General features: G+C 63.6%; 58 protein-coding genes (2 of these 58 cut by a window edge). 31 read left to right on the top strand and 27 right to left on the bottom strand.

Annotated features, from left to right (window positions below):
- The 6 genes from FJV83_RS24575 to ugpC all read left to right on the top strand — a co-directional run.
- A protein-coding gene (locus tag FJV83_RS24575) for an extracellular solute-binding protein (protein WP_095793273.1) crosses the window boundary here: on the top strand, positions 1-699 show its 3' portion. Its footprint begins 540 nt before the window's first position; the window shows 699 of its 1,239 coding nt (coding positions 541-1,239); its start codon lies off the left edge, out of view; it ends in the stop codon at positions 697-699.
- A 185-nt stretch (positions 700-884) separates the two neighbouring features.
- Positions 885-1,769, top strand: coding sequence for a sugar ABC transporter permease (locus tag FJV83_RS24570; RefSeq protein WP_095772190.1), 885 nt, complete (start codon positions 885-887; stop codon positions 1,767-1,769).
- Positions 1,769-2,614, top strand: coding sequence for a carbohydrate ABC transporter permease (locus FJV83_RS24565; protein ID WP_095772189.1), 846 nt, complete (start codon positions 1,769-1,771; stop codon positions 2,612-2,614). The genes FJV83_RS24570 and FJV83_RS24565 overlap by 1 nt, the downstream gene beginning before the upstream one ends.
- Entirely contained in the window at positions 2,611-3,633 is a 1,023-nt protein-coding gene (locus FJV83_RS24560) for an SIS domain-containing protein (RefSeq protein WP_095772188.1), read from the top strand. The genes FJV83_RS24565 and FJV83_RS24560 overlap by 4 nt, the downstream gene beginning before the upstream one ends.
- Positions 3,633-4,571 (top strand): PfkB family carbohydrate kinase, encoded by a 939-nt coding sequence (locus FJV83_RS24555; protein ID WP_095772187.1) that lies wholly within the window; start codon positions 3,633-3,635, stop codon positions 4,569-4,571. The genes FJV83_RS24560 and FJV83_RS24555 overlap by 1 nt, the downstream gene beginning before the upstream one ends.
- Positions 4,558-5,631, top strand: coding sequence for a sn-glycerol-3-phosphate ABC transporter ATP-binding protein UgpC (ugpC, locus tag FJV83_RS24550; protein ID WP_142885675.1), 1,074 nt, complete (start codon positions 4,558-4,560; stop codon positions 5,629-5,631). Before FJV83_RS24555 ends, ugpC begins: the two co-directional genes overlap by 14 nt.
- A 39-nt stretch (positions 5,632-5,670) precedes the next feature.
- Here the strand turns inward: ugpC and FJV83_RS24545 are convergent, their stop codons facing one another.
- Complete coding sequence (locus tag FJV83_RS24545) at positions 5,671-6,240, bottom strand: TetR/AcrR family transcriptional regulator (protein WP_142885676.1); 570 nt, start codon at positions 6,238-6,240, stop codon at positions 5,671-5,673.
- A 145-nt stretch (positions 6,241-6,385) separates the two neighbouring features.
- On the opposite strand from FJV83_RS24545, the gene FJV83_RS24540 reads away from it, so the two are divergent.
- On the top strand, positions 6,386-7,711 hold the full coding sequence (locus FJV83_RS24540; protein ID WP_142885677.1) for an efflux RND transporter periplasmic adaptor subunit: 1,326 nt from the start codon (positions 6,386-6,388) through the stop codon (positions 7,709-7,711).
- On the top strand, positions 7,708-10,791 hold the full coding sequence (locus FJV83_RS24535; RefSeq protein ID WP_142885678.1) for an efflux RND transporter permease subunit: 3,084 nt from the start codon (positions 7,708-7,710) through the stop codon (positions 10,789-10,791). Before FJV83_RS24540 ends, FJV83_RS24535 begins: the two co-directional genes overlap by 4 nt.
- Positions 10,792-10,920: 129 nt before the next feature.
- Here FJV83_RS24535 and FJV83_RS24530 read toward each other — a convergent pair whose 3' ends face one another.
- Positions 10,921-11,376, bottom strand: coding sequence for a L,D-transpeptidase (locus tag FJV83_RS24530; RefSeq protein WP_142885679.1), 456 nt, complete (start codon positions 11,374-11,376; stop codon positions 10,921-10,923).
- A gap of 221 nt (positions 11,377-11,597) precedes the next feature.
- Positions 11,598-11,909 (bottom strand): hypothetical protein, encoded by a 312-nt coding sequence (locus FJV83_RS36530; RefSeq protein WP_185973360.1) that lies wholly within the window; start codon positions 11,907-11,909, stop codon positions 11,598-11,600.
- A gap of 197 nt (positions 11,910-12,106) precedes the next feature.
- On the opposite strand from FJV83_RS36530, the gene FJV83_RS24520 reads away from it, so the two are divergent.
- Positions 12,107-12,274: a hypothetical protein gene (locus tag FJV83_RS24520; protein WP_019861555.1), complete on the top strand. Its 168-nt coding sequence runs from the start codon at positions 12,107-12,109 to the stop codon at positions 12,272-12,274.
- Positions 12,275-12,341: 67 nt separating this feature from the next.
- On the opposite strand, the gene FJV83_RS24515 is transcribed toward FJV83_RS24520, so the two are convergent.
- Positions 12,342-13,043 carry a response regulator transcription factor gene (locus tag FJV83_RS24515; protein WP_142885681.1) on the bottom strand — a complete coding sequence of 234 codons (702 nt, stop codon included), beginning with the start codon at positions 13,041-13,043 and terminating at the stop codon, positions 12,342-12,344.
- Between the two features lie 45 nt (positions 13,044-13,088).
- On the opposite strand from FJV83_RS24515, the gene FJV83_RS24510 reads away from it, so the two are divergent.
- Positions 13,089-13,862, top strand: a complete 774-nt coding sequence (locus FJV83_RS24510; RefSeq protein ID WP_171880411.1) for a response regulator transcription factor — start codon at positions 13,089-13,091, stop codon at positions 13,860-13,862.
- A gap of 90 nt (positions 13,863-13,952) precedes the next feature.
- Positions 13,953-16,040, top strand: a complete 2,088-nt coding sequence (locus tag FJV83_RS24505; RefSeq protein ID WP_179295882.1) for a PAS domain S-box protein — start codon at positions 13,953-13,955, stop codon at positions 16,038-16,040.
- A 242-nt stretch (positions 16,041-16,282) separates the two neighbouring features.
- Here FJV83_RS24505 and FJV83_RS24500 read toward each other — a convergent pair whose 3' ends face one another.
- The gene (locus FJV83_RS24500) at positions 16,283-16,693 is read right to left on the bottom strand and encodes a hypothetical protein (protein ID WP_142876555.1); all 411 of its coding nucleotides are present in this window, start codon (positions 16,691-16,693) and stop codon (positions 16,283-16,285) included.
- On the opposite strand from FJV83_RS24500, the gene FJV83_RS24495 reads away from it, so the two are divergent.
- Together FJV83_RS24495 and FJV83_RS24490 are read left to right on the top strand one after the other, a co-directional pair.
- The gene (locus tag FJV83_RS24495) at positions 16,668-17,126 is read left to right on the top strand and encodes a hypothetical protein (protein ID WP_142885682.1); all 459 of its coding nucleotides are present in this window, start codon (positions 16,668-16,670) and stop codon (positions 17,124-17,126) included. The genes FJV83_RS24500 and FJV83_RS24495 overlap by 26 nt on opposite strands.
- Before the next feature lie 27 nt (positions 17,127-17,153).
- Positions 17,154-18,356: an aromatic ring-hydroxylating dioxygenase subunit alpha gene (locus FJV83_RS24490; protein ID WP_095772181.1), complete on the top strand. Its 1,203-nt coding sequence runs from the start codon at positions 17,154-17,156 to the stop codon at positions 18,354-18,356.
- A gap of 37 nt (positions 18,357-18,393) precedes the next feature.
- Here the strand turns inward: FJV83_RS24490 and FJV83_RS24485 are convergent, their stop codons facing one another.
- Entirely contained in the window at positions 18,394-19,812 is a 1,419-nt protein-coding gene (locus FJV83_RS24485; RefSeq protein ID WP_142885683.1) for an aminotransferase, read from the bottom strand.
- 334 nt (positions 19,813-20,146) lie between these two features.
- On the opposite strand from FJV83_RS24485, the gene FJV83_RS24480 reads away from it, so the two are divergent.
- From FJV83_RS24480 to FJV83_RS24470, 3 genes are read left to right on the top strand one after another with little or no spacing between them, the layout of a single operon-like run.
- Positions 20,147-21,064, top strand: coding sequence for an ABC transporter permease (locus FJV83_RS24480; protein WP_095772179.1), 918 nt, complete (start codon positions 20,147-20,149; stop codon positions 21,062-21,064).
- Positions 21,061-21,882, top strand: a complete 822-nt coding sequence (locus tag FJV83_RS24475) for an ABC transporter permease (protein WP_142876558.1) — start codon at positions 21,061-21,063, stop codon at positions 21,880-21,882. Before FJV83_RS24480 ends, FJV83_RS24475 begins: the two co-directional genes overlap by 4 nt.
- 52 nt (positions 21,883-21,934) lie before the next feature.
- Positions 21,935-23,008, top strand: a complete 1,074-nt coding sequence (locus FJV83_RS24470; protein WP_095793165.1) for an ABC transporter ATP-binding protein — start codon at positions 21,935-21,937, stop codon at positions 23,006-23,008.
- 46 nt (positions 23,009-23,054) lie between these two features.
- Here FJV83_RS24470 and FJV83_RS24465 read toward each other — a convergent pair whose 3' ends face one another.
- From FJV83_RS24465 to FJV83_RS24445, 5 genes are all read right to left on the bottom strand, one after another.
- Positions 23,055-24,338 (bottom strand): flavin monoamine oxidase family protein, encoded by a 1,284-nt coding sequence (locus tag FJV83_RS24465; protein ID WP_246691913.1) that lies wholly within the window; start codon positions 24,336-24,338, stop codon positions 23,055-23,057.
- Positions 24,335-25,411, bottom strand: a complete 1,077-nt coding sequence (locus FJV83_RS24460) for an extracellular solute-binding protein (RefSeq protein WP_142885685.1) — start codon at positions 25,409-25,411, stop codon at positions 24,335-24,337. The genes FJV83_RS24465 and FJV83_RS24460 overlap by 4 nt, the downstream gene beginning before the upstream one ends.
- 197 nt (positions 25,412-25,608) lie before the next feature.
- A complete protein-coding gene (locus FJV83_RS24455; protein ID WP_142885686.1) occupies positions 25,609-26,691 on the bottom strand; it encodes an ABC transporter substrate-binding protein in 1,083 nt (360 codons plus the stop codon).
- Positions 26,692-26,739: 48 nt separating this feature from the next.
- Positions 26,740-27,405, bottom strand: a complete 666-nt coding sequence (gene betI / locus FJV83_RS24450; RefSeq protein ID WP_245318091.1) for a transcriptional regulator BetI — start codon at positions 27,403-27,405, stop codon at positions 26,740-26,742.
- A 27-nt stretch (positions 27,406-27,432) separates the two neighbouring features.
- On the bottom strand, positions 27,433-28,224 hold the full coding sequence (locus tag FJV83_RS24445; protein WP_142885687.1) for a methyltransferase domain-containing protein: 792 nt from the start codon (positions 28,222-28,224) through the stop codon (positions 27,433-27,435).
- A gap of 279 nt (positions 28,225-28,503) precedes the next feature.
- Between FJV83_RS24445 and FJV83_RS24440 the strand changes: the two genes are divergently transcribed.
- Genes FJV83_RS24440 through FJV83_RS24425 form a run of 4 tightly spaced genes read left to right on the top strand, consistent with a single transcriptional unit; the run spans position 28,504 to position 33,186 of the window.
- Positions 28,504-30,123, top strand: coding sequence for an NAD(P)/FAD-dependent oxidoreductase (locus tag FJV83_RS24440; protein ID WP_142885688.1), 1,620 nt, complete (start codon positions 28,504-28,506; stop codon positions 30,121-30,123).
- A complete protein-coding gene (locus FJV83_RS24435) occupies positions 30,110-31,675 on the top strand; it encodes an NAD(P)/FAD-dependent oxidoreductase (protein WP_142885689.1) in 1,566 nt (521 codons plus the stop codon). The genes FJV83_RS24440 and FJV83_RS24435 overlap by 14 nt, the downstream gene beginning before the upstream one ends.
- A 3-nt stretch (positions 31,676-31,678) precedes the next feature.
- The gene (locus tag FJV83_RS24430; protein WP_142885690.1) at positions 31,679-32,938 is read left to right on the top strand and encodes an aminomethyltransferase family protein; all 1,260 of its coding nucleotides are present in this window, start codon (positions 31,679-31,681) and stop codon (positions 32,936-32,938) included.
- 2 nt (positions 32,939-32,940) lie between these two features.
- Complete coding sequence (locus FJV83_RS24425) at positions 32,941-33,186, top strand: hypothetical protein (protein WP_095772169.1); 246 nt, start codon at positions 32,941-32,943, stop codon at positions 33,184-33,186.
- 10 nt (positions 33,187-33,196) lie between these two features.
- Here FJV83_RS24425 and FJV83_RS24420 read toward each other — a convergent pair whose 3' ends face one another.
- The 4 genes from FJV83_RS24420 to FJV83_RS24405 all read right to left on the bottom strand — a co-directional run bounded on the left by FJV83_RS24420 (position 33,197) and on the right by FJV83_RS24405 (position 36,261).
- Positions 33,197-34,255: a dipeptidase gene (locus FJV83_RS24420; RefSeq protein WP_142885691.1), complete on the bottom strand. Its 1,059-nt coding sequence runs from the start codon at positions 34,253-34,255 to the stop codon at positions 33,197-33,199.
- Positions 34,256-34,402: 147 nt separating this feature from the next.
- Positions 34,403-34,702 (bottom strand): GNAT family N-acetyltransferase, encoded by a 300-nt coding sequence (locus FJV83_RS24415; RefSeq protein WP_095772167.1) that lies wholly within the window; start codon positions 34,700-34,702, stop codon positions 34,403-34,405.
- 2 nt (positions 34,703-34,704) lie between these two features.
- Positions 34,705-35,325, bottom strand: a complete 621-nt coding sequence (locus tag FJV83_RS24410; RefSeq protein WP_142885692.1) for an alpha/beta hydrolase — start codon at positions 35,323-35,325, stop codon at positions 34,705-34,707.
- Positions 35,326-35,328: 3 nt separating this feature from the next.
- A complete protein-coding gene (locus tag FJV83_RS24405) occupies positions 35,329-36,261 on the bottom strand; it encodes a VOC family protein (RefSeq protein ID WP_095772352.1) in 933 nt (310 codons plus the stop codon).
- Positions 36,262-36,487: 226 nt separating this feature from the next.
- On the opposite strand from FJV83_RS24405, the gene FJV83_RS24400 reads away from it, so the two are divergent.
- A complete protein-coding gene (locus FJV83_RS24400) occupies positions 36,488-38,056 on the top strand; it encodes an alkaline phosphatase family protein (protein WP_095772165.1) in 1,569 nt (522 codons plus the stop codon).
- Between the two features lie 29 nt (positions 38,057-38,085).
- On the opposite strand, the gene FJV83_RS24395 is transcribed toward FJV83_RS24400, so the two are convergent.
- Positions 38,086-39,405 carry a PRC-barrel domain-containing protein gene (locus FJV83_RS24395; RefSeq protein WP_142885693.1) on the bottom strand — a complete coding sequence of 440 codons (1,320 nt, stop codon included), beginning with the start codon at positions 39,403-39,405 and terminating at the stop codon, positions 38,086-38,088.
- Positions 39,406-39,686: 281 nt separating this feature from the next.
- Here FJV83_RS24395 and FJV83_RS24390 point away from each other — a divergent pair, with 281 nt between their 5' ends.
- Complete coding sequence (locus FJV83_RS24390; protein ID WP_142885694.1) at positions 39,687-40,607, top strand: diacylglycerol kinase family protein; 921 nt, start codon at positions 39,687-39,689, stop codon at positions 40,605-40,607.
- Between the two features lie 29 nt (positions 40,608-40,636).
- Here FJV83_RS24390 and FJV83_RS36525 read toward each other — a convergent pair whose 3' ends face one another.
- A complete protein-coding gene (locus FJV83_RS36525) occupies positions 40,637-40,810 on the bottom strand; it encodes a hypothetical protein (RefSeq protein WP_095772162.1) in 174 nt (57 codons plus the stop codon).
- A 154-nt stretch (positions 40,811-40,964) separates the two neighbouring features.
- On the opposite strand from FJV83_RS36525, the gene FJV83_RS24385 reads away from it, so the two are divergent.
- Complete coding sequence (locus FJV83_RS24385; protein ID WP_142885695.1) at positions 40,965-42,497, top strand: HWE histidine kinase domain-containing protein; 1,533 nt, start codon at positions 40,965-40,967, stop codon at positions 42,495-42,497.
- A 32-nt stretch (positions 42,498-42,529) separates the two neighbouring features.
- Here FJV83_RS24385 and FJV83_RS24380 read toward each other — a convergent pair whose 3' ends face one another.
- The 3 genes from FJV83_RS24380 to FJV83_RS24370 form a co-directional block, all read right to left on the bottom strand.
- Positions 42,530-42,988 carry a hypothetical protein gene (locus tag FJV83_RS24380; RefSeq protein WP_142885696.1) on the bottom strand — a complete coding sequence of 153 codons (459 nt, stop codon included), beginning with the start codon at positions 42,986-42,988 and terminating at the stop codon, positions 42,530-42,532.
- An 8-nt stretch (positions 42,989-42,996) separates the two neighbouring features.
- A complete protein-coding gene (locus FJV83_RS24375) occupies positions 42,997-43,323 on the bottom strand; it encodes a DUF883 family protein (RefSeq protein WP_142885697.1) in 327 nt (108 codons plus the stop codon).
- Positions 43,324-43,446: 123 nt separating this feature from the next.
- Positions 43,447-44,208 carry a Crp/Fnr family transcriptional regulator gene (locus FJV83_RS24370; protein WP_095772159.1) on the bottom strand — a complete coding sequence of 254 codons (762 nt, stop codon included), beginning with the start codon at positions 44,206-44,208 and terminating at the stop codon, positions 43,447-43,449.
- Between the two features lie 148 nt (positions 44,209-44,356).
- Here FJV83_RS24370 and FJV83_RS24365 point away from each other — a divergent pair, with 148 nt between their 5' ends.
- Positions 44,357-44,737, top strand: a complete 381-nt coding sequence (locus FJV83_RS24365; RefSeq protein ID WP_245438011.1) for a response regulator — start codon at positions 44,357-44,359, stop codon at positions 44,735-44,737.
- 32 nt (positions 44,738-44,769) lie between these two features.
- Here FJV83_RS24365 and FJV83_RS24360 read toward each other — a convergent pair whose 3' ends face one another.
- Positions 44,770-45,321 carry an RNA polymerase sigma factor gene (locus FJV83_RS24360; RefSeq protein ID WP_095772158.1) on the bottom strand — a complete coding sequence of 184 codons (552 nt, stop codon included), beginning with the start codon at positions 45,319-45,321 and terminating at the stop codon, positions 44,770-44,772.
- Between the two features lie 3 nt (positions 45,322-45,324).
- The gene (locus tag FJV83_RS24355; protein WP_010911884.1) at positions 45,325-45,528 is read right to left on the bottom strand and encodes a NepR family anti-sigma factor; all 204 of its coding nucleotides are present in this window, start codon (positions 45,526-45,528) and stop codon (positions 45,325-45,327) included.
- A 218-nt stretch (positions 45,529-45,746) separates the two neighbouring features.
- On the opposite strand from FJV83_RS24355, the gene FJV83_RS24350 reads away from it, so the two are divergent.
- Positions 45,747-46,541 carry a response regulator gene (locus tag FJV83_RS24350; RefSeq protein WP_064990804.1) on the top strand — a complete coding sequence of 265 codons (795 nt, stop codon included), beginning with the start codon at positions 45,747-45,749 and terminating at the stop codon, positions 46,539-46,541.
- Here FJV83_RS24350 and FJV83_RS24345 read toward each other — a convergent pair.
- Positions 46,520-46,801: a hypothetical protein gene (locus tag FJV83_RS24345; protein ID WP_142885698.1), complete on the bottom strand. Its 282-nt coding sequence runs from the start codon at positions 46,799-46,801 to the stop codon at positions 46,520-46,522. The genes FJV83_RS24350 and FJV83_RS24345 overlap by 22 nt on opposite strands.
- Before the next feature lie 41 nt (positions 46,802-46,842).
- Between FJV83_RS24345 and FJV83_RS24340 the strand changes: the two genes are divergently transcribed.
- The 5 genes from FJV83_RS24340 (at position 46,843) to FJV83_RS24325 (ending at position 49,303) form a co-directional block, all read left to right on the top strand.
- Complete coding sequence (locus FJV83_RS24340) at positions 46,843-47,007, top strand: DUF1328 domain-containing protein (RefSeq protein ID WP_010911886.1); 165 nt, start codon at positions 46,843-46,845, stop codon at positions 47,005-47,007.
- Between the two features lie 189 nt (positions 47,008-47,196).
- Positions 47,197-48,231, top strand: coding sequence for a sensor histidine kinase (locus FJV83_RS24335; protein ID WP_142885699.1), 1,035 nt, complete (start codon positions 47,197-47,199; stop codon positions 48,229-48,231).
- Between the two features lie 112 nt (positions 48,232-48,343).
- Positions 48,344-48,517, top strand: coding sequence for a hypothetical protein (locus tag FJV83_RS36520; RefSeq protein WP_185973364.1), 174 nt, complete (start codon positions 48,344-48,346; stop codon positions 48,515-48,517).
- Positions 48,518-48,648: 131 nt separating this feature from the next.
- Positions 48,649-48,975, top strand: a complete 327-nt coding sequence (locus FJV83_RS24330; protein ID WP_142885700.1) for a hypothetical protein — start codon at positions 48,649-48,651, stop codon at positions 48,973-48,975.
- An 82-nt stretch (positions 48,976-49,057) separates the two neighbouring features.
- A complete protein-coding gene (locus tag FJV83_RS24325; protein WP_095772156.1) occupies positions 49,058-49,303 on the top strand; it encodes a YMGG-like glycine zipper-containing protein in 246 nt (81 codons plus the stop codon).
- Between the two features lie 98 nt (positions 49,304-49,401).
- On the opposite strand, the gene FJV83_RS24320 is transcribed toward FJV83_RS24325, so the two are convergent.
- The 4 genes from FJV83_RS24320 to xylF all read right to left on the bottom strand — a co-directional run bounded on the left by FJV83_RS24320 (position 49,402) and on the right by xylF (position 54,535).
- Positions 49,402-51,042, bottom strand: coding sequence for a CHASE domain-containing protein (locus FJV83_RS24320; protein WP_142885701.1), 1,641 nt, complete (start codon positions 51,040-51,042; stop codon positions 49,402-49,404).
- 150 nt (positions 51,043-51,192) lie between these two features.
- A complete protein-coding gene (locus FJV83_RS24315) occupies positions 51,193-52,005 on the bottom strand; it encodes an ATP-binding cassette domain-containing protein (protein ID WP_095787971.1) in 813 nt (270 codons plus the stop codon).
- Positions 52,006-52,018: 13 nt separating this feature from the next.
- Positions 52,019-53,350, bottom strand: a complete 1,332-nt coding sequence (locus FJV83_RS24310; RefSeq protein WP_095787972.1) for a sugar ABC transporter permease — start codon at positions 53,348-53,350, stop codon at positions 52,019-52,021.
- A gap of 144 nt (positions 53,351-53,494) precedes the next feature.
- Entirely contained in the window at positions 53,495-54,535 is a 1,041-nt protein-coding gene (xylF, locus tag FJV83_RS24305; RefSeq protein ID WP_019861602.1) for a D-xylose ABC transporter substrate-binding protein, read from the bottom strand.
- Between the two features lie 273 nt (positions 54,536-54,808).
- On the opposite strand from xylF, the gene FJV83_RS24300 reads away from it, so the two are divergent.
- Positions 54,809-55,125, top strand: the beginning of a protein-coding gene (locus tag FJV83_RS24300; RefSeq protein WP_095772152.1) for an ROK family protein. It continues 928 nt past the right edge of the window; only the first 317 of its 1,245 coding nucleotides appear in the window; it begins with the start codon at positions 54,809-54,811; its stop codon lies off the right edge, out of view.

Below are 55,125 nucleotides of genomic sequence, written 5' to 3'. Positions count from 1 at the left end.
ACGCCGATCGCCTGGAGCTGGTCGCAGGCCGAGGCCGCGATCTGCGACTACACCACGCTGGTCAGCGCCTATGGCGGCGACTTCCTCAAGGACGGCAAGCCGGACTTCCAGAATGGCGGCGGCCTCTCGGCGCTGAAATACATGGTCGACAGCTACAAGTCCGGCCTCACCAACCCGAATTCCAAGGAATTCCTGGAAGAGGACGTGCGCAAGGTCTTCGAAAACGGCGACGCCGCCTTCGCGCTCAACTGGACCTACATGTACAACATGGCCAACGATCCGAAGGACTCGAAGGTCGCGGGCAAGGTCGGCGTGGTGCCGGCGCCGGGTGTCACCGGCATCAGCGAGGTGTCGGCCGTCAACGGGTCGATGGGCCTCGGCGTCACCGCGGTCTCGAAGCATCCGGACGAAGCCTGGAAATACATCGAATACATGACCTCGCAGGCGACGCAGAACCAGTACGCCAAGCTGTCGCTGCCGATCTGGGCCTCGTCCTATGACGACCCGGCCGTCACCAAGGGCCAGGAAGAGCTGATCGCCGCCGCCAAGCTCGGCCTCGCCGCCATGTATCCGCGTCCGACCACGCCGAAATACCAGGAACTGTCGACCGCGCTGCAGCAGGCCATCCAGGAATCGCTGCTTGGCCAATCGTCGCCGGAAGACGCCCTGAAGACCGCCGCGCAAAACAGTGGCCTCTGAGGCATTGTTCTCCAGTTGCGGGCGGCACTACAGGGCCGCCCGTCCCTTGGACGCGCAAAGGACGCTGTAGCGCTTCTGATCTTGCGCATGATCCTTTCCGGAAGTCGGTTCCGACTTCCGGGGTCATGCGCGAGTGCCGCCCGTGCTATGTCTGAAATCACCATGAATGAAGAGAGGCTGCTCTGATGTCGAGCACCTGGATGACGACCCGTGCCTGGTTGCTGATGCTGCCGCTGCTCGTGGTCATGGTCGCCGTCATCGGCTGGCCGCTGGTCGATACGGTCGGTCTTTCCTTCACCGACGCCAAGCTGGTCGGCACCGGCGGCAATTACGTCGGCTTCGACAATTACGCCAACATGCTGTCGAGCTCGAATTTCTCGCGCACGCTGGTCACCACGACGCTGTTCGCCGTCATTTCGGTGGCCGCCGAAATGGTGATCGGCGTTCTCGCCGCCTTGCTGCTCAATCAGCAGTTCCACGGCCGCGCCGTCCTGCGCGCCTTGATGATCCTGCCCTGGGCATTGCCGACCGTGGTCAACGCCACGCTGTGGCGGCTGATTTACAATCCCGAATATGGCGCGCTGAACGCCGCGCTGACGCAACTCAATCTCATCGACGCCTACCGCTCCTGGCTGGGTGAGCCGGGAACGGCGCTGACGGCGCTGATCGTCGCCGACTGCTGGAAGAACTTTCCGCTGGTGGCGCTGATCGCGCTCGCCGCTTTGCAGGCGGTGCCGCGCGACATCACCGCCGCCTCGCTTGTCGATGGCGCGGGACCGTTCAACCGCTTCCGCTTCGTCATCCTGCCCTATCTCGCCGGCCCGCTGATGGTGGCGCTGGTGCTGCGCACCATCGAGGCCTTCAAGGTCTTCGACATCATCTGGGTGATGACCCGCGGCGGCCCGGCAAACAGCACGCGCACGCTGTCGATCCTCGTTTACCAGGAAGCCTTCTCTTTCCAGCGCGCCGGCTCCGGCGCGTCGCTGGCGCTGATCGTCACCTTGCTCGTCACCGTGCTCGCCGTCGCCTATGCGGCATTGGTGAAGAAGACCGCCGGGAGTGCCGTCTGATGGAACGCAGAAGCTCCGCCTTCACCATGTTCATCTATGCCTGCGCGCTGCTGCTCGCCGCCATCATCCTGGCGCCGATCGCCTGGCTGTTCATCATGAGCATTTCGCCGGCCGCCGATCTCGCCGCCAAGCCGCTGCGCTGGTGGCCGCAGGCTGCCGACTTCTCGCGCTACCAGACGTTGCTGTCGACCGCCGAAAACAGCGCCGGCGCCGCCTTCACCTCGTCGCTGCGCAACAGCCTGGAGATCGCCGGCATGGCGACGCTGGCCGCGCTCGCCTTGGCCATCCCCGCCGGCTGGGCGGTCTCGCGCACGCCGGCGATCGGCTGGTCGCTGTCGATGGTCATCGCCACCTACATGCTGCCGCCAGTGGCGCTCGCCGTGCCGCTCTATATGGGCCTGTCGCATCTCGGCCTGCTCAACAATGTCTTCGGACTGGCGCTGGTCTATTTGACCATATTGGCGCCCTTCACCACCTGGCTGATGAAATCCGGCTTTGACTCCATCCCGCGCGAGATCGAGGCGGCGGCGATGATCGACGGCGCCGGCCTGTTCCAGACGCTACGCATCATCACGCTGCCGCTGGCGGCACCAGTGATGGCGACATCGGCGCTGTTTGCCGTGCTGCTCGCCTGGGACGAATTCTTCTATGCGCTGCTGTTCACCTCCGACCAGCGCGCCAAGACCTTGACTGTCGCCATCGCCGATTTGGCCGGCGGCCGTGTTTCCGACTACGGGCTGATTGCCACCGCCGGCGTGCTGGCCGCTTTGCCGCCGGTGCTGATCGGCCTCGTCATGCAGCGGGCGCTGATCTCGGGCCTGACCAGCGGCGGTGTGAAAGGATGACGATGACTGCAACAAGAATTCGACCGGCCGGACTGGTCGCCATCGACCGCGAAATGGCGCGCCAGCATGCGGATGCGCGTGCTTCGTTCGAGAACAACGCTGCGATGGCGGCTCAGGTCGCAGCCTCGATCGGGAAGACCGGCCGGCTGCTGCTGCTCGGCATGGGCGGCTCGCATGCCGTCGGGCGCGCCGTCGAACCGCTTTATCGCGCGCTCGGCATCGATGCGCTGGCACTGCCGCTCTCGGAACAGCTCGGCCAGCCGGTGCCGCTGGACGACAGGACGGTGCTCGTCACCTCGCAGTCCGGCGAGAGCGCGGAGGTCGTCAGGTGGTTTGCGGAAGCTGGAAGCACTGCTGATATTTTCGGTCTGACGCTCGAGGGCGGCTCCTTTCTCGCCCGCACCGCGCCTTGCCTGGTCGGCGCCGGCGGCACCGAACTGGCCTTCGCCGCCACCCGCAGCCTGACCGTGACCTTCGCCTTGCATCTGGCCATCCTGGCCGCGTTGGGTGAGGACCCAAGTGCCGCTCTTGTCGCACTGGATCAGAAGCAGGACAATGACATCACGCAAGCGCTCGCAGCGCTGGAGGAGGTGACGACCATCGTCACCTCCGGCCGCCGCCTGCAAGGCGTGGCCGAGGCGCTGGCGCTCGGCCTCACCGAACTGTCGCGGCTGCCCTGCTTCTCGCTCGAAGGCGGCCAGTTGCGGCACGGACCGATGGAGATGCTCGGCCCAAAAATCGGCGTCATCCTGTTTCGCGGCAACGATCCGACGGCGGAACTGGTGACGGCGATGGCCCTTTCCGTGGCCGACGCCGGCGCGCCGCTGATCATCTTCGACGCCTCCGGACAATCGCCGGTCGCGGGCGCTGTCACGCTCTCGTTCAAGCCGGCTTCGGGTCTCGCCGCGATCTTCGCCATGCTGCCGGTGGCACAGCGCCTGATGATCGCCTTCGCCGACAGCCGCGTCGACAATGCCGGCACGCCCGTGCGCTCGACCAAGATCACCAGGAGCGAGTGATGCGTCCGCTCGCGGTGATCGGCAATGTCAATGTCGACCTGATTGTCGGCCCGGTCGCGCCATGGCCGAAGGCAGGCACGGAAACCGTCGTCGATCACGACGATCTGCGCGTTGGTGGACAGGCCGGCAACACCGGGCTCGCCTGGCAGGCGCTGGGCATTGATTTCGAGATCGCCGCCAATGTCGGCGACGACCAGTTCGGCCGCTGGCTGCGTGAGGCGTTCGGCGCCCGCGCCGACAAATGGCCGGTGCGCCCGGAGAGCACGACGCTTTCGGTGGGCATGACCCATCCCGACGGCGAAAGGACGTTTTTCACCACGCGTGGCCACCTGCCTCGCTTCAGCCTTGCCGACGTATTTTCGGTGCTCGACGGCAAGCGCCTCACCGGCGGCTATGCGTTGCTGTGCGGCTCCTTCCTCACCGATGATCTGACCCGCGACTACGAAGCGTTCTTCGACTGGGCGAGCGGGCACGACATAGCTGTGGCGCTGGACACCGGCTGGCCGATTGAGGGCTGGACCCCGGCGAACTGCAAGGCGGCCCGCACCTGGCTCGCGCGTTGCGACCTTGCTTTGTTCAACGAGGTGGAGACCGTGACCCTGGCCGGCCTGCCCGATCCGGTCGAGGCCGCGCGGCAAATCCAGTCCAGCATGAAGAAGGGCGCGACCGCCGTCGCCAAGCGCGGCCCCGAAGGGGCGGTCGCCATCGGGCCGGGCGGAGCGCTGGTCACGGCGACCGCGCCGGACGTCAAGGTCATCGACACGATCGGCGCCGGCGATGTTTTCAATGCGGCCTTCCTGGCCGCACTGGCACAGGACCAGACGCTGACCGCCTCGCTTGCAGCCGCGACGCAGGTGGCGTCGCGCGCCATATCAACCTTGCCCCGTAACTACGGCGAACCGGTGCATCCAAGGGAAGCCACGCATGAGCGCGCTTGAAATCCGCAACGTCCGCAAGAATTACGGCAGCGTCGAAACGCTCAAAGGCATCGACATCGCGCTGCAGAGCGGCGAATTCCTGGTGCTGCTCGGCTCGTCGGGTTGCGGAAAGTCAACGCTTCTCAACATCATCGCCGGCCTCGCCGAAGCGACGAGCGGCGACGTGCTGATCGGCGGCCGCTCGATCCTTGGCGTTCACCCCAAGAACCGCGACATCGCCATGGTCTTCCAGTCCTACGCGCTGTATCCGAACCTGACCGTGCGCCGTAATATCGGCTTCGGGCTGGAAATGCGCGGCGTCGCCGCCGACGAGCGCGAAAAGGCGGTGGCCGAGGCGGCAAGACTGCTGCAGATCGAAGCCCTGCTCGACCGCAAGCCGAGCCAGCTTTCCGGCGGCCAGCGCCAGCGCGTCGCCATCGGCAGGGCACTGGTGCGCAAGCCGCAGGTCTTCCTCTTCGACGAGCCTTTGTCCAATCTCGACGCCAAGCTGCGCCTGGAGATGCGCACCGAGCTGAAGCGCCTGCACCAGATGCTGCAGACAACCGTCGTCTACGTCACCCACGACCAGATCGAGGCAATGACGCTGGCGAGCCGCATCGCGGTGATGCGCGACGGCAGGATCGAGCAACTCGGCACGCCCGAGGAGATCTACAACGAGCCGGCAACGCTCTATGTCGCCGGCTTTGTCGGCGCGCCGTCGATGAATATGCTGCAGGCGACGGTTCAAGGGACCATGCTGGCCATCGATGGCGCCAAGGCGAGCCTGCCCTTGCCCGCCCATTTCCGCGACACGGTGTTGGACGGAGCGCGGGTTGTGGTCGGCATCAGGCCCGAAGCATTGCGGGTCGCCGCGGATGCGACCGCGCCGTCACTGCCGGTGGAAATAGAAGTCGTCGAGTTGACCGGTCCCGAACTGGTCACCACCGCACGGATCGGCACACAGCGGCTGACGGCCTGCCTGCCACCGGCGTCCCGCGTCGCGAAAGGTCAGGCGGCAAGCTTCGCCTTCAGCGAGAACGCGCTGCGGCTCTTCGACCCTGACACCGGCAAGGCCTTTTGAGTCTGCCCCGGAAACCCGGTGCCTGCCGGCGGAAAGCCGTCAAGATTGCGTCCCGGAAGCTTGGTGGGCATCGGGCGAACTGGCGATCTCCAGCAGCGACGCCACCAGCAGTTCCCGTTCGTCCTTCGACAGCACATCGGAATCGAAAAGGTTCATGCTGCGCAGCCCCTCGATGGCGAGGTAACAGACCAGCAGCGATTTGAGGTCTGATGTTTCGCCCTTCAGCCGTTCGAAAAGCTGCCGCTTGAATGTCTTTATCGGCGTCATGAAATCGGGATCCTCGGCGATCGCCGAAAAGATCCATGAGGCCGAGGGTCGCTTTTCCTCGCAATCATCGGCCGACAGCCTGATGTAGACGGCGAGCGGTTTTTTGCCATCGTCGTTGCTGTTGGCGGTCTCCAGCGCCTGCTCGAAATCACGCAGATAGCCTTCGACCAGCCCCTGCATCAATTTGGCCTTGGTCGGGAAATTGTAGAGCAACCCACCCTTCGACACGCCGGCGCGGCTGGCGACGGCATCCAGCGACAGGCTGCCGGGCCCGGATTCCCGGGCAACATCAGCCGCCGCCGCGAGTATCTTCTCGCGCGAGTTCCGTCGTTGGGCTCTCATGGCGCCTCCCTTCGCAAGCTTAGGCCCAATTGACAAGACCGTCCAGACGGTACAGTAAAGCCGCCACCATTTGAAATCGGGACCCGCAGTCGATATGTGTCCCGGTGTCCGCGCTTCGCGCCGGATTTCGACTGAGGGGACTTCCTTGTTCAAGCGCATACTCCGTTTCTTCGTCATCATTCTCGTTCTGGCCGTTCTGGTCGTTGTGGTCGGCGGCATCGTCGGGTTCAACTTCCTGCGCGACAACGGCATCAAGCAGTTTTTCGCCACGATGAAGCCGCCGGCGGCGACCGTTTCAACGACCATCGCCAAGCCGTCGAGCTGGACGCCGGGCGTCGAGGCGATCGGTACGGTGCGAGCCGTGCGTGGCGTCGACCTGACGGTCGAGACCACCGGCATCGTCAAGGACATCCTTTTCCATGCCAACCAGAAAGTGGCGGCCAATGCGGTGCTGCTGCAGCTCGACGATGCCGTCGAGCGCGCTGATCTCGACGCACAGAAGGCGCAGGCCGCGCTCGATCAGACATCGCTGGCCCGCGCGATCGAACTGACCAGACGTGGCGTCGGTTCCGATTCGACGCTTGACACCGCACGTGCGGCGGCCTCGGCCTCGGCGTCCCAGGTCACCAAGCTGCAGGCCGTGCTCGACCAGAAGCAGCTGACGGCGCCTTTCGGCGGCACGGTCGGTATTCCGAAGATCGATGTCGGGCAGTATATGGCGCCCGGCACCGCCGTGGTGACACTGCAGGATCTTGACACGATGCGGGTCGATTTCTCGATCCCCGAACAGCAGCTGCCGCTGCTCAAGATCGGCCAGACGGTTCGGCTGGGCTTGAGCGGCGCGGACATGCCGTTTGCCGGCGAGATCCGGGGCATCGACCCCAAGATCGACCCGTCCAGCCGGCTGGTGAACATCCGGGCGGAAGTCGCCAATCCCGACGGCAAGCTGACCCCTGGCCAGTTCGTCCAGGTGCGTGTCGAACTGCCCGAGGAGCAGAACGTGCTGACGCTGCCGCAGACGGCGCTGACCACCAGCCTTTATGGCGACTACATCTTCGTGGTGCAGCCGGCCAAGCCCGCCGGCACGGCCCCGGCGCAGCCCGCCAAGCCGGAAGAAAAGCCAGCCGCGGCGGCTACCGACAAGCCGGCGGATGCCAAGCCAGCCGATGCCATGAAGCCTGCCGCCGATGCAGCAAAGCCGGCGGACAAGGCCGCTTCCGATGCCACCAAACCGGCTGCCGACCCGGCCAAGCCGGCGGCGGAGGGCGACAAGCCCGCGCTGGTGCTGTCGCAGGTCTTCGTCAAGCCCGGCCGCCGCAATCAGGGCATGGTCGAGATCGTCGAAGGGCTGAAGGCCGGCGACGAGGTCGTCACCGCAGGTCAGAACCGCCTCTTCAACGGCATGTCCGTCAATGTCGACAACACCATCGACCCGACCAAATCGGCGAACAAGCAGGCCGACCAGCAATGAGCTTTTCCGATCTCTTCATTCGCCGGCCCGTCCTGTCGACGGTCCTTGCCTGCATGATCCTGCTCCTGGGTTTCCAGGGCATCTTCAACCTGTCGATCCGCCAGTATCCGAAGGTTGACGAAACCGCGATCACGATCACGACGGCCTATCCGGGCGCCAGCGCCGACCTGATCCAGGGCTTCATTTCCGCCCCGATCGCGCGCGCCGTCGCCTCGACCGAGAACATCGACTACGTCACTTCGTCCAGCCGTCCGTCCTCCAGCACCGTGACGGTGCAGATGAAGCTCGGCTCCAACCCCGACGTGGCGCTGACCGAAGTGCTGTCCAAGGTCCAGGGCGTGCGCGGCACCTTGCCGGATGCATCCAAGGACCCTGTCATCGTCAAGGGCACCGGCCAGCAGTTCGCGATGATGTACATCTCGATGCAGAATCCGAACATGACGAAGGAGCAGCTGACGGAGTATATCGAGCGCGTCATCCGGCCCCGCATGTCGACGGTCGAAGGCGTCGCCGACGTCCAGATCTTCGGCGCCCAGCAATACTCGATGCGCGTCTGGATCGACCCCGTCCGGCTTGCCGCACGCGGTGTGACGGCGGCGGAAGTGCTGACGGCGATCAACAATTCCAACTTCCTGTCGGCGCCCGGCAACACCCAGAACGAATATGTCGTCTCGTCGATCACCGTGCGCTCGACGCTGCAGACGCCGGAAGCCTTCGCCGAACTTCCCTTGCGCTCGACCAACGGCAATGTGGTGCGGCTGCGCGACGTCGCCCGCGTCGAACTCGGCGCGGAAAATACCGACACCAGGGTCTCCTTCAACGGCAAGCCCGGCACCTTCCTCGCCATCTTCCCGACCCCCGCGGCCAACCCGCTGACCACCGCGGCAGCGCTCACCAAGCTCGTGCCGCAGATCCAGGAAACGCTGCCGAAAGGCATGACCATCGAGGTCGTCTACGACGCGACCGGGCAGATCAGCGCCTCGATCGAGGAGGTGTTCAAGACCATCGGCGAGGCTGTTGCCATCGTCGTCCTGGTCATCCTTCTGTTCCTCGGCTCGTTCCGTTCGGTGATGATGCCGATCATCACCATTCCGTTGTCGCTGATCGGCGTCTGCTTCCTGTTGTTTGCGGTGGGCTATTCGATCAACCTTCTGTCGCTGCTGGCCATGGTGCTGGCGATCGGTCTTGTGGTCGATGACGCCATCGTGGTGGTGGAGAACATCCACCGCCACATGGAAGAGGACCACATGACGCCGATGCAGGCCGCGTTCAGCGGCATGCGCGAGATCGCCTCGGCCATCGTCGCCATGACCATGACGCTGGCCGCCGTGTTCGCGCCGCTGGCCTTCACCGGCGGCCTGACCGGCGCGCTGTTCCGCGAATTTGCGGTGACGCTCGCCGGCTCGGTGGTGCTGTCGGGCGTGATCGCCGTGACCATCACTCCGATGATGTCGGCGCGCCTCCTGAAGGCCGGCACACCAGGCCGTTTCCAGCGCATTGTCGACGGCATTTTCGCGCGGGTCGAGCACGTCTATGAGCGTGCCGTCACCGGTTCGCTGAACTATCGTCCTTTGACGCTGATCATCGTGCTCGCGCTCGTCGGCGTGACCGGCTTCATGTTCACCAAGACCTCGAGCGAGCTGGCGCCGGAAGAGGACCAGGGCTTCCTGCTCTCGCTCGTGACCGGACCGACCTATGCGACATCGGATTACACCGAAACCTATGTGAACCAGATGCTCGGCCTGGTGAGGGATATTCCGGAAACGCGGGCGCAGTTCTCGGCGGTCGCCTTCGGCGGCACGACAAACAGCGCCTTCGTCGGCTTTGCCTTCAAGGATTGGGCGGAGCGCAAGCGCAATTCGAAGGAACTGCAGGCCGACATCACGGCTCGTATCGCCAAGGTGGCGGGCGTGCAGGCCTTCGTCTTCGCCCCGCCGACGCTGCCGGGCTCCGGTGGCGGCCTGCCGATCGCCCTGGTCGTGCGCTCGACCGGCGATACCGCGGAAGTGTACAAGGCCGCCGAGCAGATCAAGAACAAGGCACAGGCCTCCGGCCGTTTCATCGTCGTGCAGAACTCGATGTCCTACGATTCGCCGCAGGTGACGGTCACCATCGACCGCGACCGAGCCGCCGCGCTGAACTTGCCGATCGCCGATATCGGCCGGACGTTGACGCTGCTGGTCGGCGGCGCCGAAGTGGCGCAGTTCGACCGCGACTCCAACAGCTATGACATCATCCCCCAGGTGCCGCAGCAATTCCGCGACAACCCCGAAAAGCTCGGCGAGTATTTCGTGCGCAGCGTGACGGGCGAGATGGTGCCGCTGTCGGCCGTGGTGAAGATTTCGAACAATGCCTCGCCGGCGGCGATCGAACAGTTCAACCAGCTGAATTCGTCGACCATCTCGGCACTGCCGCTGCCCGGCGTCACCACGGGCGACGGGTTGAAGGTCCTCGAGGATATTGCCAGGGATAGCCTGCCCGACACCTTCTTCATCGACTATTCCGGCCAGTCCCGGCAGGAGAAGGAACAGGGCAACACCATCTTGATCGCTTTCGCAGCGGCTGTCATCGTCATTTATCTGGTGCTGGCGGCACAGTTTGAAAGCTTCCGCGACCCGCTGATCATCATGATGGCGGTGCCGCTGTCGATCTTCGGCGCGATCGTGCCGCTCAATCTCGGCCTTGGCACGCTCAACATCTACACGCAGGTGGGTCTGATCACGCTGATCGGCCTGATCACCAAGCACGGCATCCTGCTGGTCGAATTCGCCAACCAGCAGCGCGAGGCGCATGGCCTGCGGCGGCGCGACGCCATCATCGCCTCGGCCAAGGTGCGCCTGCGGCCGATCCTGATGACGACGGCGGCTATGGCGCTAGGCGTCGTACCGCTGATCACGTCGAGCGGCGCCGGTGCTGCTGCTCGTTATTCGATGGGCCTGGTCATCTTCACAGGCATCCTGGTCGGCACCATGTTCACGCTCTTCGTCGTGCCCATGTTCTACACCTTCATCGCCAGCAAGGATCTGCCGCATCTTGCGGAAAAGCCGGATCCGAGGCTGATGCCGGCATTGCCGGACTGATGGAAGCCGAAGAACAAAAAAGAGGCCGGAAAAATCCGGCCTCTTTTTTTGGCTGCGCTCGATACCGCCGGAATGTTCCGGCAGGAGTCCTGAACAGGCGCGGCGATCCGTCGGCCTGCTCACAGCCTGCTACTTGACGATGACGATGCTGGTGTTGGCCGGCCCAAAGGTCTCGACCAGCTGATAGAAATCGGCCGCATTGTCCGGATGCAGCCGCACGCAGCCATGCGAAGCCGGCTGGCCGAGGCGCTTGATGGCATAGGTGGCGTGCACCGCGTAACCGCCGCTGAAGAACACCGAGTGCGGCATCGGCGCATTGTCGTACTTCTTCGAGTACCACATCTCATGCATGCGCGTCGGCTTGAACGAACCGGTCGGCGTCACATGCGCCCTGTCACCGGTGGAAACCTTCCAGGCGAAGGTCGGCCTGCCGTCGACCGAAACTTCCATGATCTGCTGCGAAAGCGAGACCCGCGCCACGATCTTGTTGGCGGCATGGGCTGCATTGGCGCCGAACAGAAGTGCTGCACCCGTGAGCGCGGCGGCGGTGATGTTGATGAGCTTGGCGGAAATGGTGGCGTGCATGATGTCCCCTCTCTCTGCCGGTCAGGCCGGCTCCAAATTCGATGAGCGGCTTATCGTTGCGGCATGTTTCGGGGCGATTTCGCGAAATCCTCGTTTGTGTTTCGAATCTGTTTCCTCTGGTTAACAGGCCAAGCGGCCACAGCGACGACGATCGCACCCCGACGATGGCGGCGATGTGCAGCACATAGGTATTCCTCGCAAAACGAAAGTTCGAATTGCCTCTATATGAAAGATCCATAGGCAAACTCGAAACCAACCTGCAACAAAGCGCGGCTTCGGGCGGCATGATCCGGATACGGGCCGAACGCAAGGTTGACGCAACGAAAGCAGACGGCAACGATCATGGGAACGAAAACGAACACGCGGTCCTGGCTCTTCAGGATCAGCATCGCGGCAGCAGTCATAGGTGGTGTCGGCACGGTTGCCGGCAGCCCCGTGGCAAGGCTGGCGGCGATGAGTTCGAGCGAGATCTCTACTGTGCACGTCGCCCTGTTTTCCGCCTCGGTCTGGATTGTTTCCAGCCTGCGCATCATCCGGCTCAAGGCCCTCTGGCGGGTTGGCCTTCGGTTGCTGGCATTGCGCGGCCCCTCCGGCAACTTGCTGCCGAGAGGACCGAAGGCCCGCGCCGCAGCGGGGGGCTCCGTGAGCGGCGCGGGCACTTCGGGAGTTTCCTGAAGCGACCCGCGACATACTCATTTTGAAGAATTGGCATTTCTGGGGAGTTGCAACGATGAAGACGAAATTCGCCGCCTCTGTGCTTTCCGCACTGCTCTATGCGCAGGGCCTGCTTGGCTTTGCCGCCCTGGCCACAGTGCTCCTCAAGGAGCGTGCCCACGCAAACGGACTCGTCGTGAGCAGCGACATGCCATCGGGTCCGTCGCTGCTGGTGGTGCGCTGAACCGCGGGAGCATCGGCAGGAGGAAAATCCGATGCTCAGCCAGCAAGATAGCCCGGATACGCCGCCGTCAGTCGGTGAACTGCTGCGGCGGATCGAACCGGTAGCCCGCGCCACGTATGGTGGTAATGGTCTCTGTGTCGAGCTTGCGGCGCAGCCGCACGATGCGCGAATCGATCGAACGATCGAACGCGTCGGCGTTCTCGGCCGGTGCCGCGGCGATGATGTCGTCACGCGTCAGCACCTTGCGGGGGCTCGCCAGGAACAGCCTGAGCAGCGCCACCTGGCCGGGCGAAAGCTGTTCCTCCGTACCGGACCGGTGCATGACGATGGCGGATCTCAAATCGACGGTCGCGTTCTCCAGCACGATCAGTTCCTGCGTGCCCCTGCCACGACGCGACAGCAGGCCGCCGACCCTGGCGGCAAGCTCCCTGACATTGAGCGGGCTTTCGACGACGTCGGCCGCACCCAGTTCGAGCGCCAGCACCTTGTCGACGAGATCGGCCGGCCGGCAGATCAGAATGAAATCGGGCCCGTCCCGGCCGCCCTCGCCTTGGCCGCCATGACGCCTGAGCAGATCCCGCCCTTCCGCCTGGCTGAGACTGTCACCGACGACAACGACATCGATGCCTCCGCCCGCCAGCAGCGATTCCGCCTCCCAGGGCTGTCGCGCCTGGCGCACATCATGGCCACGTCGCTCGAGATGGTCGGCAAGTTCGGTCGCGACCACGTCGGCGACGGAAACAAGCGCAATGACGGCCCGTGCAGCCATGTTTTCCAACCGTTCCCTTGCAACCGGATATGAGTGCTGGACATGATGTTTATACCCAATCTACTTTCCACTGAAAGTGGGAGCGAGAGCATCGTGCGGGCAAGAATAGTGATCGTCGAGGACGAGCCCGACCTGAGGGACGCGGTTGCCGAGTATCTCGGCGCCGCCGGCTATGATGTGGCGACCGCTGAAACCGCCGCCGCCGCGCGCAGCCTGATCGAGACCCAAGCCTTTCATCTGGCCATTCTCGACATCGCCATGCCCGGCGAGGACGGGCTGTCGTTGGGCCGCTGGCTGCGCTCGAGAATGCCGATCGGCATCATCTACGCGACCGCCGCCGGCACGGCGCTCGACCGCATCGTCGGGCTGGAGCTCGGCGCCGACGACTATATCGTCAAGCCATACGAACTGCGCGAAGTGCTGGCGAGGGTGCGCAGCGTGCTGCGCCGCGTTCCACAGCCAACGGAGCTGCTCGACAGGAAGACCAGGACGGACCGCCGTTCCGTCGCCTTCGGCCCGTTCCAGGCCGATCTTGACGGCAGGCTGGTCACCGGCGCCAACGGTACCGTGATCGACATGGCCAAGAGCGAATTCGATGTGCTGGAGGTTTTCCTGACCCGCGCCAACCGGTTGCTGACCCGCGCCGCGATCTCGGAGGCGATCGGCTTCACCGAGGATCCGGAATCATCGCGCGCCGTCGACATCCGCATCATGCGCCTGCGCAAGAAGATCGAGGCGGATCCGGCCAACCCGAAATTCCTGCGCACGGTGCGCGGCGAAGGCTATATCTTCTCGCTGCCGACCGGCGACAGCAACTAAGCGCCAGGCCCACAGGGTCTCGGGTTCACAGCCGTTGCTCGCCGATCGAATGGCCGACCGGATTGGCATACTTTGGAATAACGGCTGAAAATGACGGGCGAAGCAACAAGCAGGGATATGCAGGGTTTCAGGCAAGGTGCTGCGATGGCGGCCGTGCGCGTCGTTCGCCGGCTGCGCGAGGCCGGCGACTGGCAGCGCGAGATGGACGGCATACTGGAAACCCTTTGCCGGGCCATCGAATGCCAGCGTGGCATCCTGTTCCGCTTGCGCGAACTGCCGGGTCAGGGTTTTGCCCAGTCGGTTGCCGCCTACTGGATCGACCCCGACTTTGGCGGCGAACTGGCCTCGCCGACCGTGATCATGCAGTCGATCGTCAATTCGGACCCTCTGCTGGAGCGCGTCGCCGAGGACGAACGGCAGGGCAAGATCTTTGCCGGGCACACGCGCAATCTCGAAGGATTCCTGAGAACCGATTTCGAAAAGCAGAACATCAAGTCGTTCCTGTCGGTGTCGGTCTTCGCCCATGGCCATCTGTGGGGCACGCTCGCCGTCAATGACTGCGTCGACGAGCGCGAGTGGACCGACGAGGAGGAGGCGACGCTGCACATCATCGCGCTCGCCATCGGCGACGCCATCGAGCACTCGCCCTCCGACGCCCATGCCAGCGAAGTGATCCGCCGCACCATGCTGCAGGCTTCGCTCGACGCCATCATCGTCATCGACGAGGCTGGATCGATCATCGAATTCAATCCTGCCGCCGAAAAGATGTTCGGCTTCCAGCGCAGCGACATCCTCGGCAAGGATCTGCTCGACACCGTCGTGCCGGAATACTACCGCAAGGGCTATTCCTCGGGCGCCGACTACATGTCGGGCCGCGGCGCGCCGATGGTCGGCCAGCGGCTCGAGACCGTGACGCAGAATGCCGCCGGCGAGGTGTTTCCGATCGAGCTGACGGCGACCGAGATGCGGGTCGCCGACCGCCGCCTGATCTTCGGCTCGATCCGCGACCTGCGCGACAGGCTGCGTGCCGAGGAAGAGATCAACCGGCAGCGCGAGAAGCTGCACCAGAACGAGAAGATGGCGGCGATGGGCTCGCTGCTGGCCGGCGTTTCGCACGAACTCAACAATCCGTTGGCGGTGGTGGTCGCGCAATCGACGCTGTTGCACGAATTCGCCTCCGACCCGCAGACCAAGGTCCGCGCCGAGAAGGTGCGCGCCGCGGCCGAGCGCTGCGGCCGCATCGTCAAGAGCTTCCTGTCGATGGTCCGGCTTCACCCGGCGGCACAGGCCGAGACCGATCTCAACCAGGTGATCCGCGCTGCCCTCGAGGTGACCGCCTATGGCGCACGCTCGAGCGGCATCATCATCGACACCGATTTCGCGCCGGGTCCGCTGCTGGCCATGGCGGACGCCGACCACGTGACGCAGGTGGCGGCCAATTTCCTCATCAACAGCCAGCACGCCCTGGCCGGCATTGCCGGCGACCGGCTGATCAAGGTACGGACCTTCCGCGGCGATCGCGGCAATCCCGGCTTCTCGGTCGAGGACAACGGGCCCGGCATTCCCGAAGCGATCCGCAACCGCATCTTCGAATCCTACTTCACCACCAAGCCGGTCGGAGTGGGCACCGGCATCGGCCTGTCGATCTCGAAATCGATCATCGAGCGGCACAATGGCAATGTCTGGTTCGAGGAAGTGCAGCCCCGAGGCGCGCGTTTCGTTGTCCAGTTGCCAGCCATTTCGGCGGGCATCGCTGCTGCCGGCGAGAGCCAGCCACGCTCGAGCGGCCTGCGCCATGCCTTGATCATCGACGACGAGCCTGATGTCGCGGGCTCCTTGTCCGACATTCTCGAATTGATGGGCATCAAGTCGCGCATCGCGCCGGTCTGGGAATCGGGCACCGCCACCTTGAGCGGCCATATGCCGCCTGACATCGTCTTTTCGGACCTGCGCATGCCCGGCACATCGGGCATGGCCATCTACCGCGAGCTGCTTGCCGAGCGGCCCGAACTGGCACGGCGTTTCGTGCTGGTCACCGGCGATCTGATCGGCGCCAAGGCGGAAATAGAAGCCTTGCCGGCGCAGCAGCGGCCGCAGATCCTGGAAAAGCCGTTCAGCACGCTGGATGTGCGCAGCGTGCTTTCAACCATTGCCGAGCAGACCGTGTTGAAGGGCTAGAGCGGTTCACCGTTTCATGGAAATGGCGAACCGGCTCTAACCCTTTGTTCTGACGCAATTCCAAAGGGAAAGCGCTACGCGCTTTTCCCGGGAAAACCGCTCGCGCTTTTGCTGGAATTGCTAAAAAAGAAGCTCCCGGCCGACTGTGCGGCGGGAGCTGAATGGAGCGCTGGAGGAGCGCTCGGGGAGGTCAGAGCAGGACCCCGAAAGGGAACGGTTCCGGGATCACGCTTCGACGGAAATCAGAAAATGTTTGGCGTGGTGGTCAGCGGCGCGGCATTGGCGATCATCCGGATCGCGCGGGCCTTGTGCGTCCCGGACTGTTGGGCGATGGCGCGCAGGCAATCGACGCTCTCGGCGCCCCATGCCTGCCCCTTGCAGGCAAAGTCGAGCGCCGGCATCGGCAGCCGAGCAGTCTTGACTGTCGTCGGCGCCCCGTCGACCACATTGGCCGGCGGATTTAGCGAGGCGAAGGCCGGCCCGACTGTCGGCGTGAGCGCCATGCCGATGATGGCGCAAGCAGCCAGCCCCATGAACATGGCCATGGGGTGGTCGCTGGCGCGTTGGCGCAGCGCCAGTTTCGGACGGCGGTCAGCGCGCTCTGGAGCCTGGAGGCGGTGTTCGCTGGTGACGATCTCGACTTTCGCATGCATTGCCTTCCCCTTCGCTGCGTTTCTTTTTGATGATGAAACGAACTTAATCGCACTTTGTAACAGCACAAAATTGGTGTGGCTCTGGCAATGTAACGGAATTGAAACAGCGGTATCGGGCAAAACCGGGCAGAATCGGTCATTCCGGCTCACACTTCGCCGAGGCAAGGTAATCCCAGGTCGCCTTCAGCCAGGCAGCGCCACCCCAACGCCTGCCGGACGGCAGATCGACCGCGGCGCAGCGAGCGCTTTTTGCAACCGGCAAGGCGTCTTGTTCGTCTGCTTCCGCGCTTGTGAAACGACGTGGCAACGGCATTTCGGAACCGGGGCTAACATCCGGATTCTCCGCGATTTTCCCGGGCAGTCGCCGCGTCGAAATCATTCGAATTTTCGCAAACCATTGCATTTCAATGCAAAATATGATTTTATTGAATGATTATTCAACAAAAAGAAGAGACGTTTTATGAACCCGCACCTCCGTGACGTGGCGATCCCCAACGATTGGGACCGGCGGGGACTGCCGGGCTGGAGCTACCATTCCGATGCCCTTCTCGAACTCGAGAAGGAGCAAGTCTTCCGCAACCATTGGCAGATCGTCGGCCATGTCAGCGACATCCCGAACGCCGGCGACTATCTGACCATGGATGTGGTCGGCGAACGCGCCTTGATCGTGCGCGGCAAGGACGGCGTCGTGCGCGGCTTCAACAATATGTGCCGCCACCGCGGCAGCCGTGTCGTCGCCGACAGCCAGGGCAATTGCAAGAACGCGCTGGTGTGCCCGTTCCATGGCTGGGTCTACAATCTCGACGGCACGCTGCGCGGCGCCGCGCGCCCGCGCTCCTTCCCCGATCTCGACAAGACCGAGTTCGGCCTGATGCAGCTCGACCTCGAAGTCTGGATGGGTTTTATCTTCATCCGCTTTCGCAATGGCGGACCGCAGCCTTCGGTCGCCGAGCTGATGAAGCCGATCGAGCCCGAATTCGCGCATTACAACGCCGCCGACATGGTGCCGTCCTGGGGCATCTGGACCCAGAAGACGCCGGTCAACTGGAAGTCGGTGCGCGATGTCGACAATGAGGGCTATCACGTCGCCATGGCGCATCCTGCCCTGCAGGATCTTTATGGCGCGACCTATTTCGATGAGCCCTTCATCAATGGCGTATCGCGCTCCTTCGCCACCTACAATCCGCATGCCGGCCGCCGCTGGAGCGTCAAGAACTACGTCAAGATCGCGCCGGAGCCGGCGCATCTGCCGGACTATCTGAAAAAGGCCTGGGTCTATTACGGCATCTTCCCCAACGCGGTCATTTCGGTGATGCCGGAATCCGTGCAGTTCTATCAGGAGTTTCCGCTGTCGACGGGCGAGACCCTGCTGCGCGGCGCCATCTACCGCTACCGCGACGAAAGCCGCGAGCAGGCCGCCGCCCGCTACCTCTCCTTCCGCATCGACCGCGACACCATGTCGGAAGATGTCCAGCTGTCGGTGTGGTCGAACGAATCCATGCTGTCCGAAGCCTTCGAGGGCTTTTATCTCTCCGACCTCGAATATGGCGTGCGCACCCACCACGATCATCTGCGCAAGATGCTGCCGGTGCTGGGCCTGGAAACGGCGCCCGAGGAGAAGGACATGTGGAATTTGAACGACGCGCTGAGGTCGCGGCCGTAGCTTCCTTCTCTCTGTCCTACGGGAGAAGGAAGATACTTTACCCCCGCCACACTCCCTCTTTCCTCAGATCATCCATGGTCCGCGAAATGCCCTCGCGCAGGATGCCGACCATGTCGTCGATCTGCTCGCGCGTGATGATCAGCGGCGGCGACATCACGCACATGTTGATCAGCGGCCGCACCAGCAGGCCGAGCTCATGGCAGTGGGCGTCGATGCGTTTGCCGACATCCTTGTCGAGCTGCAGCGGGTTCTTGCTTTCACGGTCGGCGACGCATTCGACGCAGCCCATCAGCCCGGCGCCGCGCACCTCGCCGACCAGCGGCAGCTCTTCCAGCGTCTTCAGCCGCGCCTGGAAATAGGGCGCGACCGCGCGCGTGTGAGCAAGCACGCCCTCTTCCAGCAGGTCGAGGTTTTTCAACGCCACGGCGCAGCCGATGGGGTGGCTGGTATAGGTCAGGCCATGGCCGAACATCGCGTCGGGATGGTTCGAACGGCGCAACTCCTGCAGCAGCCGTTCCGAGACGATGACGCCGCCGAGCGGGAAATAGCCCGAGGTGACGCCCTTGGCGAAGGTGATCATGTCGGGATCGATGCCGAACACGTCGCCCGAGGCGAAGACATGGCCGAGCCGGCCGAAGCCCGTCACCACCTCGTCGGAGACATAGAGGATGTCGTTGTCGCGGCAGATCTCGCGGATGCGCTTGAGATAGCCGTCGGGCGGGATCACGACGCCCCCCGATGCCTGCACCGGCTCGCCGACGAAAGCACCGATTTTGTCGGCGCCGACACGGGCGACCGTGTCGCGGAACTGGTCGACGAGAAAGTCTGTGAAGGCGGCAAGGCCCATGCCTTGCGGGCGGCGGAACGGATCGGGTGAGGACAGCTTGATCACCAGCTCGTCGGCGCCGTCCATCCAGTCGCGATCGCGCGGGCGGCCGTTGAGCGAGGCCGACAGATAGGTCGAGCCGTGATAGGCGCCGCCGCGCGACAGGATCAGCTTCTTTTCCGGTCGGCCGCGCACATTGTTGTAGAACTGCATGAAGCGCAGCGCCGTCTCCACGCCGGAAGAGCCGCCGGTGGTGTAGAAGACATGGCTGAGATCACCCGGCGCATGGCCGGCGACGCGCATGGCAAGTTCGGCCGACGGCGCGTTCATCGTGTACCAGGGCGTGTTGTAGGACAGCGCCATCGCCTGCTCGTACATCACCCTGGCGAGTTCCTCGCGGCGGTGGCCGACATTGACGCACCACATGCCGGCAGGCCCGTCGATCAGCCGCTTGCCGGTGCTGTCGGTGATGTAGATGCCGTCGCCCTCTCCGATCAGCGCGCGGGCTTCGGCACCGACGGAACCGGCATAAGGCCAGGGCTGGATGAGATGGCGCTTGCCCAGTTCAATGGCATCGTCACCGCCGGACGCCGCCATTTCGGTCGCCTTCAGGTCCCTCACCGCAGCCATTGTCGTCTCCACATCTCTGTCGATTTTTTCTTGAGCATAAAATTCGGTGGCAAAGGCCACAAATGGCGGCTTTCCTCGCCTAATTTTGAATGTCCGTTCAATCAATATCTCAGAAATAGCGCTTGATTTCAATCCACGGATGCGCGCAAGATGAAAGAAAGCCGGCAAGCTAGGAACGCGACCAGCAAAAGTGGTCACCGGTTTTGTTTTCGATCGCGTTCCAAGGATAAGTGGGAACAAACAGCCGGTATCAGCACAATGGGATGCGCATGGCGGAACAGTCCAGGCCAGCAACCGCGATCACGCCCGGAGCCCTGCCCCCCGGAGTCTGGCAATGACGGCGACCGTGGAAGGGTCGCCCCCGTTGCGCATGACGCGGGCCAGACGAAATGCCCTTCTGCAATCCGAACCCGTCCAGGGCTTTGCCCTGATCAGCCCGACCTTTCTCTACGCCCTCGTCCTGCTGGTCCTGCCGATCCTGGTGGTCATCGCCCACTCCTTCTGGACGCAGCACTACCTGACAATCGACCGCACCTTCACGCTGGAAAACTACCGCGTGGCGCTGACCGAGCCGATCTACCGCGATCTGTTGTGGCGCTCGCTCTACATCTCGCTGACGGTCAGCCTGTTCACCGTCATCCTCGCCTACCCGATCGCCTACTTCATTTCCTTCCATGGCGGCCGTCACAAGAGCCTGTGGCTGTTCCTCATCACCATCCCGTTCTGGACCAGCTATCTCTTGCGCGTCATGTCGTGGAAGGTCATCCTCGGTTATAATGGCGTGCTCAATTCCGGCCTGATGGGCCTCGGCATCATCGACGAGCCGTCTACGGCGCTGCTTTACAATTCGAGCGCCGTCATCATTACCCTGACCCATGCCTGGGCGGCCTTCGCCATCCTGCCGATCTTCGTCTCGCTGGAAAAGGTCGACCGCACGCTGGTCGAGGCAGCCACCGATCTCGGCGATGGTCCCTTGCGTTCATTCCTTCGCGTGACCTTGCCGCTGTCGGCGCCGGGCGTCATCTCGGCGGCGCTGATCGTCATGATCCCGACCGTCGGCGACTATGTCACGCCGAAGCTGGTCGGCGGCAAGGACGGCGTGATGATCGCCAACGCCATTCAGGCGCAGTTCGGCAAGGCGGCCAACTGGCCGCTGGGGGCCGCCCTTTCCGTCACCACCATGCTGATCGTCACCCTGATGGCCGGCGCCACGGTGCTGATCATCCGCGCACTGCAGAGGCTGGCACGATGAGGGCGCGGCGCCTCCTGTCGGGCGGCTGGCTGTCGGTCTATGCGTTTCTCTATATCGTCTTCCTCTATCTGCCCGTCATCTTCCTGCCGATCTTCTCGATCAACACGGCGCCGACGCCGAAATTCCCGCTCACCGGCTTCACCCTGCAATGGTATGCGGACCTGCCGCACACGCCGGCGCTGCTCGACGCCGCCTGGAACAGCCTGAAGGTCGGGGTCTGCGCGTCGGTTCTCGCCACCGTGCTCGGCATCCTCGCCGCCCGCTCGATCACCCGCTACCGCTATCCCGGCCGCCGCGCCATCAACGGCCTGATAATGGCGCCGCTGGTGCTGCCCGAGGTGATCGTCGCCATCTCGATGCTGCTGGTGATGCTGCAGCTGGGCTTGAGCCTCTCCCTGTTCACGGTCGTGCTCGGCCATGTCCTGATATGCATTCCCTATTCGATGACGGTGCTGACCTCCGGCTTCGAGGGCTTCGACCGCAGCCTGGAGGAAGCCTCCGCCGATCTCGGCGAGAGCGCCTTCGGCACCTTCCGCCGCGTGACGCTGCCGATGGTGGCGCCGGCCATCATCTCCAGCCTGCTCGTCTGCTTCACCATCTCGCTCGACGAGTTCATCATCGCCTTCTTCCTGACCGGCACCGAAGCGACGCTGCCGATCTACATCTGGGGCCAGTTGCGCTTCGCCTCGAAACTGCCCGGCGTGCTGGCGCTGGGCACGCTGCTTCTGGTTGCCTCTTTCGTTTTGATGACCGTCGCCGAAATCCTGCGTCGCCGCGCGGCCAGGCGCACCCAGAACGAGGGAGGCCTCTATGCCTGAACAGCCGCAGATCGAGCGCCCCCAATCCGATCCAGCCCAATCTGATCGGTCGATGATCGAGATCCGAAACGTCACCCGCAGCTATGGGTCGTTCAAGGCGCTCGACGACGCGTCCCTGACCATCAAGGAAGGCGAATTCTTCTCGCTGCTCGGCCCGTCCGGCTGCGGCAAGACCACGCTTTTGCGCATGATCGCCGGCTTCGACAACCCGACCAGCGGTTCGATCGCGGTCGGCGGCCAGCCGATGGAAGGCATTCCGGCCAACCGCCGGCCGACCAATATGGTGTTCCAGAGCTATGCGATCTTCCCGCACCTCAATGTCGAGCAGAACGTCGCCTATGGGCTGAAGCGGCTGAGGCTGCAGGGCGGAGAGGAGAAACGCCGCGTCGAGGAGGCTCTGGCGCAGGTCTCGCTGACCGGGCTTGGCAAGCGGCTGGCCACTGAACTGTCCGGCGGCCAGCGCCAGCGCGTGGCACTCGCCCGTGCGCTGGTCATGCGGCCGAAGGTGCTGCTGCTCGACGAGCCACTGTCGGCGCTCGACAAGAAATTGCGCGAGCAGATGCAGGTCGAGCTGCGCCGCCTGCAGCAGGCCGTCGGCATCACCTTCGTGCTGGTCACCCACGACCAGTATGAGGCGCTCGCAATGTCCGACCGCATCGCGGTGATGTTCGGCGGCAGGATCGCGCAGGTCGCCTCGCCCAAGGAAATCTACCAGCGCCCGGTCAACCGCCAGGTCGCCGACTTCCTCGGCGGCATGAACTTCGTCAAGGCCGAGATCGTCGAGGAGAACGGCGCCTCGCTGATCGTCGACACACTGGGATTCGGCCGTGTGAAAACCGACAAGCCGAAGGCCTTCATGCGCAATGGCGGCGCGGCCACGCTGGGGATCCGCCCCGAGCGTCTGCGCGTGCTGTGGGACAATGCGACAGCTAAATTCGAGGTTGCCGGCAAGGTGGTCGAACGCCACTATTTCGGCGAGATCACCCATCTGATCGTCGAGATACCGGGGCTGGAAAAGCCACTGTCGGTGACCGAGACCAACGATTTCGGCGCCGACGACATTCCGGTCGGCACACCGATCCGCCTTGCCTACGATCCCGAGGCGCTGGTGGCGATGGGGGATTGAAGCATGATCCCCAAAAGTCGAAACTGGTTTTGGGAAAAGATCATGCTCAGCTAACAAGCTCGGCGATTATGTTTCTCGCCGAGATGCGCCCGGCGACGATCGCGCCTTCGACATAGCCGGGGAATGACGGCGATAGTTCCGAAGCGGCGAAATGCACCGGGGGAGCACCCGCGAGAATCGTCCGCTCGGCATCCCTTGCCGTCGCATCGACTATGAGGTCGCTGTAAGCGCCGCCGCTCCAGCGGTCATGGATCCAGTCGCGCTGGCTGAAATCTTCACTATCGGCCGCGCCCGGACCAAGAGCAGCCACCAGCCTTGCCGTCACTTCCGCGCGCAACGCCGCATCGCTGAGTGCACGCCATCGAAACGCTAGCGGTCCGCCGACAAAGACGACGAGCGCGGCATGCTCCGCGTCCCTGCTGGCGTCGCAGGCAAACAGCCCCGGCAGGTCGCGCCACATCACCATGCCGCTCAAACCCTGCTCGCGCCAGAATGGCTTGGGATAGCGCACCAGGATCTTGATCACCGCGCCGCTCTCCCAGACGCCAAGTGCCTTCGCGAGTGTCGCCGGCAAGGCCGGCGCGAAAGCGAGCTTCGCGGCCGTCGCCGGCGGCAGGGCGACCAGCACCTGGCGCGCTTGGATCACGCCATTGCCAGTGACGACACGAACGCCTTGCGACCAGTGCTCGACACGCGTGACCGGTTCGCCAAGCCGCACCCGGTCGCCGAGATCGCCAGCCAGATCCTCGGCTAGCGATTGCATGGTCTCGCGCAGAGAATACTGCAGCTCGGGCACCTCGTTGGTGATGCGCCGGTCATTGTCGATCAGGTGCCAGAGCGGCACCTTGTCCATTGGCAGGCACCAAAGGCCTTCGATCATCGAGCGGAAAGCCGTCTTGGCATCGACGGGATCAGGCTGCTGTTCCAGCCAGGCCGCGACGCTCATGCCGGCGATCGACGGGTCGTCCGGCTCGACGCCGTTCATGCGCTCGCGGATCGCCATCGCGCCGTGATAGGTCTGCTTGGCGTCCTTGGGCCGCATCGACGGATGTGTGGTGAAGTCGCCCTCGACATAGGTTTCGACGAATGTCTTGCCGCGCGCCTTCGCCAGCGCCATCACTTCGGGCATGTCCTCGCACAGGAATTGGCCGCCGCTGTCGATGCGCTCGCCAAGTCCATTCCGAACGGCTTCCACCCGCCCGCCGACACGATCGCGCGCCTCGAGCAGCACGAAATCGATGCCAGCCTGCTTCAGCTCAAGTGCGGCCGACAAGCCGGTGAAGCCGGCACCGACGATGACGACGTCGGTTCTTTCCAGTTCGTCAGTCAATAGCCGGCCTTGATCTTCTCGAATTCGTCGACCATGCGCTTTTTCAGTTCGGGCGCGACCGGCTGCTGGAACAGCGTCTTGTCGAGGAACTTGTCGATGTCGTCGAAACCGCGCTCGGCCAGCACCTTGTGGTCGATCGCGGCCATGCCGGCACTGTTGCCATGGCCGTAGCCGAATGTCGTGACCATGTATTTCGAAATATCGGGCGCATTGACCGCGTTCAGGAAATCATAGGCCTGGTCGAGCTTGCCCGGCGCGTCCTTCATCAGCACGTAGCCACACACCCAGGTGGACATGCCTTCTCTGGTGTCGCGGTTCATGGCGATGGGAACACCTTGCCCGCTCATCGCGATCAGTGTCTGGCCCCAACCCCAGGCAAGGTCGACCTCATTGCCGGAAAAAGCCTGGTCGATGTCGCTCGAGTCGGTCCAGTAGAGACGCACGTTCTTGTGCACCTGGCGCAGGAAATCAGACGCCTCCTTGAACTGCGCGTTGGTCATCTTGGTCCAGTCCTTCAGGCCAATGACCAGGCTCGCCAGCGCGTAGGCATCGTCGACATTGTCGCCGATGGTGACGCGGCCCTTGAATTTCGGGTCGGCCAGGATCCGCAGCGACTGCGCCTCGTCAGCCGTTACATTGTCGGTGCGGTAGAGCAATGCCGTGTTGCCCCAGTCGAACGGCATGAACCAGGCCTTGCCGTCGGGCGTGGTGGCGAGGTTCTTCATCGCCATGATGCCGGGATTGAGGTCTTTCCAGCCCGTGATCCTTGACGTGTCGAGCGGCTGCAGCAGGCCCGCGTCGCGCCACTTCGCCACGCTTTGCGAACAGGGATGCGCGATATCGGTCTTGAAGCCCGCCCGCATCTTCTCGAAGGCTTCGTCCTCGTCGCCGAAGAAGGCGAAGGTCGGCTCGGCGCCGTGTTTGGCGGTATAGGCGGGATGCAGCAGCGGGTCCTCGTAACCGGACCAGTCGAACACCACGAGATCGCCGCCGCCTTCCGCCCAGGCATAGGCCGCGCCGGCGCCGATCGTGCAGGCGGCGGCAAGCGCCAGGCGGCGTAGCATCGGCGTCATGGCAAACTCCCCCATCGCGAAAAGGCTTCTGCGAGGTTAGGAGAAATCATCCGCTTTGGCGAGGCCCGTCCGCCGTCGTGCCGGCAACGGACGGGCAGCCGGGACGAGAACTTACATTCCTTGTTTGAGCATGATCTCTGGACAAAACGGGCTCCCGTTTGTCCGAGAAAACCGGCCCCCACTTTTCGGGATCATGCTCAGTACCCGGCTTTGATCTTCTCGAATTCGGCGATCATCTTCAGCTTGAGATCGGACGGCAGCGGCGACTGGAACAGCGTCTTGTCGACGAATTTCTGCACGTCGTCATAGCCTTTTTCCCTGAGGATCGCCTGGTCGACGCCGGCCATGCCCTTGGCGTTGGCCTGGCCATAGCCCCAGTCCTTGACCAGCACCTTGGCTGTCTCCGGATCGTTGATGGCGTTCAGATAATCATAGGCCTTGTCGATGTTGCCGGGCGCGTCCTTGAACAGCACATAACCACAGACCCAGGTCGAGATGCCTTCATTCGTATCCTTTATCGACTTGATCGGCACGCCTGCCTTGACGGACTGCACCGTGGCATCGTTCCAGGCCCAGGCGAGGTCGACCTCGCCACCGCTCAACAGCTGCACGATATCGGTGGTGTCGGTCCAGTAGGAGCGGACGTTCTTGTGCACCTGGCGCAGGAAGTCGGAAGCCTGCTTGAACTGGTCGTCCGTCATCTTGGTCCAGTCCTTGAGGCCAATGGCGAGGCTCGCCAGCGCATAGGCGTCGTCGACGTTGTCGCCGATCGACACCCGGCCCTTGAACTTCGGATCGGCAAACGCCTTCAGCGACTGCACGTCCTTGGCGTCGATCTTGGAGGAGTTGTAGGTGAGCTGCGTGTTGCCCCAATCCCAAGGCATGAACCACGCCTTGCCGTCATCGGTGGTGGCGAGATTTTTCATCGCCATGATGCCGGGATTGAGGTCCTTCCAGCCCGTGATCTTCGAGGTGTCGAGCGGCTGCAGGAGACCCGCCTCGCGCCACTTCGTCACGCTCTGCGAGCAGGGGTGGCCGAGATCGGCCTTGAAGCCCGAGCGCACCTTCTCGAACGCCTCGTCCTCGTCGCCGAAGAAGGCGAAGGTCGGCGAATCGCCGTTCTTCTCGACATATTTCGGATGGAAGCTCGCATCCTCGTAGCCGGACCAGTCGAACACGATCAGGTCCTTGTCGGCGGCAACGGCAAGCGCTGCCGCCGAAGCCGCAAGCGCGCCACCCAGCGCCAATGTCAATGTCAGACGTCGGCTAAGCTTCTTCATGCTGTTCCATCCTCTTTTGGTCTTGCCGGTCTTGGCGGCCGGCTGTTGCTAACCGTAATGCTTCGGGAAGGCAGCGGCCAAAAAAGCGTTGGCGGCCTGCAAGGCAGTTTCGCGCGTTGTGTCCTCGGTACCCATCATCAGCCGCAGCCACAGCCCCTCCAGCATGGCCGACAGCGCCAGCGCCATCACCTGCGGCTCATAGGCATACGGGCCGCTGTGCTTGAGCGTCGTGCAGAGATCGACGAAGACCTGCTGGTAATAAGCGTCGCGGGAGCTGCTGAGCGCCTGATAAGTCGGCCGCGACTTGGCCTCGCCCCAGAAGGCCAGCCAGGCGGCGAGCTTGCGCTTGTTGCAGATCGAGCGGTCGAAGTCGGCCCACACCAGCTGCTGCAGCTGCCGCGCCGGATCGTCGCCTGCCTTTTGCAGGGCGGCGCGCCAATGCGCCGAATACTCGTCATACATATGCTGCAGCGTCGCGATCAGCAGCTTTTCCTTGCTCTCGAAATGGAAGTTGACGATGCCGCGCGACAGGCCCGCGCCATCGGCGACATCGGCCATCGTCGTCTCGGCATAGCCGCGCTTGGCCAGCGAATCGATCGTCGCCTCGATCAGCTGCAGCTGACGGACCTCCTTCGAAGCCTTGCGTCCCCGCTTCTCGGTCTCGGCTTTCCCCGCCGGTTCAAGGAGGGCATCCTTGGCGTCTGCCGTTTTCATGGGTGTGATCGTCTCCAGCATCGCCGGCTATCCAATCGCATCCGGCTTCCACCCGCGAAGATGAGTGGGACGGTGCTCGCCACTGTCAAGGACCTTCTGCATGGCCTCCCAGGTTCTGATGTTCTTGTCGACATAGGCAGCGCCGACCACGGCGGCGACCGGCGCATAGAGCGGTCCTTTCAGCCTTTCCAGCTCGCCACGCGCCACCTCGCGGTACCAGGGATTGCGGTCCCTGACGGTGACATTGGCAAAGCCGGCGCGCCGCATCGCTTGCGCATAGCGCGCCGGCGAGGCCATGGCGAAGGACAGCCCTTCCGCCGCGATATAGGCCTTCATCTGGGGCGACGGGTCACCATCATGCGAGATCATCCAGTTGGAGGCGACAAAGACGCCGCCCGGTTTCAGCACGCGGAAGATCTCGGCGAACAGGCCGTCCTTGTCAGGCACATGCAGCAGCGCGTCCTTGGAGAAGACGACGTCGAAACAGCGATCGGCGAAAGGCAGCGGCCCGGGCGGCGCCTGAATGAAGCTGGCACGCTCGGTGACACGCGCGGCGGCTCGCCGCCTGGCCGCCTCGATCACCGGCTGTTCGACATCAAAGCCGGTGGCGTGGGCGACGCCATGGCGCTCGACCAGATGCAGCGTGATGCCGCCGGAGCCGCAGCCAATATCGAGAATCGTCTTGCCCTTGAGCGAGAGCCCTTCGACAACCCGGTCGACTTCTTCAGGTCCACCCGGCGACAGGTAGCCATCGCCCCACAGCGCCTCGAGGAAGCGGATGGCGGTATCGTCATACTCGGCATCTGCCGTTTCGATCATCAGCCCTCGATCCCCAATCGATGAATGCTCGTTTCGAACGCCGGCAAAGCGTAGCGCATACCGGGGAAAACGCAATATCATTTGTTGAACATTCATTCAGAATGACTGGACAGAATGGCCGATACCATGCCAAATTCCGCGTATTCGGGAACAGATCACGCAAAAATGAACAGCGGGTCGCACAGGGCAATTCCAGGAAAGGTGCGAGCGGTTTTCCCGGGAAAAGCGCGTAACGCTTTCCCTTGGGGAACTGCTTGGAAACAAACAGGCCGGGCCACAATGAAAGCTTGGGACGCGATCGTCATCGGCGGCGGACACAATGGCCTGGTCAATGCCTGCTACCTGCAGCGCGCCGGGCTCGACGTGCTGGTGGTGGAGAAGAACGGCTGGGTCGGGGGTGCGGCCACCAGCCGCGAGCTGACGCCGGGCTTCCTCTATTCCAATTGCTCCTATGTCTGCTCGCTGTTTCGCCCGGAAATCATGCGCGACCTCGAACTGCCGCGCTTCGGCCTGCAGGTCATTTCCTATGAGGGCGGCGCGGTGTTCACGAGGGATGGTGACTATCTCGCCAACTACCGCGACCATGATGCGCACCGCCGCGAATTCGCCCGCTTCTCCAGGCGCGACGCCGAGGCCTATGACCGCTACGCCCGCGACGTGACGCGGCAATGCCGCTTCATCCAGCCGCTGCTGATGCGCACCGCGCCCGACCCGACCAGTTTCAAGCCGCGCGACCTTGGCGAACTGCTCTATCTCGGCAAGAAATTCGCCGGCCTGTCGGCGGAAGAAATGGCGCTGACGCTGCGCTTCTGGACGATGTCGATCTCGGACTTCCTCGATGAGTATTTCGAGACCGATGTCATCAAGGCGAACTTCGCTTTGTCGGGGATCATCGGCACCGCGCTCGGACCGATGTCGCCCGGCACGGCCTACGTGCTCTTGCATCACTATATGGGCGAGGTCGACGGCTCGGTCGGCGCCTGGGGCTATGCGCGCGGCGGCATGGGCGCGGTCACCAAGGCATTGGCCGCATCGTTCAAGGGCTCGGGCGGCACCATCCGCACCAGCGCCGAGGTCGACCAAGTGCTGGTGAGCCGAGGCAAGGCCAGGGGCGTGGTGCTGGCCGGCGGCGAGGAGGTTTACGGCAAGCTCGTCGTCTCCAATGCCGACGTGAAGCGCACCTTCCTGAAGCTCGTCGAGGAAAAGGAACTGCCCGACATTTTCCTGCGCCGGGTGAAGAACTTCAAGATCCGCGGCTCCTCCGGCAAGGTCAACATCGCGCTGGATTCGCTGCCGGAATTCCCGGCGCTGCCGAAGGATTCGCCGGTCTATCGCGGCGACATGCATTTCACCGATTCGATGGAGCGCATGGAGCGCGCCTATGACGACTGGAAGGCCGGGCGTTGGTCGGCCGATCCCTTCCTCGACATGGTCATCCCGACGACGCTCGACCCGACCATGGCGCCGCCGGGTAAGCACTTCATGAGCTGCTTCGTGCAATACGCGCCGCCCAAGGTGAACGGCCGCGACTGGACCGATGCCGACCGTGACGGTTTCGCCGAAAGCGTGATCGCGCAGATCGCCGAGTACTCGCCCGGCTTCCGCGACCGCATCGTCCATATGGAGGTGCGCACGCCGCGCGAAATCGAGGCCGAGGTCGGCTTGACGGAAGGCAATATCTTCCAGGGTGAACTGACCTTCGACCAGCTTCTGTTCAACCGCCCGGTGCCGGGCTACGCGCAATACCGCTCGCCGGTCGGCGGGCTCTATATGTGCGGCTCCTCGACCCACCCGGGCGGCGGTGTCATGGGCGCGCCCGGCCGCAATGCGGCAGCCGAAATCCTGCGCGATCTTGCCAAATCCACCTCGCATATGAGCCCGGCCCATGACGTCATTTGATGCAATCGTCATCGGCGGCGGCCACAACGGCCTCGTCGCCGCCGCCACGCTGGCCAAGGCCGGCCGCAAGGTGCTGGTGCTGGAGGCAGGCAGAGAAGTCGGCGGCGCCGCGCGCACCGAGGAATTCGCCTCGGGCTTTCGCGTCTCGTCGATCGCTCACCTGCTGAACCGGTTGCACCCCGACGTGGTGAAGACGCTGGAACTGGAGACGCATGGGCTGCAATTCGCCCGCGCCGACTTCCTGCCGTCTGTGGCGCTAGCGATGGACGGTCCGGCGCTGATGCTGCATGGCGCCTATGGCGAGGTGCTGACCGGCGCCAGTTCCTCCGAACAGTCCGCCTGGAAGGACTTGCGCGCGCAACTGCTGCGCTATGCCGGCATCCTCAAGCCCTTCCTCTCCCGCCGGCCGCCCGATCTCGCCGGCATGTCGTTGATGGAGACCGCAGGGCTTGGCCAGACCGCGTTGGCGCTGAAAAAACTCGGCAAGGAAGACATGCGCGACTTCTTGCGCGTGCTCTTGATGAACGTCGCCGATCTGCTCGACGAGCAACTTGAAGATACCAGGCTGAAAGGCCTGCTCGCCTTCGACGCCACCCTCGGCAGCCATCTCGGCCCGCGCTCGCCAACCTCGTTGCTCGGCCTCTACTATCGCCTGGCCGGCGAGACCGGCGGAACGGCCGGTGCGCAGGTCCTGCCGCAAGGCGGCATGGGCGCCGTCGTCGCCGCCATTCGCGCCGCGGCGGAGAAGGCCGGCGTCACCATCCGCACGTCGGTTGCCGTGGCGAAAATCACCGTCGAGAAGGGCCATGCCGTCGGCGTCGCGCTCGACACTGGCGAGGAACTGCGCGCCAGGACTGTTGTCTCGGCGATCAACCCGGCAACGACCTTCCTCGACCTTGTCGGGCCGCGCGAGATCGACACCGGTTTCGTGCGCAAGATGAAAAGCATCCGCATGAAGGGCGACGCCGCCAAGCTTCATCTGGCGCTCGACCGGCCGCCGCAATTCACCGGTGCCGATGCCGCCGCTCAAAAGGGCCGCCTGGTCATCGCGCCCTCGCCCGATCATGTCGAGCGCGCCTTCAACCCATGCAAGTATGGCGAATTCTCGCCTGAGCCGGTGCTGGAAATCACGCTGCCCAGCCTCGCCGACCCGTCGCTCGCGCCCGACGGCGCCTGTGTGCTGTCGGCAGTGGTGCAATACGCGCCCTACGCGTTGAAGGAAGGCTGGGTTGCCGGCAAGCCGAAATTCCTCGAGGCGATCATGGCGCAGCTCGAGGCTTACGCGCCCGGCATCGGCAAGAGCGTCGTTCACGCCGAGCTTCTGACACCGGCCGATATCGAGATGCGCTACCGCATGCCCGGCGGTCACTGGCACCATGGCGAGCTGCAGGCCGACCAGATGCTGATCTCGCGGCCCGTCTCCGGCGGGTCGGGCTACGACACGCCGCTCGAAGGGCTGTTCCTGGCCGGCGCCGGCTCGCATCCCGGTGGCGGCGTCTCCGGGGCCCCAGGCCTCAACGCGGCGCGGCGCATCATTGCGATGAAGGGATAGGTCATGGCCCAGGCAACCAGGAAGAAGTCCGTTGCAAAGACGGCCGATGCGGCTGTCTCCGCCCGCATCGCCGCGCAATCGCATTTCCGCACGCTGCGCCTCGGCACGCCGTTCCAGCCCCGCCTCGACGCATTGGCCAAAACCCAGGACTGGTACAATTGGGCCGGCTACCGCGCGCCGCATTCGCTGTGGGACGAGGAACTCGAATATTTCGCCATCCGCAGCCAGGCGGCGCTGTTCGACATCTCGCCGATGACCAAATACCGGATCGAGGGGCCGGATGCCGAAGCCTTCCTCGACCGCGTCACGCTGCGCGATGTGACAAAACTCAGGCCCGGCCGTGTCCACTACACGGCATGGTGTGACGACGAGGGGTTTGTCCTCGATGACGGCACGCTGTTTCGCCTGTCGCCGACGCGTTTCCGCCTGTGTTCGCAGGAGCGGCATCTGCCCTGGCTGCTCGACAGCGCCATTGGTTTCGACGTCATCGTCGAGGAAGAAACCGAGGCCGTCGCCGGGCTGGCATTGCAGGGGCCAACCTCCTTCGCCGTGCTGCGCGATGCCGGCTTCGCTGGTGTCGAGAAGCTCAGGGTTTTCGACCTTGCGGATTTCCCGCACGACCACACATCCGTCACCATCTCGCGCACCGGCTTCACCGGCGATCTCGGCTACGAACTGTTCGTGCCGGCCGACAAGGCGCTGGGCCTCTGGGACCGGGTGATGGCGGCGGGCGAGCTGCGCGGGATCCGCGCCATCGGCTACACCGCCCTCAATCGCGCGCGACTCGAGGCCGGGCTGATCGTTGCCAATGCCGACTTCACCACCGCCGAGCACGCCATCCGCGCCGATCGCTTGCGCAGGCCCGACGAGATCGGTCTCGGCTTCATGATCGATCCGCAGAAAGCCCATTTCAACGGCCGCCGCGCCATCCTCGAGGCGCGCGCCAAACGCAGGCTGCGCCATGTGCTGGTCGGGCTGGAGATCGAGGGCAACATCCCGGCCGAACACGCCATCGTCTATCACAGGAAGCATCAGGAGGTCGGACTGGTCAGCGCCGCCATGTGGTCGCCAATGGCCAAGCGCAACATCGCCATCGCCTCGCTGGCGCGGCCCTATGGTGATACTGTCGTGGAAGACCTTTGGGTCGAGATCTACGCCATGCGCGAGCTGCAGTATCAGAAGCTGATGAAACGGGCCAAGGTGGTGGCGCGGCCCTTCATCAAGCTCAACCGCCGCACCGCCAATCCGCCGGCGGATTTCTGACCATGACCGACGAAGCGGAGCTGGAGGCGGCCGAGCAGTGGGAGCTGGTCAACACGCCGCTCGGCGAAAAATGGTCGGGCCGCACGCGCTATGCCGCCGCCATGTTCTTCTACAAGCGCGGCGAGATGAGCGCCGAGACGCTCGAGGTCTACCGCATCTGCGCGCGGCTCGATAAGGAGAATCCGCTGCCGATCATCCGCGACCGCGGCGTCGGCAAGGATTGGCTCAAAAGGATCGGTTTCGAGTAGCGCCAGCGCGCTACCCAATGGTTCTTTCGAGCATGCTCAGCCAGTTGCGGTAAGCGATCTTCTCGATCAGGGCACGGCCAAAACCACGCGCGGCCAAGGCGTCGATCAGCTTCGGCAGTCCGGCGACGTCGCCGATGACCGCCGGGATCATGGCGCCGTCGAAATCGGAGCCCAGGCCGACGCCGTCCTCACCCAGCGCCTGCAGCAGGGAATCGACATGACGCACCATTATGTCGAGGCTGGTGTCGGCATTCATGCGGCCGTCCTCGCGCAGGAAGCCGGTGGCGAAGTTCAGCCCGACCATGCCGCCGGACTCGCGTATGGCGCCGAGCTGCCAGTCGGTGAGGTTGCGTGAATGGGTGCAGAGCGCATGCACGTTGGAGTGGGTGGCGACCAGCGGCGCGTCGCTGAGACCAGCGACATCGCGAAAACCTTTCTCGTTGAGATGCGAAAGATCGATCATGATCTTCAGTTCGTTGCAGGCCTTGACCAGCGCCTTGCCGGCATCGGTCAGCCCCGAGCCGGTATCCGGCGAGGATGGAAAGCGGAACGGCACGCCGTGACCGAAAGCATTCGGCCGGCTCCAGACGATGCCGAGCGAGCGCAGGCCGGCGGCATGCAACACGTCGAGCATGGTCAGTTCGGGATCGATCGCCTCGACGCCCTCGATATGGAACACCGCGGCGATCGTGCCCTTGGCCATGGCGTTGTGTATGTCGCCGGCTGTACGGCAGACGGCCAGAGCCCCAGCCCGCTCCAGCCGAAACAGGATCGAGGCCATCGCGATTGTCGAGTTGAGCGCATCGGCGCGCGGCACCTCCGGCGGCAGCGGCTCGCTGTCGCTCGGCGCCAAGGGCACGGCGCTGCGCCTGGCTTTCTCGACCGGCGGCGGAAAGATCGCGAACATGCCGCCGGCGAAGCCGCCCGCCTTGGCGCGCGGCAGGTCGATATGGCCGCCCGACTTGCCTTCGACGAACAGCTTTTCGACGTCCCTGTCCTTCGATTGATACAGCCTGAGCAGCGTATCGTTGTGGCCGTCGAAGACGGGGACGAGGTCGGTTTCGGTCATCGGGGGATCATTCAGTTCGTTTGTCGGCACGGCGAGACATCATATCTAGGCAAGATATCCGGTCGCGGCAAATGACAAAGCCAACCGGCAGCGGGGACTGCCCCCTTATCCCCCCGCTGCGGCCTATCGATGACGTGCTGCGCTCCCCTACTGTTTCAGCACGTCGGCCCATTCCGCGTGGCGGCGGAACTGGGCGTTGGCGAACGGGCACAGCGGGATGATCTTCTTGCCCGCCGCGCGCGCATCCTCGACGGCGCGGGTGACGAGCCGAAGCCCGGCGCCCTGGCCGCGAAACGCGTCCGGCACTTCGGTGTGGTCGATGATGATCTGGTGTTCACCGATCTTGGTGAAGGTCATCTCGGCCTCGGCGCCGCCGGGACCACGCAGCACATAGCGCCCTTTGGAGCCGCGGTCTTCCAGTTCGATTTCAGGCAGTTGGTCGGGCATGTCTAAACTCCTTGAGCGACACCGGCGAAGAGCCGCCGGGCCGCTTCGATTTCATTTGGCCGCACCTCGTGCCCGCCTTCGTGCCATTCCACTGTGACATCGGCACCGTCGGCACGCAAATAGGCCTCGAGCCGCGTCGTCAGGTTCGGCGGGCAGATCGGATCGCGCTTGCCGGCGGTCAGCAGCATGTGGCGGCCAGCGAGGCTGCCCTTGACCTGCGGTTCGAACGGGATCAGCGGATGCATCAGCACGGTGGCGTCGAACAGCTCGGGCTCGGCGAACACCACTGACGCCAGTATGTTGGCGCCGTTGGAATAGCCGAGGCCGAGCACCGCCGTGGGCTTCGCAGCCTCGACATGCGCCTTCACGAAGGCCGCCATCTTGTCCGTTGCCCGCGCAAGGTCGCTCATGTCGTAGACGCCCTCGCCGGCGCGACGAAAGAAGCGCGCCGCACCGTATTCGGAGACATCGCCGCGCGGCGAGATGATGGTGGCCTGGGGCACGAGATCGCGCCCCGGCGACAGAAGCTGGCTCTCGTCACCGCCGGTGCCGTGGAAGACGAAAAGCATGGGACCGCCCGGCGAACCGGGCAGCACCTTGTGGATGTAAGTGTCCTTGCTCATGGCTCAGCCTTCCAGCTTCTGCAGATGCTGTTCGAGATAGGGCCGCAAATGCTGATGCTGCGTCGGCAGCTTCAGCGCTTCACCCAGATGCGCGGTGTCTTCATCCCTGTCGAAACCCGGCTCGTTGGTGGCGACTTCGAACAGCACGCCGCCCGGCGTGCGGAAGTAGATCGCCCAGAAATAGTCGCGGTCGATCACCGGCGTCACCCCGTAGCCCGTATCCATCAACGCCTTGCGCACTTCGAGCTGCTTGGCGCGGTTCTCGACGGCGAAGGCGACGTGATGCACCGAGCCGGCGCCAAGGTCGGCGAAGGCCGCGGTCGGCAGCGATTCGATATCGACGACATCGGCGCCGTTGCCGTTCTTCACGGCAAGCCGTCTGACATTGCCCGATTTGTCGACTTCCTCGTAGCCCATGAATTTCAACAGCTCCTCGGTGGCGCCGCCATCCTTCAGCCTGAGCGAAACCGAGTGAAAGCCGCGGATCGCCTCGTCGGTCGCGATGCCGCCTTTGGCCCACGGCGCTCTGCTATCGGCCTTGTCCTCGACAAGCGCGAAACCGTCGCCATCGGGGCCGGCGAATCTGAGGCGCTTCTCACCAAAACTCTCCTCGCGGGAAACACCGCTCACGCCTTCGTCGGCGAAGCGCCTTTCCCAATAGGCGAGCGTGCCTTCCGGCACTGAGTAGACCGTGGTGCCGACTTCGCCGACGCCGGGACGGCCCTTGCCGATGTTGGGAAACGGAAAATAGGTCATCACCGAACCGGGCGTGCCAACCTCGTCGCCATAATAAAGATGGTAGACGTCGGGCGCGTCGAAATTGACCGTCTTCTTGACGCGGCGCAGGCCGAGCTTGTGGGTGAAGAAATCATTGTTCTGCCGGGCATCCCTGGCCATCGAGGTGACGTGATGGAGACCCTTGATCTGGTCGAGCATTGTCTTGCTCCTTCCCTTGTTGTTTGTGCGGCCCTCGCCGCTGTCCACGCCAATATGAGGACGCGACCGCTTGCGGCAAAGGCGCCAAACACAGAATGGACTGTGCTGTAAAAGTGAACGATGGAAAGAATTTTGTTCACCAATCGACTAACACGGGCGGTCTTGCGCCCTTGGCGGAAATCGGTTCCATGAATGGCATTCGACCATGCAGCGAAAGGTATCGCGAGTGACGGGAAAAGCCAGGCGCCCGAACGTTCTCCTGATCACTTGCGACCAATGGCGCGGTGACTGCGTGTCGGCCGCCGGCCATCCCGTGGTGAAGACGCCGAATGCCGACGCGCTGGCCGCCGAGGGCGTGCTGTTCAAGCAGCACTATGGCGGCGCGGCCCCTTGCTCGCCGGCGCGTGCCTGCCTCTACACCGGCCTCTACCAGATGAACAACCGCGTCTGCCGCAACGGCTCACCGCTCGACGCCCGTCATGGCAACATCGCGCAGCACGCGCGCGGCATCGGCTACGATCCAACGCTGTTCGGCTACACCGACGTGTCGCTCGACCCGCGCCTGCTGGCTTCAGGTGATCCCAGGCTGAAAACCTATGAAGGCGTGCTGCCCGGATTCACGGTGCGCCAGCTGTTGCCGGAGCATCAAAAGCAGTGGCTCTCCTGGCTGAAGCAGCAGGGCATCGATGCCAGCGCCGGTTCTCCCGACATCCACCGTCCTGCCGGCGAGGAAGACGATGACAGCGTGACCGAGGCGCCGCCAATCTATTCGAAGGACCATACGCCGGCGGCTTTCCTTGCCGGTGAGTTCATCCGCTGGCTCGGCGAGCAGGAACAGGCCACGCCCTGGTTCGCGCATCTGTCCTTCATCAGCCCGCACCCGCCCTTCATCGTGCCAGAGCCCTACAACACGCTATACGATCCGGCCGACGGCCCGGCCTTCCACCGTGCGGAAAGCTGGCGGGCCGAAGCGCAGGGCCATCCCTATCTCGCCTATGATCTCAGCCGGCGGTATCGCGCGAATTTCCGCCCCGGCGCCGCTGGCAAGGTGCACGACTGGAGCGAGGATGATTTCCGCCGCATCCGGGCGATCTATTACGGCATGATCTCGGAGGTCGACACCCAGCTTGGCCTGATATGGCAGGCGCTCAAGCTTTCAGGCGCGTGGGACGACACCATCATCGTTCTCACCTCGGACCATGCCGAGATGATGGGTGACCATTTCATGCTGGGCAAGGGCGGCTACTTCGACGGCAGCTACCACATCCCGCTGATCATTCGCGACCCGCGGCATCGCAAGGCGGCCGGCAGCACGGTCGATCGCTTCACCGAAGCGGTAGACATCTTGCCCACGCTTATGGACCTGCTTGGCGAGCCCCCCGAACCGCATCTCGACGGATGCTCGCTGAAACCATTCCTGAGCGGCGGAAGCCCCGCCACCTGGCGCGACGCCGCGCATTGGGAGTTCGATTTTCGCTCGATCGCGGACGGCGACGCCGAAGCGCATTTCGGCATTGCCTCGCGCCAGTGCAACCTGGCGGTCATCCGCACCAAAAAATTCAAATACGTGCATTTTGGCGGCGGTTTGCCGCCTTTGCTTTTCAACGTCGAGGCAGACCCTGGCGAACTGACCAACCTCGCCACCAGCCCTGCGCATCTGTCCACCCGTCTGCAATTCGCCGAGCGGCTTCTCGCCTGGCGCGCCGAACATCTCGACCAGTCGCTGGCGCTGGCGGAGCTGACGGAAAATGGCGTGGTGGGACATGTGAGCAAGGGAATAGGCAGTAGGCAATAGGGCGCGCCTACTGCCTACTGCCCTACTGCCTACTTCACAATCAACCGCTGCTGGTCGCGCTTCTCGGCATAGCTGCCCTTGTCATAGGCAGGCTGCGCCTCGAGCTGTTCCTTGGTGAAGGTCGTGTAGAGGTACTTCTTGCCGTTCTTGTCGGTCATGAACTTCAGATTATCCAGGCCGACCGCCACCTCTTTCTCGCCGATGCCGAGGAAGCCGCCGACGTTGACGATCACCGCATCCGTCTTCCTGTCGGGCGTCAACACAACATCGCCGATCTCGCCGACCTTGGCGTCATTGGCGCCGTAGACCGTGGTGCCCTTCAGATCGTCGGCCTTGATTTCGCCGACCGGCATCGCGGTCAGTTTGGACTTGTCGATGGCGGCGGTCTGCGTCTGGTCAGGAGCGGTGGCATCAGGGGTCGTAGCCGCCGGTGCTGCGGCCGTCTTGTCCGCTGGGGCGGCGGCGGGAGCGGTGGTCGCGGCCGGAGCTGTTGGCGCCGGCTCATTCGATGCCGTCGTTGCCGGTGCCGGATCATAGGCCTTGCGGTTGAAATCCGGCTGCGCCTGCAGCTCTTCCTTGGTGGTCTGCGCCACCAGCCAGCGGTCGCCGTTCTTCTCCGCCCACTGGGCCTTGTTGAAATCATAGGTGACATTCTTGGCGCCGAGGCCAAGGAAGCCGCCCACGCCGATCACCAGCGATTCGGCCTTGCCTTCCTTGGACAGCACGATGTCGTTGACGCTGCCGATCTTCTGCGCGTCGTCGCCGGTGCCGTTGTAGACAGTCTCACCAATGATGTTGGTGGCTAGGTTGCCGTCGGCGCGCTTCACCGGCTCGGCCGGAGCGGCTGCGGGAGCCTGTGCGGTATCCGTCGTCGCAGGCGCTTTCGGTGCTGCCGCGTCGGTGGAAGTGGCAGGAGCCGGCGCAGGCCCGTAGGGCTTGCTGTCGAACTCCGCATGCGCCTTCAGTTCGTCCTTGCTTGTCTGGGCCACCAGCCAGCGGTCGCCGTTCTTTTCGGCCCATTGCAGCTTGTCATAGTCGAAGGCGACATTCTTCGCCCCGACGCCCAGAAAGCCGCCGACGCCGATGACGACGGATTTGGCCATGCCGTCTTTGTCGAAGACGACATCGGTGACCTTGCCGATGTTCTCGGCGTCGTCGCTGGTGCCGTTATAGACGGATTCTCCAATGATGTTGGTGACGATGCTGCCTTCGGCGCGCGCCACCGGAGCGGCCGCGGCCGGCTCCTGAACGGACGGTGCGGCAGGTGCGGGGGTCGTCGTGCTCTGCGCGAACGCGCCGGTCGCGATCAACGTTGCGAGTGCGGTCGTGGTAAAAAGGGTGCGTATCATGGTAGTCTCTCCTGGTGCCTGACTTCATGCACGCCGCGCCCGATTGAACCGTCGCTGGGAAGATCGGGCGCGGCATCTCCACGGGTTCACAACGTCGTGACCATGCCGTTGTTCCGACAAAACTGGCGTGGATTTCGCGCCGGAAAAACACGCAGCAGTTGCGCGGGCGCTGATGAACACGCGCTGAATTGCGCCGTTTCCAGCGGAACCTTTCCGGTATCGCCACGTTTCAGCCTGCGGCTGGGTTCGTCCTGGCCCGTTTTGACATAACGGAGCGGGGCATGAAATTTGCAGCGGTGCTGAACCGGGATGGCGGCACCTTGCGCACCACCAACCTCGCCGCCTTCTCCGACCGGATGCGCCAGACGCTGGAAACGGCAGGCCATTCCCTGAGCATCGACGTGGTTGCCGGCAAGGACGTCGTGGAGAGCCTCGACAGCGCCGCCTCGCGCGGCACCGTCGATGTCGTGCTGGCGGGTGGCGGTGACGGAACCATTTCAGCGGCGGCCGCGAGGCTGATGGGCAAGAAAAAGGCGCTCGCCATCTTGCCGGCCGGCACCATGAACCTGTTCGCGCGTGGCCTCGGCATTCCGCAGTCGCTCGATGCCGCGCTGAAATCCTTCGCCGACGGTGAGATCATCGCCGTCGACATGGCCACCGCCAATGGCCGTCCCTTCGTTCATCAATTCTCGATCGGCATGCATGCGAAGATGGTGCAACTGCGTCAGGGAATGGAATTCGGCTCGCGCCTGGGCAAGATCGGCGCTTCGGCCAAGGCGGCATGGGCGACAATCAAGAACCCGCCGGCGATGAACGTCACGCTCGCTATCGGCAAGGCCGAGATGACGGCGCGCATCTCAGGCATCGGCGTCACCAACAATCTGTTCGGTGAAGGCCATCTGCCCTATGCGGACAATCCTTCGGGCGGCGTGCTCGGCATCTACGTCACGGTGGCGCAACAGCGCGCCGAACTGATGAAATTCCTATTCAACGTGGCGCGCGGAAAATGGCGCGACAATGAACATGTCGAGATCCACCAGGCTGACCGCGCCGTCCTGAAAATCCATTCCGGCAGCAGAAAGTTCCGCGCCGTCATGGATGGCGAACTGGTCAGGCTCGAGCCTGAGACGACGATCGAAATCCAGCCCGGCGCGCTGAATGTCCTGGTGCCGGCCAGCATTGCCGCGGCAAAGGCCGCCTGATGAAATCTCCAACCGTGACGGCCGAAAATCTAGCCGCTCGGCGCACTTCCTTGCTGCGTCGCCGGTGTCTTGGCCACCTCGCCATAGATTTCGGCAATGCCCCAGGCCGCAAAGGCCAGAAGCAACGCGGCGATCAGGATGCGCAGGCCGTGCCAGCCCCACCGCCCCTGCCGCGCTTTGTCCTCGGGAATGATCTTGGGCATGGCCGGTCCTTGTTTCGTTTTGCGCCCGTTGGCGCACTCGGCAAATCACGGTCGGGTAACGGTTCCTCGCTAGGATGGTTCCGGGAGGCTAGCTTGTCACGGGCCGGTGCGTCGGCAGGACGGCGAAGACCGGCATGGGCATTTGGGGTTTGGGGTGGATAACCAGGTAGAAATACGAGCGAGCCTGCCGGCTGAGGTGGCGCTCGCGGTCAATGCCGAAGACCGGCTGGACGTGCTGCACGGGCTGGACATGCTCGATACGGCGGCTGACCCGGATTTCGACCGCATCACCGGCCTTGCCGCGGCCGTGATGCGGGCGCCCACCGCCCTTGTCACGCTCGTCGATGTCGAGCGGCAATGGTTCAAGTCGTGCTTTGGTCTCGACGAAACCGAAAGCGCGACCGGCATCTCTTTCTGCGCCCATACCATCGCCGCCGGCGACGAGCCCATGGTGGTGACGGACGCAGCGACGGACCCGCGTTTCAGAACCAGCCCGCTGGTCACCGGCAAACATCATGTGCGCTTCTATGCCGGCGCGCCGATGGTGGTGGCAGGCGCCAGGATCGGCACGCTGTGCGTGCTCGACCGCAAACCGCATGCCTATCCCTCCGGGGCCAAGCTCGACCAGTTGAAGACGCTGGCCGGCCTCGCCGCCAGCCTCTTCACCTTGAAGCACGCCACCCGCAGCGGCGCCATGGCCGAGGCAGCCCTGGCGCGCGAGGAAAAGCGACGCGCCATCGCGCTCGATGCCGCTTCGCTCGCCAGCTGGGCATGGGACATCCGCACCGACATGATCGAATGCGATGTCCGCCTGTCGGAACTGTTCAACCTGCCGCGCTCCACCCGGCTGCGGGCGCACGACATCCTGACCGCCATCGATCCGCGCGATGTCTACCAGACCGAAACCCGCTTTCGCGATGCCCTGGCCGGCAGCGACGACTATTTCGGCGAATACCGGGTGAAAGGCTTTCATCCGCCGCGCTGGGTGGCCACGCGCGGCCGCGTCATCGAGCGCGACGGCGACGGCAAGCCGACGCTGATCTTCGGCGTCAACTACGACATCTCCGAACGCAAGCTCGGCGACGAGCGGCAGCGGCTTCTGCTGCGCGAGCTCAACCACCGCGTCAAGAACACGCTGGCGACCGTCCAGGCGCTGGCGACGCAGACCGTGCGTCATGCCCGCCAGCCAAGCGAATTCCTCGAAGCCTTCGGCGCCCGGCTTCAGGCGCTGGGCATCGCCCACAACCTTTTGTCCGACCGCGAGTGGCGCGGCATCGGCATCCGCGAACTCGTCCAGATCGAGATCAGGCCGTTTGACACCGCCGACCAGCCGCGCATCGCGATCTCCGGCGCCGATCTCTTGCTGTCGCCGGACCAGGCCGTCGGGCTCGGGCTTATCCTGCACGAACTGGCCAGCAACGCGCTGCAACATGGATCGCTGTCGATTGCATCGGGCAAGGTCGCCCTCGACTGGAAGACGCAAGGCCGGAAGGGCAAGCGCCGCCTTGTGCTGACCTGGCGCGAAAGCGGCGGCCCTGAAGTCGCCCCGCCGGAGCGCCACGGCTTCGGCTCGATCCTCATCCGCCGCAGCCTGGCCAAGGTCATCTCAAGCGAAGTGACCCATGAATTCCGGCCGGAAGGGGTGTTCGCCGAAATATCGATGCCGCTGGAAGATCTGTCCAAGTGAGGGATCTTTGATCTCAGGCCGGGGTGCCGGCGCTATTTCCCCTCGCCGGCATCCGGATCGTCGGGCGTCACATTCTCGCGGTAGATGGCATAGGCGGCGAGCGCCAAGGCCGGGCCTAGAATGACCCCGAGGCCGCCTTTTCCCTTGAGCAAGGTCGGCAGCACGGCGAGTGCGGCGGTGATGCCGATCGCCTTCATGTCGGCGCTGCGCCGCCTTGCCTCGCGGCGGGCACGGGCGCCCGACGTCAAACGATGGACCAGGAGAACGAGACCGGCGATCACCAGAAAGCCGACACCGAAGTCAAGCGCCGCGGCGAACGATCCATAGCGGGCGGCGGCCCAGATATAGGCTGCCCCGATCAGAAAGCCGAGACCGCACAAAGCCGCCAAAGCGGCGAGCGCATAGACGATGGCCGCCGTACGTACGCGACGCACAGCGGCCACGGTTTCGCCCGAGGCGAAACCCGAGAGCAGGGATGCCAGAAGTCCCATTTGGGGAACTAGCGACGTGCGAGCAGCGCGAAAAGGAAGCCGACACCGGCGGCGATCGCCAGCGACGTCACCGGCTTTTCGCGGACATTTGCCAGCAACTGCGCCTCGATGTCCTTGGCACTGCCGCGCAGGCTGTCGAAGGCGGCTTCGCCCTGCGCGCGCAATTGCTCGACGCCCTCGGTGGCCGCGCGGCGGGCAGTGCCATAGCCGTGTTCGCCAGTCTTGGCCAACTGCTTGGTGAGCTTGTCGATATCGGCCTTCAACTGCCTGATGTCGGCTTCGAGGTCCGAATTCACCCGCGCCTCGTTGGCGGTCTTCCCTGCGGCGGTTGCCATTGCTTAACTCCTTGTGATTGCTCGATTTCAAACGCGCCTTGCGTCTCATGGTTCCGGCATCGTGGCAAACTAGCCGAAAACACGCGCATACGCACCAATCGTCGATCCATGGCCAGAAGCGTCTCAGATCAGGGGGCGACGCCCCTCGCCCAGCCCTTCCCAGCCGGCGAGCTGCTTGAGCCTTTCCGCATCGACCACCTCGCAACCGCCATCGCGCCAGAGGATCAGCTTGCGATCCATCAGTTTTCGGATCGTCTTGTTGGTATGAACCAGCGAAAGGCCAAGCGTGTCGGCGATATGTTGTTGGGTGATCGGAATCTGGATGGATTGCTTGCCGTTCAGCCCCACGACCTTGGCACGGCTGCCGATGAAGGCAATCAGATAGGCGGCGCGCTCGATCGCGCTGCGGCGGCCGACACTGAGCAGGTTCTCGTCCAGCATGCGTTCTTCGCGCGACGCGATCCAGGTGATGTCGTAGGCGAGACCCGGATGGTTGCGGTAGAGTTCATGCAGGCTGTCGCGCTCGAAGACGCAAAGCAGCATCGGCGACAGGGCCTCGACGGAATGCTGCATTTCCCCCATGACGCTGCCTTGCAGGCCGATGAGATCGCCGGGCATGAGATAGTTGAGGATCTGTCGGCGACCGTCCGGCAACAGCTTGTAGCGGAACGCCCAGCCGGACAGCACCGTGTAGAGATGGGCGCTGTGGCTTCCTTCCACGAGGACAGTGGCGCCCTTGTCGACCGCCAGTTCGCCCTTCTTGAAGCTGCTGATGAAGGCCAGTTCCTGCTTTTCGAACTCGCGGAAAACCGGCAATGGCCGCAAAGGACAATTCTCGCAAGGATACTGCCGACTGGATAAGTTACGCCCATTCTGGCCTGGCATTTCGACCCTCTTCGAAAGCCTGCCGGTCAGCAGGTGTGCCTAAACGTTTTGCCTGAATCGGAGTTCCGCGAAAGGGCATGTCTTTTTTAAATGACAGCGCGCCGAATTGCGATCATGACTCCCCAGCGTTTCAAGGAGCGAATTACCCGTGCCCCACTTGCTTGACGGATTGCGAATTCTTGTCCTGGAGGATGAATTCCTCATCGCCATGGATGTCGAGCAGCTCTGCCGCGACCACGGCGCCGGCGAGGTGGTGGTTGCCCGCGACCTGGCCGAGCTCAATGGCCGAAAGGTCGCGACGCAATTCGACGCGGCCATCGTCGATCTGATGCTGGGCGGCACATCGACGCTCGAATTCGCCGCCGGCCTGCGTGAAACAGGCGTGCCTTTCGTGTTTGCCTCCGGCTATTCCGATGCGGACGAGATCAAGGCATCCTTTCCAGGGGTGAAGCTGGTCACCAAGCCCTATTCAGGCGAAGATCTCGTCGAAGCGGTGGCGCTGGCCTATGGGCGCGGCTCTCCAGGGTGAGATAGATCCGGGTTCCGCGACCCGGATCCACCTCAATGCGCCGCAGTCCCCGTGACCTGGGCCGAGATCGCATCGGGACCGTATTCGTCCTCGCCGGAAATCTTGAGAATCTCCTGCAGGCGCGTGCGCGCCCTGCTGACCCGGCTCTTGATCGTTCCGACCGCGCAACCGCAGATTTCAGCGGCCTCCTCATAGGAAAAGCCGGATGCGCCAATGAGAATGATGGCCTCGCGCTGGTCCTCCGGCAACTGCTCCAGAGCGCTGCGAAAATCCTTGAGATCGAGTTGGCCGTGCTGGGCCGGATGCACCGCGAGCCTGGCCGTCATGATGCCGTCGCTGTCCTGCACTTCGCGGCCGCGTTTGCGCATCTGCGAATAGAATTCATTGCGCAGGATGGTGAAAAGCCATGCCTTGAGGTTGGTGCCGGGCTGGAAGCTCTCATGCTTGTCCCAGGCCTTGACCAGCGTTTCCTGAACGAGGTCGTCGGCCTTGTCCGCATTCTGCGTCAGCGACACGGCAAAGGCCCGCAAGCTCGGGATTGCCCCAAGCAGATCGGTCTTGAAGCCTTGGGAGACCGCTGCCATGCCTCAGTCCTTCTTCTGTGCGGGTTCGGCTTGTTCCAGCTGGCTGAGCAACTGGGCAAAGCGATCCGGCACATCGTCGGAGACCAGCTCGTCATAATATTGTTTGAGTTTGCGTCCGATTTCGGAGTTGGGCCCGAGCGGGTCGCCGACACCGTTCCGGCGCCTGCCCTCGGCGCCAGCCAAAATATCTTTCGTCATATCCTTCATTTCGCCCTTATATTCCCAGCACTAGGCCGCCCATACTCAAACTCAACACAAGCGGCACCTTCGTCTGGTTGCCCATCCCGACCCCAAACGCCGTTCCCGGCTTTTCGTTCCATACCGGCCGGAACTTTTTGAGAAAGCCCGCGTTGTATTAGTGGGGCTTGCGATCAGCTTGGCCTGCATTTCGGGCAATCGCGTCATACTGAGGGAGACGTCTTATCATGAGTTTATCCGCCACCATCGCACCGCACCTGCCGTTCCTGCGCCGCTTCTCGCGCGCCGTCTCGGGATCGCAAGAGAGCGGCGACGCGCTGGTCGCTGCGATGCTTGAGGCCATCATCGCCGATGTCGACATCTTCCCCGAAGCATCGAGCGACCGTATCGCTCTTTACAAGGTCTTCGCAAAACTTTTCACGTCCGTCGCCATCCGCGTGCCGCAGGAGCAGGCCCAATCGGCGTGGGAACAGCGCGCCGCCGCCAATCTCAACGCCATCGCGCCCCTTCCGCGCCAGGCCTTCCTGCTGGTTGCCGTTGAGGGTTTCAGCGAGGACGAGGCAGCCGAGATCCTTGACGTCGGCGACCAGCAATTCTCCGAGTTGCTTGCCCAGGCAAGCAACGAGATTTCCCGCCAGGTGGCGACCGATGTGCTCATCATCGAGGACGAACCGCTGATCGCCATGGACATAGAGGAGATGGTCGAGAGCCTCGGTCATCGTGTTGTTGGAACCGCGCGCACGCACGCCGAAGCGGTGACGATGTTCGGCAAGACGCGGCCGAAAATGGTGCTGGCCGACATCCAGCTCGCCGACGGCAGTTCGGGCATCGAGGCGGTCAACGAGATCCTGTCGTCAACCTCTGTGCCGGTGATCTTCATCACTGCCTTTCCCGAACGCCTCCTGACCGGCGAGCGCCCCGAACCGGCCTTCCTGGTGACCAAGCCGTTCAATCCCGACATGGTCAAGGCACTGATCAGCCAGGCGCTGTTCTTCGACCGTCAGGCGAAGGCCGCCGCATAGGTCGCTTCCAGCCGGGAAGCCAAACCCAAAGGCCGCCCGATGCGATGCGTCGGGCGGCCTTTTTTGGCAAAACGGACCCATCCGTCGCGAATTTCGCGGCGCTTTGCCTCGAGCGGTTCACCGGTTTCACGGAAACGGCGAGCTGCTCTAAGTTGTTGTTTTGGCGCAATTCCCAAGGGAAAGCGCTCACATTTTTCCTGGAATTGCTCTAACGGTTTGCAAGCATCGCCTTTTTCGGCAAAGGGTGGAACAAACCGCACCCACCCACGTTTTCCATGCAGCATTCGGAAGGAGATGAACCATGCTTTACTGGGCGCTCGTATTTCTCGTTGTGGCGATTATCGCCGGCGCGCTTGGTTTCGGCGGCATCGCCGGTACATCCGCCGGCATAGCGCAGATATTGTTCTTCATCTTTCTCGCCTTCTTGGTCATTTCGCTCCTGGCCGGCCTGTTCAGACGGGCGTGAGGCGAACGCTTCTTCGAGCGAACACTGGAAGCCGCACCCCTCAAACGGTTTCCAGCCACCGCCGGGCGGTATCCTTCAAAGGAGACCGTCCGGCGGACCGTTTTTAGGGGGATGGTTTCTCGGAAACTTCATTTGGGAACCCATTTCATAGTGAGCCGTTCAGCGTGAGTTGAGTGGACAGATCGGCCGATGCGTTCCAGGAGTGAAGATAAGACGGAAGGCGCACGGAGCGACGAAGTCATCGCCATGCATCCGGCCGAAAGTGGCATGCAGCTTGGCCGGGCGCTTCTCCACGCGCTACATAATGCCGGCATTTCCGTCCTCTATCAGGACCGCGACATGAAAACCGTCTGGGCCCGCAATATGCGCGCGCCCTGGATTTCGGACAGCTCCGACGGCAATGGCATCCTGCCGATGGCGCAGGCCGACCGCATCAGCACCGCCAAGCGCGACGTGGTCGCCACCGGCAAGCCGGAGCGCCTTGAGATCAGTGTCCCGGTCGAAAACGGCGTACGCTGGTTTCAGGTTTGGGTCGATGCCGACCGGGGCGACGTCGGCGACGTGCAAGGTGTCGTCACCACCATGGTCGAGACGACCGAGCAGAAGCGGCGCGAACAGACGCTGACGACGCTGCTGCGCGAGGTCAGCCACCGCTCGAAGAACCTGCTGGCGATCATCCAGAGCATCGCGACGCAGACCGGTCGCTATTCCGACGGCATCGGCGACTTCCTCACGCGCTTTCGCGGCCGGCTGCAGTCGCTCTCCTCCTCCCAGGATCTGGTGACATCCTCCAACTGGCGAGGTGCGGCCCTTCATGAACTGGTGACGAGCCAGGTCGGGCGCTATGGGACGAACACATCGCACAGCCTTCGCCTCCGGGGTGCCAACCCCTATCTCAATCCCAATGCCGCGCTGCATATCGGCCTGGCGATGCATGAGCTTGCCGTAAACTCGGTCAGCTACGGCGCTCTCTCCCGGCCGGATGGATTCGTCGAAGTGACCGCCAATCTCGACATCATCACCCCTGGCGAGGTTACACTCTCGCTGACATGGGCCGAAGCCATCGGAACCAATGGCGGCCGGGGGAGTCAAAAGCGTTTCGGCAGCATCGCGCTGGAGCGGGTGGTGCCGGCATCCCTGAGCGGAACCGCAAGGCTCGACATCGCGGACGGCCGCCTTGAATACCGTCTTGTCGTCCCACACAGCAATTTCGAGACGCACTGAACGGCCGGCGCAATCAACGATCCTTAACCGGCTGTTCACCATAAGGGCAGATGCTGTTTTACCCAGATGCCGCTGCAATCCGCTGGGTTGCGGCACGGTATGGGAGGAATGCTTGACGGTCACCGACATGAACAGACTGGAACAGGCTGCCCGTGTTTCGATGGGCGAATTCCAGGATCCCGAAGCGTTCGCGGAGCCGCTTACGCCGCATCACACATTGCTGTGGGGCATCGTCCTGGCGGCAGCCTCGACAATTCTCCTCATCGCTATGTTCCAGCTGACCTGACCGAATCCCCTGCTGGCAACAGTGCGCGCTGTTAACCGTTTGCAGCGCCGGGCACTATTCGCATGTCACGCCGCCCGCTCAGGAACTTTTGGCCGATATGGGCCGTTGTTGTGGCGAGAGGACATGTCGCCATGGAACACATCGCTGCATTGTTGCTTGTCATCGGCTGCAGCAACTCGATGACCGATTGTTGTGAGCTTCAGGTGCCGGTGAGCATTTTCGAAACCGCCGACGAATGCACTGCCGAACGACCGTTTGCCATGGGCGACGTGCAGGGGCAGGCGCAGCACATCGTCGCCAGATGTCTCGCTGTCGATCCAGCACTTGAGGATGACTACGACCAGGTCGTCTGGAAGGTGCGTCCCGACGGGAGCCTCGACGCCTCTCTTGCTATTTCCAGCCTTGTCATGGCATCGAATGCGGTGCGCCCAGAAAAAGACTATCTTAGCCAAGAATAAATTCGCGCGGCAAAGGCCGTCATTTCATGCTAAATGACTGCTGGAGCTTACCAAAGTGTGGACACAAGTGAGGAGTGACTCAATGCGGAAGATGATTATTGCCATGGTTGCGGTGGCCGCTCTCAGCGGCTGCACCACCACCGAGCAGGACGTGGTTGGCGGCGGCTTGATTGGCGCCGGCGTCGGCGGTCTGGTCGGTGGCGGCAAGGGCGCGCTGATCGGTGCGGCTGTCGGTGCCGGTTCCGGCCTGCTGGTGCGCAACCTGCGCAACGGCTATTGCCAGTATCGTGATCATCGCGGCCGGATTTACACGGCGCGCTGCAACTGATTCGGCGACAGTCGAAACTTCGATCCGGAGGCCGGTCCGCCGGCCTCCGGATTTTCCACGTATGGGCGTGTCGTTTGCCATCGCCCTGAATATTCGTCTCAGCCTGTCAGCGGAATTTTGATTTCCACCTTCAGACCGTCGGCCTGAAAATCGCGCCTGATCGTGCCGCGCAATTCGCGCGTGACGTTGAGGTCGATCAGCTTGGTGCCGAATCCGGTCTCGGCCGGCGCCTCGACTTTTTTCTTCCCGGCCTCCCGCCAGTTCAGCACCAGTGTCCGCTCCCGCCCGCGCCCTTCCACCGACCACTCGACCTTGAGCGCCCAGTCGCTCCTAAGCGAATTGGCGGAATTGCCGGCTTCGCCATATTTCAGCGCATTGGTCGCCAGCTCATGGAAGGTCAGGCCAAGCGCCTGCGTCGTGGTCTCGTCGAGCAGCACCTCCGGTCCCGACAACAACCCCTCGGGCAGGTCCTTGCCGAACACCTGGCCAAGCTCGATGCGGAGGAGGTCTGCGAGATCGGCCTTCTGCCAGCGCGAGCGCGTCAGCATGTCCTGGGAGGCTGCCATCGCCTGCAGCCTGGCCGAAAAAGACGCCGAAAACTCGTTGACGTCGGTCGCCCGCGACGCCGTCTGCCGCGCGATCGCCAGCACCCGGGTGATCGAATTCTTGATGCGATGCTTCATCTCCTGCAGCATCAGATCCTTTTCGAGCAGGCTCTTTTCGGTCGTCTCGTGCAGGCGCGAGGCCGCCTCATAGGCGCGCTCCTGAAAGCGCGCCACCAGCGCGATGGCGCCCGCCGCGAGCAGGCCGAACAGCCCCAGCATCATCGGGATGGCGCGCGACGAAGGCTGCGAGAAGGCGCTGGTCGGCCGGAACAGTACAGTCCACGGGCGGCCGGCTACCGTGATCTTGCGGGTGACCAGCAGCCGGTCGCCAAAGGCGGAGGCCGGCGGCGTCTCCGACCGGAACAAGAGATTGTCGCCGTTCACCGCGCCGTCATAGATCTCGGTGTTGACCGGCAGCAGCGGCGCGCGGCTGAGCGCGATCTGGAACAGGTCGCTGGCCCGGAAAGCCGCATAGAGAAAGCCCGCGGTCGAGGATCGTGATGCGTTGATGACCTCCGGCGCGGTTTCGACGTTGAGCCGCACGATAACCAGAAAGCCGGGGAAGGTCTGTTTCGCGCCTGTGCCCTGGCCCAGTTGCACCAGCCCGCTCGCATGCTGGCGGTCGTCGGCCATCGCCTTTTCGATCGCCGCGCGCCGCACCGGTTCGCTGAACATGTCGTAGCCGATGCCGCTCTGGTTGGACGGATCCAGCGGCTCGAAGAGCATGATGGGCGCACGCCAGGGCTGCGTCGTGTCCGGATAGACCGGATGGCTGGCGCCAAAATCGTGCAGGATGTCGCGTTCGACCGCCGCCTCGTCACCTGTCTTGACCAGCCTGAGGAATCCGATGCCACGCAGGCCGGCGAAATTGTTGTCGATGTCCAGCGCGTTGAAAAACGCCTTGAACTCGCTCTGAGAAATATCCCCATTGCGGGCGTCGAACAGGGCCTGTGTCGACCGCAGCAGCGACAAATGCAGGTCGATACGGCTCTCGATCCGGTTGAGGGCGTCGTCGGCCGCCGCCTCGAACTTGATGCGGGAGGCTTCCTGTGTCGCGAAATAGGCGAACCCCGCCATGGTCATGCTGATCAGCGCTACGGCGATGAACGCAACGATTGGAAAGAGTTTCTTCAACGGATGATGCGGTCCATGAGCAATACCGGACCTTTATGGGCAAGTCATCAGGCCAACACAATGGCAAGGCCAAGCCATCGTGATCACTGGCATATCACGTGAGCGGCAACCGGCCATGCCGATCAGCCCCTTTCGGGCCGTCGGCAGGCCTCAGGCGGCGATCTTCAGCGCACCCGGCCCGGGGATGGCGCCCGGAGGACATTTGCCCAGGATGATCATGCCGAGCACCTCGTCCTGGGTGACATCGGTGGTACGAGCGGTGCCGACGACCTGGCCGTTCTTCATCACGCAGACCCGGTCGGCCAGCTCGAAGACATCGTGGATGTCGTGGCTGATCAGGAAGATGCCGATACCATCGGATTTGAGCTGCCTGACCAGTTCGCCGACTTGCGCCGTCTCCTGCGGACCAAGGGCTGCCGTCGGCTCGTCCATGATCAGGATGCGGGCGTTGAACAAGATCGCGCGCGCGATCGCCACAGACTGGCGCTGGCCGCCCGACAGCTTGATCACCGGCTCCTTGAAGCGCTGGAAGCGCGGATTGAGTCGGCCCATCACCTTGCGCGCCTCGGCCTCCATGGCAACGTCGTCGAGCGTGCCCCAGCCGGTCATCAGCTCGCGGCCGAGGAACAGATTGGCGGCGGCGTCGACATTGTCGGCCAAGGCGAGCGTCTGGTAGATGGTCTCGATGCCGTATTTCTTGGCGTCTCGCGGGTTGGAGATCGAAGCCTCCTCGCCATTGACGAAGATCTGGCCGGCATCGCGCTTGTAAGCGCCCGACAGGATCTTGATCAGCGTCGATTTGCCGGCACCGTTATGGCCGAGCAGCGCCACGACCTCGCCGGGGAAAAGATCGATCGAGGCATCGTCGACGGCGCGGATGCCGCCAAAGGCGATCGAGATGTTGCGCATGTCGATCAGCGGCGTGCCAGCGGGGGCAGTTGTGGGAGCGATTTTGTCGGCCATGATCGTTTCTCCCCTAAACCCGCTTGCGATAGACGGTGTCGAGCCACACCGCGATGACCAGCACGGCGCCGACGACGATGCTCTGCAGCGGTGAGTCGATGCCGAGCAGCACCATGCCCGACTGCAATGACTGCATCAGAAGCGCGCCCAGCATGGCGCCCATCACCGTGCCGGAGCCGCCGGCGAGCGACGTGCCGCCGATGACGGCGGCGGCAATGACCAGAAGCTCGTCCAGCGTGCCCAGCGCATTGGTCGACGCGTTGAGCCGGGCCGACGAGATCGCCGCGCTGACCGCGGCCAGCACGCCCATGATCATGAACACCTTCATGGTCACCCAGCGGGTGTTGATGCCGGCAAGTTCGGCCGCCTCCGGATTGCCGCCAATGGCGAAAACATAACGGCCGAAACGCGTGCGCTTGGTGATGAAGGTCATGATGATGCCCACGGCCACCGCCATCAGCACCGGTATGGCAATGCCATGCGCGATGTACAGCCCGCCTTCGGGAACGGTAATGCCGTTCTGCTGGGCGTACTGGCGCACGATGCCGATCGGCCATGGATAGGAATTGGCGATCCAGACGGCGCCAAGGATAGCGGCGCAGGCAACCACGCCAAGCAAGGTCTCGGCCCAAACGGGGCGCAGCGGAAAGTGGAACCGCTTGCGCTGCGACCTGCCGTTGAGCAGCATGAAGGCGACCGCCACACAGGCGACGACACCGACGATCCAGCTGGCGGTGGCGCCGATCGAGCCGCGTGGTCCGCCGCCCATCAGCTGGAAGGTCGTGTCGAGCGGCGCGACCGTGCGCCCGCTGGTGATCAGCCATGCCATGCCGCGCCAGACCAGCAGGCCGCCCAGCGTCACGATGAAGGCCGGGACCTCCATATAGGCGATGATGAAGCCCTGGAACGCGCCGATCAGCAGACCAAGCGCCACGCCGGCCGCCAGCGCGATGATCCAGAGCCAGGGGTTTCCAAGCTGGAAACCGACGACGCGGATCAGGAATTCGGCCTGCGCCACGCCCATGATCATGCCGATCACACCTTCGACGGATCCGACCGAGAGGTCGATGTTGCGCATGACGATAACCAGCACCATGCCTGTCGCCATGATCGCGACCGACGAGGTCTGCACCGACAGGTTCCACAGATTGCGCGGCGTCAGGAAAAGCCCGCCCGACAATATGTGGATGCCGACCCAGATGACCAGCAGCGCGCCGATCATGCCGAGCATGCGCGTATCGAGCTCGGTAGCCTTGAGGAACCGTCCGACGGCGCTGAGTTCGGATGCACGCGCCCTGTCTGCTGCCGTGCTGCCGACCGGTTGATTAGAGGTCGTGTCGGTCATGCTGTCCTCCCACCGGTTTACCGTCTGGCGCGGGTACCGAACATGGATGCTATTTGCTTTCCGCGGTCATTTGAAGCGGGAAGCCCCTTGAGAAACGCCGCGGCTTTTGGGCCGCGGCGTCGATATCGAACGGTATTGCGCCGTTTAGTTGCAGGCGGCGACGCTGCCGGCGGCAACGCCCGCGCAGACTTCGTCCTTCTTGATCCAGCCGGCATCGATGACGACGTTGAGATTGTCCTTGGTGATGGCGACCGGGGTCAGGAACAGCGACTTGACGGTGTTGCCGCCAGGCGTCGTGAAGTCCTTCACACCGGCGATATCGGTCATCTTCTTGCCGTCGGCCAGCTGCGAGGCGATCTCGGCGGCGTTCTTGCCGAGTTCGCGCGCGTCCTTCCACACCGACACGGTCTGGGTGCCGAGCGCGATACGGTTCAGCGCGGCATGGTCGCCGTCCTGCCCCGAGACCGGCACGGTGCCAGCAAGCCCCTGCGCCGTCAGCGCCGCGACGACGCCGCCGGCGGTGCCGTCATTGGCCGCGACGACCGCGTCGACCTTGTTGTCGTTGGCGGTCAGGAACTGCTCCATGTTCTTCTGGGCGTTGGCAGGCAGCCAGCCGTCGGTATAGGCCTCGCCGACATTCTTGATCTTGCCGCTGTCGATGGCGGCCTTAAGCACTTCCATCGAGCCTGCGAACAGGAAGTCGGCATTCGGATCGGCGCCCGAGCCCTTGATGAAGACATAGTTGCCTTCCGGCTTGGCCTTGAACACCGCGCTGGCCTGCAAACGCCCGACTTCCTTGTTGTCGAAGGTCAGGTAGAAGACGTCCTTGTTCTCGATCAGGCGGTCATAGCCGACGACCGGAATGCCTTCGTCCAGCGCTTTCTGCACGGCCGGGCCGATGGCCGAGGCATCCTGGGCCAGGATGATCAGCGAATTGGCGCCCTGCGAGATCAGGCTCTCGACATCGGTAAGCTGCTTGCCGGGATTGGACTGCGCGTCGGCGGAAATGTACTTGTCGCCGGCGGCCTCAATCGCCTTCTTCATGGCGGCCTCGTCGGTCTTCCAGCGCTCTTCCTGGAAGTTGGACCACGAAACGCCGATGACCTTGTCTTTCGCCTGCGCGACCGACGCAAGCGTCAGCGACATGGCGACACCCGCCAGGATGGCGGCCGTGAATCTCTTCATGATATTCCTCCCTGCGCCGCGTATGGCGCGACCAAACTGGCCCTAAGGCCGGCACAGAGGCCCTATTTTTTCGAGCCTCGAAAAAACACTGATCCAACACCGGAACGCTGTCAACAACGATTCTGATGGATTTTGATGTCCCTCTGAATTTTTTTCGAGCTTCGCAATAAATAAATGACAGCACCGGCCGCTTCTGCCAGTATTTGACCGTGTCGCCGGCAGCGTTCGAGGGAGGCCGGAAGAACCGCGGCGACCGGGAGGATGTGAAAAAACATGTCGGTCGGAATCCGCCACGACGATCTGCGCCGGCGCAACCGCGCGATGGTGATCGCGGCCGTGCGCCAGGCTGGCCGGCCCTCACGCACCGAGATCGCCGCGACCACCGGCCTCAGCCATTCGACCATATCGGCGATTTCCTCAGACCTGATCGGCGAAGGCATCCTGGCCGAGGGCAAGCCGAGCGAGGCCGGCGCGCTGAAACGCGGCAGGCCGCAGGTCGGCCTCGGCCTCACTCCGGAGGCCGCGGCTGTGATGACCGTGGTGCTGTCGCTGAATTTCCTGTCGGTCGCAGTCATCGACTATGCCGGCCA

This window comes from Mesorhizobium sp. WSM4307, from assembly GCF_007003945.1.
Classification (GTDB): Bacteria; Pseudomonadota; Alphaproteobacteria; order Rhizobiales; family Rhizobiaceae; genus Mesorhizobium.
Note: the sequence above shows the minus strand (reverse complement) of the source record. Positions and strands in the feature narration are given on the sequence as shown.

Bases quoted from the DNA above. Each gene is read 5' to 3' on its own strand.
- FJV83_RS24570 (WP_095772190.1), top strand. From the start codon at position 885: ATGTCGAGCACCTGGATGACGACCCGTGCCTGGTTGCTGATGCTGCCG.
- FJV83_RS24565 (WP_095772189.1), top strand. From the start codon at position 1,769: ATGGAACGCAGAAGCTCCGCCTTCACCATGTTCATCTATGCCTGCGCG.
- FJV83_RS24560 (WP_095772188.1), top strand. From the start codon at position 2,611: ATGACGATGACTGCAACAAGAATTCGACCGGCCGGACTGGTCGCCATC.
- FJV83_RS24555 (WP_095772187.1), top strand. From the start codon at position 3,633: ATGCGTCCGCTCGCGGTGATCGGCAATGTCAATGTCGACCTGATTGTC.
- ugpC (WP_142885675.1), top strand. From the start codon at position 4,558: ATGAGCGCGCTTGAAATCCGCAACGTCCGCAAGAATTACGGCAGCGTC.
- FJV83_RS24545 (WP_142885676.1), bottom strand. From the start codon at position 6,240: ATGAGAGCCCAACGACGGAACTCGCGCGAGAAGATACTCGCGGCGGCG.
- FJV83_RS24535 (WP_142885678.1), top strand. From the start codon at position 7,708: ATGAGCTTTTCCGATCTCTTCATTCGCCGGCCCGTCCTGTCGACGGTC.
- FJV83_RS24530 (WP_142885679.1), bottom strand. From the start codon at position 11,376: ATGCACGCCACCATTTCCGCCAAGCTCATCAACATCACCGCCGCCGCG.
- FJV83_RS36530 (WP_185973360.1), bottom strand. From the start codon at position 11,909: ATGATGCGCAGGCTGGAAACAATCCAGACCGAGGCGGAAAACAGGGCG.
- FJV83_RS24520 (WP_019861555.1), top strand. From the start codon at position 12,107: ATGAAGACGAAATTCGCCGCCTCTGTGCTTTCCGCACTGCTCTATGCG.
- FJV83_RS24515 (WP_142885681.1), bottom strand. From the start codon at position 13,043: ATGGCTGCACGGGCCGTCATTGCGCTTGTTTCCGTCGCCGACGTGGTC.
- FJV83_RS24510 (WP_171880411.1), top strand. From the start codon at position 13,089: ATGTTTATACCCAATCTACTTTCCACTGAAAGTGGGAGCGAGAGCATC.
- FJV83_RS24505 (WP_179295882.1), top strand. From the start codon at position 13,953: ATGACGGGCGAAGCAACAAGCAGGGATATGCAGGGTTTCAGGCAAGGT.
- FJV83_RS24500 (WP_142876555.1), bottom strand. From the start codon at position 16,693: ATGCATGCGAAAGTCGAGATCGTCACCAGCGAACACCGCCTCCAGGCT.
- FJV83_RS24490 (WP_095772181.1), top strand. From the start codon at position 17,154: ATGAACCCGCACCTCCGTGACGTGGCGATCCCCAACGATTGGGACCGG.
- FJV83_RS24485 (WP_142885683.1), bottom strand. From the start codon at position 19,812: ATGGCTGCGGTGAGGGACCTGAAGGCGACCGAAATGGCGGCGTCCGGC.
- FJV83_RS24480 (WP_095772179.1), top strand. From the start codon at position 20,147: ATGACGGCGACCGTGGAAGGGTCGCCCCCGTTGCGCATGACGCGGGCC.
- FJV83_RS24475 (WP_142876558.1), top strand. From the start codon at position 21,061: ATGAGGGCGCGGCGCCTCCTGTCGGGCGGCTGGCTGTCGGTCTATGCG.
- FJV83_RS24470 (WP_095793165.1), top strand. From the start codon at position 21,935: ATGATCGAGATCCGAAACGTCACCCGCAGCTATGGGTCGTTCAAGGCG.
- FJV83_RS24460 (WP_142885685.1), bottom strand. From the start codon at position 25,411: ATGACGCCGATGCTACGCCGCCTGGCGCTTGCCGCCGCCTGCACGATC.
- FJV83_RS24455 (WP_142885686.1), bottom strand. From the start codon at position 26,691: ATGAAGAAGCTTAGCCGACGTCTGACATTGACATTGGCGCTGGGTGGC.
- betI (WP_245318091.1), bottom strand. From the start codon at position 27,405: ATGAAAACGGCAGACGCCAAGGATGCCCTCCTTGAACCGGCGGGGAAA.
- FJV83_RS24445 (WP_142885687.1), bottom strand. From the start codon at position 28,224: ATGATCGAAACGGCAGATGCCGAGTATGACGATACCGCCATCCGCTTC.
- FJV83_RS24440 (WP_142885688.1), top strand. From the start codon at position 28,504: ATGAAAGCTTGGGACGCGATCGTCATCGGCGGCGGACACAATGGCCTG.
- FJV83_RS24435 (WP_142885689.1), top strand. From the start codon at position 30,110: ATGACGTCATTTGATGCAATCGTCATCGGCGGCGGCCACAACGGCCTC.
- FJV83_RS24430 (WP_142885690.1), top strand. From the start codon at position 31,679: ATGGCCCAGGCAACCAGGAAGAAGTCCGTTGCAAAGACGGCCGATGCG.
- FJV83_RS24425 (WP_095772169.1), top strand. From the start codon at position 32,941: ATGACCGACGAAGCGGAGCTGGAGGCGGCCGAGCAGTGGGAGCTGGTC.
- FJV83_RS24420 (WP_142885691.1), bottom strand. From the start codon at position 34,255: ATGACCGAAACCGACCTCGTCCCCGTCTTCGACGGCCACAACGATACG.
- FJV83_RS24415 (WP_095772167.1), bottom strand. From the start codon at position 34,702: ATGCCCGACCAACTGCCTGAAATCGAACTGGAAGACCGCGGCTCCAAA.
- FJV83_RS24410 (WP_142885692.1), bottom strand. From the start codon at position 35,325: ATGAGCAAGGACACTTACATCCACAAGGTGCTGCCCGGTTCGCCGGGC.
- FJV83_RS24405 (WP_095772352.1), bottom strand. From the start codon at position 36,261: ATGCTCGACCAGATCAAGGGTCTCCATCACGTCACCTCGATGGCCAGG.
- FJV83_RS24395 (WP_142885693.1), bottom strand. From the start codon at position 39,405: ATGATACGCACCCTTTTTACCACGACCGCACTCGCAACGTTGATCGCG.
- FJV83_RS24390 (WP_142885694.1), top strand. From the start codon at position 39,687: ATGAAATTTGCAGCGGTGCTGAACCGGGATGGCGGCACCTTGCGCACC.
- FJV83_RS36525 (WP_095772162.1), bottom strand. From the start codon at position 40,810: ATGCCCAAGATCATTCCCGAGGACAAAGCGCGGCAGGGGCGGTGGGGC.
- FJV83_RS24380 (WP_142885696.1), bottom strand. From the start codon at position 42,988: ATGGGACTTCTGGCATCCCTGCTCTCGGGTTTCGCCTCGGGCGAAACC.
- FJV83_RS24375 (WP_142885697.1), bottom strand. From the start codon at position 43,323: ATGGCAACCGCCGCAGGGAAGACCGCCAACGAGGCGCGGGTGAATTCG.
- FJV83_RS24370 (WP_095772159.1), bottom strand. From the start codon at position 44,208: ATGCCAGGCCAGAATGGGCGTAACTTATCCAGTCGGCAGTATCCTTGC.
- FJV83_RS24360 (WP_095772158.1), bottom strand. From the start codon at position 45,321: ATGGCAGCGGTCTCCCAAGGCTTCAAGACCGATCTGCTTGGGGCAATC.
- FJV83_RS24355 (WP_010911884.1), bottom strand. From the start codon at position 45,528: ATGAAGGATATGACGAAAGATATTTTGGCTGGCGCCGAGGGCAGGCGC.
- FJV83_RS24350 (WP_064990804.1), top strand. From the start codon at position 45,747: ATGAGTTTATCCGCCACCATCGCACCGCACCTGCCGTTCCTGCGCCGC.
- FJV83_RS24340 (WP_010911886.1), top strand. From the start codon at position 46,843: ATGCTTTACTGGGCGCTCGTATTTCTCGTTGTGGCGATTATCGCCGGC.
- FJV83_RS24335 (WP_142885699.1), top strand. From the start codon at position 47,197: ATGCGTTCCAGGAGTGAAGATAAGACGGAAGGCGCACGGAGCGACGAA.
- FJV83_RS24330 (WP_142885700.1), top strand. From the start codon at position 48,649: ATGGAACACATCGCTGCATTGTTGCTTGTCATCGGCTGCAGCAACTCG.
- FJV83_RS24325 (WP_095772156.1), top strand. From the start codon at position 49,058: ATGCGGAAGATGATTATTGCCATGGTTGCGGTGGCCGCTCTCAGCGGC.
- FJV83_RS24315 (WP_095787971.1), bottom strand. From the start codon at position 52,005: ATGGCCGACAAAATCGCTCCCACAACTGCCCCCGCTGGCACGCCGCTG.
- FJV83_RS24310 (WP_095787972.1), bottom strand. From the start codon at position 53,350: ATGACCGACACGACCTCTAATCAACCGGTCGGCAGCACGGCAGCAGAC.
- xylF (WP_019861602.1), bottom strand. From the start codon at position 54,535: ATGAAGAGATTCACGGCCGCCATCCTGGCGGGTGTCGCCATGTCGCTG.